Source organism: Citrobacter sp. S46_ASV_140 (genome assembly GCF_018919545.1).
GTDB classification, from domain to species: domain Bacteria; phylum Pseudomonadota; class Gammaproteobacteria; order Enterobacterales; family Enterobacteriaceae; genus Citrobacter; species Citrobacter braakii.
Map to the genome: position 1 here is coordinate 57501 of NZ_JAHLRC010000002.1, position 57671 is coordinate 115171.

At 53.3% G+C, this 57671-nt stretch carries 50 protein-coding genes (2 of these 50 cut by a window edge); 11 read left to right on the forward strand and 39 right to left on the reverse strand.

All coding sequences use genetic code 11. From position 1 onward, the window contains the following. The 4 genes from KQJ19_RS01420 to dapA all read right to left on the reverse strand — a co-directional run. A protein-coding gene (locus KQJ19_RS01420; protein WP_016153970.1) for a neutral zinc metallopeptidase crosses the window boundary here: on the reverse strand, positions 1-503 show its 5' portion. It extends 364 nt beyond the left edge of the window; the window shows 503 of its 867 coding nt (coding positions 1-503); the start codon lies at positions 501-503; its stop codon lies beyond the left edge, outside the window. A gap of 128 nt (positions 504-631) precedes the next feature. After that, a complete protein-coding gene (purC, locus tag KQJ19_RS01425; RefSeq protein WP_003835086.1) occupies positions 632-1345 on the reverse strand; it encodes a phosphoribosylaminoimidazolesuccinocarboxamide synthase in 714 nt (237 codons plus the stop codon). A 111-nt stretch (positions 1346-1456) separates the two neighbouring features. Then, positions 1457-2491, reverse strand: coding sequence for an outer membrane protein assembly factor BamC (bamC, locus tag KQJ19_RS01430; protein ID WP_016153971.1), 1035 nt, complete (start codon positions 2489-2491; stop codon positions 1457-1459). A gap of 16 nt (positions 2492-2507) precedes the next feature. Then, the gene (gene dapA / locus KQJ19_RS01435; protein WP_016153972.1) at positions 2508-3386 is read right to left on the reverse strand and encodes a 4-hydroxy-tetrahydrodipicolinate synthase; all 879 of its coding nucleotides are present in this window, start codon (positions 3384-3386) and stop codon (positions 2508-2510) included. Between the two features lie 145 nt (positions 3387-3531). Here dapA and KQJ19_RS01440 point away from each other — a divergent pair, with 145 nt between their 5' ends. Together KQJ19_RS01440 and bcp are read left to right on the forward strand one after the other, a co-directional pair. Then, entirely contained in the window at positions 3532-4104 is a 573-nt protein-coding gene (locus KQJ19_RS01440) for a glycine cleavage system transcriptional repressor (protein ID WP_019077363.1), read from the forward strand. Beyond that, positions 4104-4574 carry a thioredoxin-dependent thiol peroxidase gene (gene bcp / locus KQJ19_RS01445; protein ID WP_003835095.1) on the forward strand — a complete coding sequence of 157 codons (471 nt, stop codon included), beginning with the start codon at positions 4104-4106 and terminating at the stop codon, positions 4572-4574. Before KQJ19_RS01440 ends, bcp begins: the two co-directional genes overlap by 1 nt. 115 nt (positions 4575-4689) lie before the next feature. Here the strand turns inward: bcp and iadA are convergent, their stop codons facing one another. The 4 genes from iadA to KQJ19_RS01465 all read right to left on the reverse strand — a co-directional run bounded on the left by iadA (position 4690) and on the right by KQJ19_RS01465 (position 8218). Next, positions 4690-5853 carry a beta-aspartyl-peptidase gene (gene iadA / locus KQJ19_RS01450; RefSeq protein ID WP_216403273.1) on the reverse strand — a complete coding sequence of 388 codons (1164 nt, stop codon included), beginning with the start codon at positions 5851-5853 and terminating at the stop codon, positions 4690-4692. Positions 5854-5864: 11 nt separating this feature from the next. After that, a complete protein-coding gene (locus tag KQJ19_RS01455; protein WP_003037948.1) occupies positions 5865-6326 on the reverse strand; it encodes a YjiG family protein in 462 nt (153 codons plus the stop codon). Position 6327: 1 nt separating this feature from the next. Further along, positions 6328-6987, reverse strand: a complete 660-nt coding sequence (locus tag KQJ19_RS01460) for a nucleoside recognition domain-containing protein (protein WP_216403274.1) — start codon at positions 6985-6987, stop codon at positions 6328-6330. Between the two features lie 166 nt (positions 6988-7153). Next, positions 7154-8218: an AI-2E family transporter gene (locus KQJ19_RS01465; RefSeq protein WP_016153975.1), complete on the reverse strand. Its 1065-nt coding sequence runs from the start codon at positions 8216-8218 to the stop codon at positions 7154-7156. 226 nt (positions 8219-8444) lie between these two features. Here KQJ19_RS01465 and bepA point away from each other — a divergent pair, with 226 nt between their 5' ends. After that, the gene (gene bepA, locus KQJ19_RS01470; RefSeq protein ID WP_047501595.1) at positions 8445-9908 is read left to right on the forward strand and encodes a beta-barrel assembly-enhancing protease; all 1464 of its coding nucleotides are present in this window, start codon (positions 8445-8447) and stop codon (positions 9906-9908) included. Positions 9909-9995: 87 nt separating this feature from the next. Next, positions 9996-10355 (forward strand): arsenate reductase (glutaredoxin), encoded by a 360-nt coding sequence (gene arsC, locus KQJ19_RS01475; protein WP_046275209.1) that lies wholly within the window; start codon positions 9996-9998, stop codon positions 10353-10355. A 35-nt stretch (positions 10356-10390) separates the two neighbouring features. Here arsC and KQJ19_RS01480 read toward each other — a convergent pair whose 3' ends face one another. The 4 genes from KQJ19_RS01480 to KQJ19_RS01495 form a co-directional block, all read right to left on the reverse strand. Beyond that, positions 10391-11092 carry a DnaA inactivator Hda gene (locus tag KQJ19_RS01480; RefSeq protein ID WP_200049399.1) on the reverse strand — a complete coding sequence of 234 codons (702 nt, stop codon included), beginning with the start codon at positions 11090-11092 and terminating at the stop codon, positions 10391-10393. Positions 11093-11187: 95 nt separating this feature from the next. After that, positions 11188-12477: a uracil permease gene (gene uraA / locus KQJ19_RS01485; protein ID WP_016157119.1), complete on the reverse strand. Its 1290-nt coding sequence runs from the start codon at positions 12475-12477 to the stop codon at positions 11188-11190. Positions 12478-12572: 95 nt separating this feature from the next. Further along, the gene (upp, locus tag KQJ19_RS01490; RefSeq protein ID WP_003835110.1) at positions 12573-13199 is read right to left on the reverse strand and encodes a uracil phosphoribosyltransferase; all 627 of its coding nucleotides are present in this window, start codon (positions 13197-13199) and stop codon (positions 12573-12575) included. 183 nt (positions 13200-13382) lie between these two features. After that, positions 13383-14813 carry a 6-phospho-beta-glucosidase gene (locus tag KQJ19_RS01495; protein ID WP_216403275.1) on the reverse strand — a complete coding sequence of 477 codons (1431 nt, stop codon included), beginning with the start codon at positions 14811-14813 and terminating at the stop codon, positions 13383-13385. Between the two features lie 295 nt (positions 14814-15108). Here KQJ19_RS01495 and purM point away from each other — a divergent pair, with 295 nt between their 5' ends. From purM to ppx, 4 genes are all read left to right on the forward strand, one after another. After that, entirely contained in the window at positions 15109-16146 is a 1038-nt protein-coding gene (gene purM, locus KQJ19_RS01500) for a phosphoribosylformylglycinamidine cyclo-ligase (protein WP_049041569.1), read from the forward strand. Further along, on the forward strand, positions 16143-16787 hold the full coding sequence (purN, locus tag KQJ19_RS01505) for a phosphoribosylglycinamide formyltransferase (RefSeq protein WP_200108050.1): 645 nt from the start codon (positions 16143-16145) through the stop codon (positions 16785-16787). Before purM ends, purN begins: the two co-directional genes overlap by 4 nt. Before the next feature lie 210 nt (positions 16788-16997). Further along, entirely contained in the window at positions 16998-19064 is a 2067-nt protein-coding gene (gene ppk1 / locus KQJ19_RS01510) for a polyphosphate kinase 1 (protein ID WP_003835119.1), read from the forward strand. Between the two features lie 4 nt (positions 19065-19068). After that, positions 19069-20610, forward strand: a complete 1542-nt coding sequence (gene ppx, locus KQJ19_RS01515) for an exopolyphosphatase (protein ID WP_016153985.1) — start codon at positions 19069-19071, stop codon at positions 20608-20610. On the opposite strand, the gene KQJ19_RS01520 is transcribed toward ppx, so the two are convergent. Beyond that, positions 20590-22860: a sensor domain-containing phosphodiesterase gene (locus tag KQJ19_RS01520; protein WP_216403276.1), complete on the reverse strand. Its 2271-nt coding sequence runs from the start codon at positions 22858-22860 to the stop codon at positions 20590-20592. The genes ppx and KQJ19_RS01520 overlap by 21 nt on opposite strands. A 350-nt stretch (positions 22861-23210) precedes the next feature. Between KQJ19_RS01520 and KQJ19_RS01525 the strand changes: the two genes are divergently transcribed. Beyond that, complete coding sequence (locus KQJ19_RS01525; protein ID WP_047416419.1) at positions 23211-23414, forward strand: YfgG family protein; 204 nt, start codon at positions 23211-23213, stop codon at positions 23412-23414. Positions 23415-23912: 498 nt separating this feature from the next. Here KQJ19_RS01525 and guaA read toward each other — a convergent pair whose 3' ends face one another. Both guaA and guaB read right to left on the reverse strand, forming a co-directional pair. Then, the gene (gene guaA, locus KQJ19_RS01530; protein ID WP_047502457.1) at positions 23913-25490 is read right to left on the reverse strand and encodes a glutamine-hydrolyzing GMP synthase; all 1578 of its coding nucleotides are present in this window, start codon (positions 25488-25490) and stop codon (positions 23913-23915) included. Between the two features lie 63 nt (positions 25491-25553). Further along, entirely contained in the window at positions 25554-27020 is a 1467-nt protein-coding gene (gene guaB, locus KQJ19_RS01535; protein ID WP_019077375.1) for an IMP dehydrogenase, read from the reverse strand. 160 nt (positions 27021-27180) lie between these two features. Here guaB and xseA point away from each other — a divergent pair, with 160 nt between their 5' ends. Further along, on the forward strand, positions 27181-28554 hold the full coding sequence (xseA, locus tag KQJ19_RS01540; protein WP_080860045.1) for an exodeoxyribonuclease VII large subunit: 1374 nt from the start codon (positions 27181-27183) through the stop codon (positions 28552-28554). Here the strand turns inward: xseA and KQJ19_RS01545 are convergent. The 13 genes from KQJ19_RS01545 to KQJ19_RS01605 all read right to left on the reverse strand — a co-directional run bounded on the left by KQJ19_RS01545 (position 28551) and on the right by KQJ19_RS01605 (position 48262). Then, entirely contained in the window at positions 28551-28766 is a 216-nt protein-coding gene (locus KQJ19_RS01545; RefSeq protein WP_016157125.1) for a zinc ribbon domain-containing protein, read from the reverse strand. The two genes, xseA and KQJ19_RS01545, sit on opposite strands and share 4 nt — an antisense overlap. Before the next feature lie 51 nt (positions 28767-28817). Then, positions 28818-29900, reverse strand: coding sequence for a Gfo/Idh/MocA family oxidoreductase (locus tag KQJ19_RS01550; protein ID WP_103766614.1), 1083 nt, complete (start codon positions 29898-29900; stop codon positions 28818-28820). 63 nt (positions 29901-29963) lie between these two features. Next, entirely contained in the window at positions 29964-31505 is a 1542-nt protein-coding gene (locus KQJ19_RS01555) for a peptide MFS transporter (protein ID WP_016157127.1), read from the reverse strand. Positions 31506-31805: 300 nt separating this feature from the next. Continuing rightward, positions 31806-33278, reverse strand: coding sequence for a ribosome biogenesis GTPase Der (gene der, locus KQJ19_RS01560; protein ID WP_016153996.1), 1473 nt, complete (start codon positions 33276-33278; stop codon positions 31806-31808). 118 nt (positions 33279-33396) lie between these two features. Further along, the gene (gene bamB, locus KQJ19_RS01565) at positions 33397-34575 is read right to left on the reverse strand and encodes an outer membrane protein assembly factor BamB (RefSeq protein ID WP_016153997.1); all 1179 of its coding nucleotides are present in this window, start codon (positions 34573-34575) and stop codon (positions 33397-33399) included. Between the two features lie 10 nt (positions 34576-34585). Further along, positions 34586-35206: a YfgM family protein gene (locus tag KQJ19_RS01570; protein WP_016157128.1), complete on the reverse strand. Its 621-nt coding sequence runs from the start codon at positions 35204-35206 to the stop codon at positions 34586-34588. Positions 35207-35219: 13 nt separating this feature from the next. Continuing rightward, positions 35220-36494 carry a histidine--tRNA ligase gene (gene hisS / locus KQJ19_RS01575; protein ID WP_016153999.1) on the reverse strand — a complete coding sequence of 425 codons (1275 nt, stop codon included), beginning with the start codon at positions 36492-36494 and terminating at the stop codon, positions 35220-35222. 110 nt (positions 36495-36604) lie between these two features. Next, positions 36605-37723 carry a flavodoxin-dependent (E)-4-hydroxy-3-methylbut-2-enyl-diphosphate synthase gene (gene ispG / locus KQJ19_RS01580; RefSeq protein WP_016154000.1) on the reverse strand — a complete coding sequence of 373 codons (1119 nt, stop codon included), beginning with the start codon at positions 37721-37723 and terminating at the stop codon, positions 36605-36607. Positions 37724-37749: 26 nt separating this feature from the next. Further along, on the reverse strand, positions 37750-38739 hold the full coding sequence (rodZ, locus tag KQJ19_RS01585; RefSeq protein WP_016154001.1) for a cytoskeleton protein RodZ: 990 nt from the start codon (positions 38737-38739) through the stop codon (positions 37750-37752). A 284-nt stretch (positions 38740-39023) separates the two neighbouring features. Beyond that, entirely contained in the window at positions 39024-40190 is a 1167-nt protein-coding gene (locus KQJ19_RS01590) for a bifunctional tRNA (adenosine(37)-C2)-methyltransferase TrmG/ribosomal RNA large subunit methyltransferase RlmN (protein WP_016154002.1), read from the reverse strand. Positions 40191-40446: 256 nt separating this feature from the next. Next, the gene (gene ndk, locus KQJ19_RS01595; RefSeq protein WP_003037710.1) at positions 40447-40878 is read right to left on the reverse strand and encodes a nucleoside-diphosphate kinase; all 432 of its coding nucleotides are present in this window, start codon (positions 40876-40878) and stop codon (positions 40447-40449) included. A 136-nt stretch (positions 40879-41014) separates the two neighbouring features. Beyond that, entirely contained in the window at positions 41015-43327 is a 2313-nt protein-coding gene (gene pbpC, locus KQJ19_RS01600; protein WP_216403277.1) for a peptidoglycan glycosyltransferase PbpC, read from the reverse strand. Next, the gene (locus KQJ19_RS01605) at positions 43328-48262 is read right to left on the reverse strand and encodes an alpha-2-macroglobulin (RefSeq protein ID WP_216403278.1); all 4935 of its coding nucleotides are present in this window, start codon (positions 48260-48262) and stop codon (positions 43328-43330) included. It abuts the gene before it with no gap. Between the two features lie 207 nt (positions 48263-48469). Between KQJ19_RS01605 and sseA the strand changes: the two genes are divergently transcribed. Next, on the forward strand, positions 48470-49321 hold the full coding sequence (gene sseA, locus KQJ19_RS01610; protein ID WP_216403279.1) for a 3-mercaptopyruvate sulfurtransferase: 852 nt from the start codon (positions 48470-48472) through the stop codon (positions 49319-49321). 222 nt (positions 49322-49543) lie between these two features. On the opposite strand, the gene sseB is transcribed toward sseA, so the two are convergent. The 11 genes from sseB to trmJ all read right to left on the reverse strand — a co-directional run. Next, positions 49544-50320 carry an enhanced serine sensitivity protein SseB gene (gene sseB, locus KQJ19_RS01615; RefSeq protein ID WP_016157136.1) on the reverse strand — a complete coding sequence of 259 codons (777 nt, stop codon included), beginning with the start codon at positions 50318-50320 and terminating at the stop codon, positions 49544-49546. 70 nt (positions 50321-50390) lie between these two features. Continuing rightward, entirely contained in the window at positions 50391-51674 is a 1284-nt protein-coding gene (gene pepB, locus KQJ19_RS01620) for an aminopeptidase PepB (RefSeq protein WP_016157137.1), read from the reverse strand. 60 nt (positions 51675-51734) lie between these two features. Further along, entirely contained in the window at positions 51735-51935 is a 201-nt protein-coding gene (gene iscX / locus KQJ19_RS01625) for a Fe-S cluster assembly protein IscX (RefSeq protein WP_003037694.1), read from the reverse strand. 11 nt (positions 51936-51946) lie between these two features. Further along, complete coding sequence (gene fdx / locus KQJ19_RS01630) at positions 51947-52282, reverse strand: ISC system 2Fe-2S type ferredoxin (protein WP_003037690.1); 336 nt, start codon at positions 52280-52282, stop codon at positions 51947-51949. Between the two features lies 1 nt (position 52283). Next, positions 52284-54134 (reverse strand): Fe-S protein assembly chaperone HscA, encoded by a 1851-nt coding sequence (gene hscA, locus KQJ19_RS01635; protein ID WP_181633403.1) that lies wholly within the window; start codon positions 54132-54134, stop codon positions 52284-52286. Positions 54135-54149: 15 nt separating this feature from the next. Beyond that, the gene (hscB, locus tag KQJ19_RS01640) at positions 54150-54665 is read right to left on the reverse strand and encodes a co-chaperone HscB (protein WP_049282294.1); all 516 of its coding nucleotides are present in this window, start codon (positions 54663-54665) and stop codon (positions 54150-54152) included. Positions 54666-54773: 108 nt separating this feature from the next. Then, a complete protein-coding gene (iscA, locus tag KQJ19_RS01645; RefSeq protein WP_003835203.1) occupies positions 54774-55097 on the reverse strand; it encodes an iron-sulfur cluster assembly protein IscA in 324 nt (107 codons plus the stop codon). A gap of 20 nt (positions 55098-55117) precedes the next feature. Beyond that, positions 55118-55504, reverse strand: a complete 387-nt coding sequence (iscU, locus tag KQJ19_RS01650; RefSeq protein ID WP_002913991.1) for a Fe-S cluster assembly scaffold IscU — start codon at positions 55502-55504, stop codon at positions 55118-55120. Between the two features lie 25 nt (positions 55505-55529). After that, on the reverse strand, positions 55530-56744 hold the full coding sequence (gene iscS / locus KQJ19_RS01655) for a cysteine desulfurase (RefSeq protein WP_016154009.1): 1215 nt from the start codon (positions 56742-56744) through the stop codon (positions 55530-55532). 167 nt (positions 56745-56911) lie between these two features. Continuing rightward, a complete protein-coding gene (gene iscR, locus KQJ19_RS01660; protein ID WP_005120405.1) occupies positions 56912-57403 on the reverse strand; it encodes a Fe-S cluster assembly transcriptional regulator IscR in 492 nt (163 codons plus the stop codon). A gap of 217 nt (positions 57404-57620) precedes the next feature. Then, positions 57621-57671 carry the final stretch of a tRNA (cytosine(32)/uridine(32)-2'-O)-methyltransferase TrmJ gene (trmJ, locus tag KQJ19_RS01665; RefSeq protein ID WP_016157139.1) on the reverse strand. It continues 681 nt past the right edge of the window, so the window shows 51 of its 732 coding nt (coding positions 682-732); its start codon lies off the right edge, out of view — the gene reads right to left on this strand; it ends in the stop codon at positions 57621-57623.

The window sequence follows — 57671 nt, forward strand, 5'->3', positions numbered from 1 at the left end:
TGGGCGATAACATAGCCCTGAGCAAAATCGCCATCGGCGCCCAGCTTGTTTTTCATGTCATCATAAAATGAGAGGTCGATATACACCGTACCATCCGCCGGGCAGTAAAACGGCCCCATCACCGACTGACCTGCGCCACAGCCGGTACGCGTCGCTCCGCGATACATTACCAGCTTCGGCTGTTGGTAGGTCCGGCCCATTTTTTCAAACTGCTGCCCCCAGGTATCTTCCGTGGTGGCCAGAATCACCGAGGTAAATTTTGCTGCTTCATCATCATTTGGGCTGATGGAGTGTGATGATTGCTGTTGGGAAACTGGCTGGCCGGTCATTAATCCGGTGAGATCCACGCCATAATATCCCGCCACCAGCACCACAATCAGCAGGATGATGCCGCCTTTACCACTGGGCAAACGAAAACCAGGACCGCCTATAGAAGGGCCGCCACCGGAGCTATTTCGTCTGTCTTCCACATTGTCACTTTCACGACGCCCTTGCCAGCGCATAATCACCTCAACTTTTTATTCATTATGATGATGATCGTAGGCGGTTCGGAACAGGATTACCATAAGAAACAGTAATCAAAATCGGCGGGATTGATGAGCCGGAGAGCGATCGCCGGCTCAGGGGAGGATTAGTCTAACTTCACACCCAGACGATGCGCGACGGCTTCATAGGCTTCGATCAGGCCGCCCAGGCTCTGGCGGAAGCGATCTTTGTCCATTTTATCCAGCGTTTCTTTGTCCCACAGACGGCTGCCGTCCGGTGAGAACTCATCGCCCAAGACCACTTCACCTTTATACAAACCAAATTCAAGTTTGAAGTCGACCAGAATCAGACCGGCATCATCAAACATCTTTTTCAGCACGTCGTTGGCTTTGTAGGTCAGCTCTTTCATACGCGCCAGATTCTCTTTGCTCACCCAACCAAAAGTTTCGCAATAGGAATCGTTAATCATTGGATCGTGCATAGCATCGTTTTTCAGGAACAGATCAAACAGCGGCGGATTCAGTTCAATACCTTCCTCAACGCCTAAACGCTTAACCAGGGAACCTGCTGCGCGGTTACGAACCACACATTCAACCGGTACCATCTCCAGTTTTTTCACCAGACATTCAGTATCGGAAAGCAGTCGCTCCATCTGGGTAGGAATGCCCGCTTCTTGCAGTTTAGTCATAATGAAATGGTTGAACTTGTTGTTCACCATGCCTTTACGATCAAACTGTTCAATGCGCGCGCCATCCCCTGCTGACGTATCATTGCGGAATTCGAGCACCAACAGGTCCGGGTTTTCCGTGCTGTATACGGTCTTCGCTTTACCACGATACAACTCAGCTTGCTTTTGCATCTTTATTACTCCTGGGTGTGAATTAACGATAAATATTGCGTTTTTCTGCCGACGCACACGTTTGCGTATCATATCAGAAAAAAAGGGCTGGAGTTATCCAGCCCTTTATTTTTACTTACTGAACGCTGCCTGGAAGACGGCGACCAGCGCGTCGTTCTGGCTTTGCGTCAGGGTATGCCCCTTCGGATCGATAAACTGCAAGCTACTGCGGTTGTCTAAATCACCGACCTGCAGTTTATAGTCGCCGGATACCAGACCCGGATCGCTTGCGCCCAGCTCCTGCCAGTTGCTATCAGACAGTGGTTTGTAGGTCACGGCGATGCTGCCCTGAGAACGGGTGCTGTCGGTCACTTTCATCCCCACTTTCTCAAGCGCTGCCGGCAGACGTTGCCATACCACGTTGAACGGTCCACGTACCACCAGCATCGGTAAACCGGTGTCATCGGCAGCACTCTGAACATCCATGGTGGCGGCAGAGCGGTTCTGCGCGGCATTCGCGGCGTCAGTGGCGTTCTTATCCAGACCTGCGGAGATAACGTTCATCATCTCAGCGCTGTAACGCTGCATTGATGCTGGATCAGCTACGGGTTTACCCGCCTGCTCGAGGTTAATCAGTTTCACCGTTACCGCTTGCTGATAACCCTGCGGTTTAACCGAGATTTGATAACGTCCACGGTACTGCTCGTCTTCATCCAGACGGTTCCAGTTAACCCAGTCGGTGGTCAACGTCTGGCTGGCATCATCACGTTTGGTGATCGTGTAGTTTTTAGACTGAATGACGCTAACGACCTGTGGCCACAGCGTGTTGCCACGACCATTTTCCACCAGCAATGTCGACGTATCACCCGCGATCTGAGTGCGAGCACCGGTGACTAATGCTAACGGCTGAGCCGGCGGGCGAATGTCCAGCGCTTTACCAACGGCACCGCTGCCGTTGGTGACCGGGATATTATAGTCACCCGACATAACCGGCAGAATCATCCCAGCTGGAGCGTGAAGCTCAGCAAGCGGTGCGGCCTCCAGATAGGATTCATCACCGCTCACCTGGCGCTTATAACGCGAGTCAGAACTACAGGCCGCGAGCAACATAACAAGCGAAACACCCGCAACCTTGGCCAGGCGCGACTTTTGTACTGAGTAAGCCATCAAATCTCCCTAAACTTTACAGCAAACCGGCATGCTTAAGCGCCGCTTTGACGATTTCACGAGCATTATCCGTGATTGGCGTCATCGGCAGACGTAGCGTATCGGTCGCCACAAGTCCCAACTCCTTACACGCCCATTTCACTGGGATAGGATTGGGTTCGACAAATAGTTTGTTGTGTAACGGCATCAGACGCTGGTTAATCACCCGCGCCTCGGCAAAGTTCCCGGCTGCCGCCAGTTTGCACATTTCGGCCATATCGCGTGCCGCAACGTTAGACGTCACGGAAATCACGCCATGACCACCGAGCTGCATAAAATCCAGTCCGGTCGCGTCATCACCGCTGAGCAGAATAAAGTCGTCTGAAACCAGCTCTTTGATCTGGTGAACGCGACTTAAGTTCCCCGTGGCCTCTTTAATAGCGATAATATTTTTTACTTTCGCCAGGCGACCAACGGTTTCCGGCAACATATCGCAGCCGGTACGGGACGGTACATTATACAGAATTTGCGGCAGGTCAGTATGTTCAGCGATGGCTTTGAAATGCTGGAACAAACCTTCCTGGGTTGGGCGGTTGTAGTAAGGCGTCACCGTCAGGCAGCCGACAACACCACTGTCGTTGAAACGCTGCGTCAGACTAATGGCTTCCGCGGTCGCATTAGCGCCGGTTCCGGCAATCACCGGAATACGCCCGTCGGCCAGCTCCAGGGTCATCATCACCACATCGCCATGCTCATCATGACTCAGGGTGGCAGACTCACCGGTGGTGCCAACCGAAACGATCGCCGAGGTGCCGCTGGCGACATGATAATCAATCAGTTTTTTCAGGCTCGACCGGCAGACTTTACCTTTCTCATCCATCGGCGTAACAAGCGCGACAATACTTCCCGTGAACATGGGCCATCCTCTGTGCAAACAAGTGTCTCAATGGTACGTTTGGTACGACAATAAAAGCAAGCGACCAGAGCCGTTCTGATTGTTGTATGCATGTTTTTTTTATGCTTTCCTTATGATTACCTCACCGCTCAAAGGAAGAACAGGTTTGACATCGTCATCGCAACACTATCTGGTCATTACTGCGCTGGGTGCTGACCGCCCGGGAATTGTGAACACCATCACACGTCATGTCAGCAGTTGCGGCTGTAATATCGAAGACAGCCGACTGGCCATGCTGGGTGACGAGTTCACGTTTATCATGTTGCTGTCGGGCACCTGGAATGCCATTACCCTAATTGAATCAACCTTGCCGTTGAAAGGTGCAGAGCTGGATTTACTGATTGTGATGAAGCGCACGACCGCACGCCCCCGTCCGGCGATGCCCGCTACGGTATGGGTGCAGGTCGATGTTCCTGATTCTCCGCATTTGATTGAACGCTTTACCGCCCTGTTTGACAGCCACCAAATGAATATTGCGGAACTGGTTTCACGCACGCAACCGGCTGAGAACGAAAAGGCGGCACAGCTGTTTATTCAAATTACCGCACATAGTCCTGCGTCACATGATTCGGCAAATATTGAAGATGCGTTTAAAGCACTCTGTACAGAACTCAATGCGCAAGGCAGTATTAACGTCGTCAATTACTCACAGCATGATGAACAGGATGGAGTTAAGTAATGAACCCACTGAAAGCCGGTGATATCGCACCGAAATTTAGCTTGCCGGATCAAGACGGAGAACAAGTAAATTTAACCGACTTCCAGGGACAGCGTGTTCTGGTTTATTTTTACCCGAAAGCCATGACACCCGGCTGTACCGTACAGGCCTGCGGCCTGCGCGATAACATGGATGAGTTAAAAAAAGCAGGTGTTGAAGTGCTGGGAATCAGCACCGATAAACCAGAGAAGCTTTCCCGATTCGCGGAGAAAGAAGTCCTTAACTTCACGCTCCTGTCCGACGAAGATCACCAGGTTTGCGAGCAGTTCGGCGTCTGGGGTGAGAAGTCATTTATGGGCAAAACCTATGATGGCATCCACCGCATCAGCTTCCTGATTGATGCTGAAGGGAAAATTGAGCATGTGTTTGATGACTTCAAAACCAGCAACCACCACGACGTGGTAATGAACTGGCTGAAAGAGAACGCCTGATTTACATTTTGCCGGATAGCGCCTGATGGTGACGCCACGCGTCTTATCAGGCCACCATCCGCATAACTCCGTAGCCGGATAAGGCGTTTACGCCGCCATCCGGCATCAACGTCGTTTATTCAAACGTCCCTTTTACACAGGCTTTTTTCTCTCTGACGACGGCTTTGCCCTTCGCCCACAGGTGATGAACTTCAAGCGCATCATTGAGCACCAGAATGTCGGCATCGCATCCCACCGCCAGACGCCCTTTATGTTCCAGTCCCAAAAATTCTGCGACCGTTCGCGTCAGCGGACACAGCGCCAGTTCCAGCGGTATGGCATGAACCTTCACCAACTGGCGCACTGTTTCAGCCAGTGATTCAAACCCTGCGACACCGATGCCGGTAAGATTACCGTAGTCATCAAATTCCGGCTGGCTACCGTTGCCATCCGAACTCAAGGTAATACGCGACAGCGGCACGTTCTGGCGTAGCGCCGTGGCGATAGCCGTGGCCGGGTCGACGGGTTCATCAATGCTGCTGGTAATGTCGATATAACCGCCTTTGCGGGCATACTCCAGCGCCGACTGAAACAGCGGTTCCGCACGATTGACGTGTGTGGGCAGCAGCTTGGTAATCGGTACATCGCAACTGTCGAGGATCTGGTACAACGGCTCCAGCATGCGCGGGCTGTCGCCCATATGGAAGACGCTAATCCCCGGCTTGCGCCCTAACAATCCGCCAACGCGCGACTGCGCCGCCATGTTTGCCAGCGCCGAGGTGTCCGGGGCTGAAGAACGATGGTCCGAAACAGCACATTTCACGCCAATGATTTTATCGATCAGCGCCACATCGCGATCGATACTGCCGGTGATGGTCGGGGAAGGCAGAGAATACGCCCCGGTCAGCATCCATGCGCTGATGCCTTCAAATTCCAGCGCGCGGGTTTTCGCCAGCAGCGATTCAGGGTGACGGGTAATACCATCTGTCCCCAGCAATCCCACCACCGAGGTGACGCCAGCTTCAACCAGCCGCGACAAGCGCACTTCCGGCGTGCGGGTGTGCGGCCCCGCTTCTCCGCCGCCGCCAATCAGATGGACGTGTTGATCGATAAATCCTGGGCACACAATCGCACCGTTAAGATTGATACACTCGCAGCCAGGAAAATCGTCAGGGGAAATCGACGGCGCGATGGCAACAATTTTGCTGTCAGACACCAGTATATCCTGGTGTCCTAAATCTTCCGGCGCGTACACGTGTCCCTGCTGGAACAACGTCAAATTAAGAATGGAACAGTTCATAACCTTCCTTGTCAGGCAATAACCTGCATAACCCAAATAGAGAGCAGCGCATTAATTACGCATACCGCAATAATAAGCGGGTAATAACGGGGATGGACTCCCGCGGTACCCAGACAGCGTCCCACATTTTGCACCGGATTGCCCATCAGGTAGATAGCCGGTAACAGCACCGTAGCATCATGTCCCGAAAGCGTACCGGCGACAACCAGGCTGGCGCAAACACCGACGCCGCCTCCCATACTCATCACCGCCGCCAGCAGTACGGTAGCAGATTCCCCCGGCAGTCCCCACAGCGCCATTACCGGCTCACATACCCGCCCGACAATCTCAAGCAGTCCCGTCACCTTCAGCGCCTGAATAATCACAAACGCCATTACCACGTTAGGCAACAGGCTGGTTGTTGCAATAGTGAATCCGCGCCGTGCGCCATCGATAAACATATCCATGACGTTTTTACGTACTTGCGTTGTCATCTCACGCCTCCTGCTGCGTACGGCGATTTTCCAGCTGCGCAATCCACAAACGCAGCAGGTTCGCACCCCCAAATTTGAAGACAAGGATCACCGCCAGCGGCGTAATCACCGGAACGGTAACCATCGTAAACAGCGCAGCACCCGAGGAAAAATAGTTGGTAATACACGCACTGCCGCTGGTTTGCCAGCAGGCAAAAATGGCACGTTCCTGTTCAGTGATAATGCCCTCTTCCGCCATTTCTTTAGTCATCCCTGCCGCAGCATCGGTATTTTGCATATTCGCAATCAGCGCCAGCGAGCAAATACCCGGAATACCGAGTAACGGGCGCAGGACTGGCGTCATCAGTTGCTGTGCCGCACGCAACCCTCCCAGCCCTTCGGTGACGGAAATTATCCCGAGTGAAAGAATGACGGAAGGCGCCAGCTCAAGCGCGAATAAGAAGCCGTCTTTTGCGCCCATACCGCCCGTGCCGCGAAAAGAGACCGCCGTGTCCCCCGCCGCATTAATCTGCCCAAACGCACCGTTGAGAACGGTGAAATCAAAGACTCGCCACCATTCGGTACTTTTCGCAAACATGCCGGAAAAAAGAATAATCGTAATAAAAAAAGCGAGATAACCGCCCCATCCCACCTTCTGCTGCGTGTGTGTGTTGTGACCCATTTTGTTCTCCTGTTGGCCTTATTCCTTGCGTGACTTAAAGACATCACGCGGGTCAAGTTAAAGACAAACGCAGAGAAAAACGACACCAGAGGAGATTATTCAGAATGTGTGGATAGAGGTCAGACAAGTTCGGCTCCGGCGACATTGCATCGCCGGAGCAAACAGATTAGGGTTCATCAACGACCTGACCATCCGGCCAGGCATGCATTACCGCTTTGATTAACGTCGCCAGAGGAATCGCAAAGAATACGCCCCAGAATCCCCACAGGCCGCCGAATATCACTACTGAGAGAATAATCACCAGCGGATGCAGATTTACCGCCTCGGAGAACAGCACCGGCACCAGCAAATTACCGTCCAGCGCCTGGATTATCAGGTATACGGCAAAACAGCTCCAGAACTCGGTGCCAAGCCCGAACTGGAACAATGCCACACCGACCACCGGAATAGTGACCACGAAAGCGCCGATATACGGGATCAGTACGGAGAAGCCTACCAGCACCGCCAGCAGCAGCGAATAGTTGAGGCCAAACAGCAGGAAGCCGAGCCAGGTCGCCACGCCGACCACCACCATTTCCAGCACCTTGCCGCGGATATAGTTGGTGATTTGCTGGTTCATCTCTTTCCACACCTGCCCCGCCAGTCCGCGATTACGCGGCAGCACCCGACGCACAGCGTTCAGCATTTGTCCTTTATCTTTGATCAGGAAGAACACCATCAACGGGACGAGAATCAGATACACCGCCAGCGTCAGCAATCCGACCAGTGAAGCCAGCGAATATTTCACCACCGAATCGCCCATGGTGAGCATTCGCGAGCGCATATTCTCCGCCATCGCATCAATAATGCCCGCATCCATCAGCGCCGGATAACGCCGCGGTAAGGTGGCGGCAAAATCAGACAATTTATTGAGCATGCCGGGCATATCGCGGATCAGGTAGATCCCCTGTTGCCATGCAACGGGCATTACCACAAACGCCATCAGCAGCAAAATACCGACAAACACCACCAACACAATCGATGTCGCCCAACGCCGTGAACAACCAATATGTTCCAGCCGTACTGTCGGCCATTCGAGCAGGTACGCCAGCACAATGGCGACCAGCAGCGGCGCCAAAAGACCGCTAAAAAAGAACAGGATGCCAAAACCGGCAACCAGAATAATCAGCAAGGCGATGGCTTCGGGGTCGCTAAAGCGGCGGCGATACCATTGCATCAACATTTCGAGCATAAAACCCTTCCATGAATCCAATAGCGGGATTGCGATCCCGAATTGTATCGAAATGTCACAAAAAAGACTTCGCTTTTTATAGCGGATTACGCAAAGTGAAAAGACATTTTTCCTGGGTGTTCATCGTCAGGTTTCGCAGTTACACTCCCTAAGCTTGCGGAGTGTGAACGATACTTCACGGCATTGGTCAAATGGCTATCTCAAAAAAGAATACAGGACAGAGGTTATGTTCAGGCAGTTGAAAAAAAACCTGGTTGCTACCCTCATTGCTGCACTGACCATCGGTCAGGTTGCGCCCGCATTTGCAGAAACCGCGGACACCCTGCCTGATATGGGAACCTCGGCAGGGAGTACGCTTTCCATAGGACAGGAAATGCAGATGGGCGATTATTATGTACGCCAGCTGCGCGGCAGTGCGCCATTAATTAACGATCCGTTGCTGACGCAATACATTAATGCGCTGGGGATGCGTCTGGTCTCGCACGCCGACTCGGTAAAAACGCCCTTCACCTTCTTTTTGATTAACAACGATGAAATCAACGCCTTTGCTTTCTTTGGCGGCAACGTTGTTTTGCACTCCGCACTGTTCCGCTATTCCGATAACGAAAGCCAACTGGCATCGGTTATGGCGCACGAAATTTCCCACGTTACGCAGCGTCACCTGGCGCGCGCAATGGAAGATCAGAAACGCAGCGCGCCGCTAACGTGGGTGGGTGCGTTAGGGTCAATTTTATTGGCGATGGCCAGCCCGCAGGCGGGTATGGCGGCGCTGACCGGTACGCTGGCGGGTACACGCCAGGGGATGATTAGCTTTACGCAGCAAAACGAACAGGAAGCAGACCGCATCGGTATTCAGGTACTGCAACGCTCGGGATTCGATCCCCAGGCCATGCCGACGTTTCTGGAAAAATTGCTCGATCAGGCCCGTTACTCTTCGCGTCCACCAGAAATTTTGCTGACTCACCCCCTGCCAGAAAGCCGTCTGTCGGATGCCCGTAACCGCGCCAACCAAATGCGTCCGGCTGTCGTCCAGTCTTCAGAAGATTTTTATCTGGCCAAGGCACGCACCTTAGGCATGTACAACTCTGGTCGCAACCAGCTGACCGATGACCTGCTGAGTAACTGGTCGAAAGGCAACATACGTGAGCAACGTGCGGCGCAGTATGGCCGGGCATTGCAGGCAATGGAGGCCAGTAAATATGACGAGGCACGTAAAGCACTGCAACCGCTGCTGGCGGCAGATGCTAACAATGCCTGGTATCTCGACCTGGCAACGGATATCGATCTCGGCCAGAAGAAAACCAGCGATGCCATTAATCGGTTGAAAAACGCCCGCGACCTGCGCACCAACCCGGTACTGCAGCTCAACCTGGCAAATGCGTATTTACAGGCCGGGCAAGCCAAAGAGGCGGCGACCATCCTGAATCGCTATACGTTTAACCATAAGAACGACCCTAACGGCTGGGATCTGTTAGCGCAAACGGAAGCCAACCTGAACAACCGCGATCAGGAGCTGGCGGCCCGCGCGGAAGGGTATGCCCTCGCAGGACGTCTGGATCAGGCGATTTCGATGCTCAGCAGCGCAAGCTCACAGGTCAAGCTGGGTAGCCAGCAGCAGGCCAGATACGATGCCCGTATCGACCAGCTACGCCAACTGCAAGAGCGCTTTAAACCGTATACGAAAATGTAATTATCGAACCCTTGCCGGATGGCGATATGTAGGCCAGATAAGGTCTTTTGGTCGCCATCCGGCAGGATTGTTATGCAAGGAGAAGTCATGTCAGACGCGATTAAAATCTACCATAACCCACGCTGCTCCAAGAGCCGTGAAACGCTGGAGTTACTGAAGTCTAACGGTGTGGACCCGGAAGTGGTGTTGTATCTGGAAACCCCGGCTGACGCCACAACACTGCGTGAATTGCTGCAGATGCTGGGCATGTCCAGCGCGCGCGAGCTGATGCGCCAGAAAGAAGATCTCTATAAGTCACTTAATCTGGCGGACGTAAATCTGAGTGAAGATGCGCTGATTCAGGCAATGGTGGAAAACCCGAAATTGATGGAGCGCCCGATTGTGGTTGCCAAAGGCCAGGCGAGAATTGGACGCCCGCCGGAGCAGGTACTGGAAATCATCGGTTAACCTGAAACCTGCCGCAGTCTCTTCGGCTGCGGCGCTTACAGCTTCAGTATCTCTTTTACGAATGGAATGGTCAGCTTACGCTGGGCGGTGATCGAAGCATGATCAAGCTGATCCAACGTCATAAACAGCGTACGCATTTCTCGATCCAGACGCTTGAGCAGGAAGCGTCCCACATCTTCCGGCAGTTCAAAACCACGAAGTCTGGCGCGTAATTGCAACGCCTGCAGCTTATCTTCATCGGAAAGCGGCTGCAGCTTGTAGATTTGTCCCCAGTCCAGGCGCGAGGCGAGATCCGGCAACCCCAGATTCAGCTGTCTTGGCGGGCGATCGCCTGTGATCAGCAGACGCGTTTTCCCCGACTCCAGGATGCGGTTGTAGAGATCAAAGATCGCCATTTCCCACAGCGAATCCCCGGCCACACATTCGATGTTATCGATGCATACCAGCGATAAATGCTCCATACCGTCGAGCACCTCGGGGACGAACCAGGTACGCTTGTCGAGCGGCACATAGCCTACCGCATCGCCGCGCGCGGACAGTTCCGCACAGGCTGCATGCAGCAAATGACTACGGCCAGCGCCTTCACGCGACCAGAGATAAATATACCCGCTATGGTCCTGACGCAGCACGTTTTGCAGTGCAGCCAGTAAAGAGGAGTTATCCCCCGGCCAGAAACTTGCGAAAGTTTCGTCGTCAGGAAGATAAAGTGGCAAAGAGAGCTGTGCCGGTGTGTTCAGAGATACCTCAACCCAGGATTTCATAAAATCGCGTTGAGTTTAACACAGAAATACGTCGTGATAGAACCGGGCAGCATCGCCGCCCGGTAAGAGATTTACTGTTGCGGACTGTCGGCATCTTCCGCGTCAAGCACGACTTCTTCCGGACGCAGCAGGCTGATAACTTTGAAAATCAGGCTCAGACAAACGCCAACAATGGTCGCCAGCGCCATGCCTTTCAGCTCAGCGGCACCAATGTGAACTTTCGCGCCACTCACGCCGATGATCAAAATAACCGAGGTCAGGATCAGGTTTTGCGCTTTGTTGTAGTCAACTTTTGACTCGATCAGTACGCGAATACCGGAAGCACCAATCACGCCGTACAGCAGCAGCGATACGCCACCCATGACCGGCAGCGGAATGATTTGGATCGCCGCCGCCAGTTTGCCCACACAGGAGAGCAGAATGGCAAAAATTGCCGCGCCGCCGATAACCCAGGTACTGTAAACACGAGTAATCGCCATTACGCCAATATTTTCACCGTACGTGGTGTTCGGCGTAGAGCCGAAGAAACCAGAGATAACCGTAGACAGGCCGTTGGCAAACATTGAACGATGCAGGCCAGGATCGCGAATCAAATCTTTTTTCACGATATTCGCCGTTACCACCAGGTGTCCAACGTGTTCAGCGATGACCACCAGCGCCGCCGGCAGGATGGTCAGAATGGCAACCCATTCAAAGCGCGGCGTGTAGAACGTTGGCAGAGCAAACCAGTGGGCCTGCGCAATCGGCGTGGTGTCCACGACCCCCATCACGAAGGAGAGCGCGTAACCGGCCAGCACCCCAATCAGAATCGGGATAATCGCCATAAAACCGCGGAACAGTACAGAGCCAAATACCGTAACCGCCAGCGTCACCATTGAGATGATGATGGTTTTTGAATCCGGTAATTGCCCCTCTGCTGGCAGTAACCCCGCCATGCCCGCAGCGACGCCAGCCAGCTCCAGACCGATGACGGCAACGATTGCGCCCATCGCCGCAGGAGGGAACATGACATCCAGCCAGCCGGTTCCTGCTTTCTTAACGATGAAAGAAACCAGACAGAACAGAACGCCGCACATAATGAAACCACCCAGCGCCACTTCATACCCTAACGGCAGCAACAGCAGTACCGGGGAAATAAATGCGAAGCTGGAACCCAGATACGCAGGAATTTTACCTTTACAGATAAAGAGATACAGCAACGTACCAATGCCGTTAAACAGCAGAACGGTAGCCGGGTTGATGTGGAACAGGACTGGCACCAGTACCGTTGCGCCAAACATGGCGAACAGGTGCTGCAAACTAAGCGGGATTGTCTGTAAAAGCGGCGGTCTTTCACTCACCCCGATAGCACGGCGCGTCATAGTGTTTTCCTCTGAGTGTTGTTTGTTATTAGCCTTGGGTTGTTATATTCAAAAAAAAGCCGACTCTTAAAGTCGGCTTCTTTTCACTTATTCGTTTACTTGGTACCAAAAATCTTATCGCCGGCATCGCCGAGCCCCGGAATAATGTATCCGTGCTCGTTCAACCCCTGATCGATGGAGGCCGTGTACAGCTCAACATCCGGGTGCGCTTTTTCCAGTGCCGCGATACCTTCCGGTGCCGCAACCAGGACCAGCACTTTAATGCTGGTGCAGCCTGCATTTTTCAGCAGGTCGATGGTGGCGATAACGGAACCGCCGGTTGCCAGCATCGGGTCAACGATCAGCGCCATACGCTCATCGATGTTAGATACCAGCTTCTGGAAGTACGGAACCGGCTCCAGCGTTTCTTCGTTACGGTACATACCAACCACGCTGATACGCGCGCTCGGAACGTTTTCCAGTACGCCTTCCATCATGCCCAGGCCCGCACGCAGGATTGGCACAACGGTGATTTTTTTACCTTTGATTTGGTCAACTTCAACCGGACCGTTCCAGCCTTCAATGGTCACCTTTTCAGTTTCCAGACCAGCGGTTGCTTCATAAGTCAGCAGGCTGCCAACTTCCGAGGCGAGTTCACGAAAGCGTTTAGTGCTGATGTCGTTTTCACGCATCAGTCCCAGCTTGTGTTTGACGAGTGGGTGTTTGACTTCCACGATCTTCATACTCTTCTCCTTTCCTCAGACGAGTGGCAACCACAAAAAAAATCGCCGGATTATACCGCTTTTCGTCTCTGGCGCAACACTGGATACGCTTGATATGGATCAACCAAAGTCGTTTGCGTCTGGATGATGAGTATAAAACAAGCCCCGCATTATTGGCGGGGCTGGCTGTCAATACTATGAATTTTATAGATATTCAGCATTGGTCTGGATAACGTTTTGATACCATGAAAAAGATTTCTTCGGCGAGCGTACTAACGTTCCGCTTCCGTCATTATTTTTATCAACATAGATAAAGCCGTAGCGTTTTTTCATCTCCCCCGTCCCGGCCGAGACTAAATCAATACAGCCCCACGGGGTATAGCCCATCAGGTCCACGCCATCTTCCACTACCGCTTTTTTCATTTCGCTGATATGTGCGGCCATATAGTCAATACGATAGGAATCATCTACCGAGCCGTCGGCCTGCTGCACGTCAATCGCACCAAAGCCGTTTTCGACGATAAACAGCGGCAGTTGGTAATGATCCCAGAACCAGTTCAGCGAATAGCGCAGACCAACGGGATCAATCTGCCAGCCCCAGTCCGATTTCTGCACGTACGGGTTGGAAACCAGACTTTTCGACTCGTCGTAGTCCAGCAGTGGGTTGTCTGCCGTGGCCTGCGTTGCGAAAGACATATAGTAGCTAAAGCCGATGTAATCGACCCCCCCCTCGGTCAGCGCCTGACGGTCTTCCTCGGTGATATCAAGTTCAAAGCCACGCCGGGCAAAGTAGTTGAGAAGATGCTGCGGGTATTTGCCGCGCACATGGACATCGGTAAACCAGTAACGCCGGTGCATGGCGTTCATCGCCATCATCATATCGTCCGGCGCGCAGGTCAGTGGATAGATAGGACACATGGCAATCATGCACCCTATCTGCAATGCCGGGTTAATCTCACGCGCAGCCTTTACCGCCAGCGCGCTTGCCACCAGTTCATAGTGCGCCGCCTGGTACATAACCGGCTCGCGGTCTTCACCGGGCTGATATTTCAGGCCAGAGTTAGTAAAAGGCGCGAAGTCTTCGTGATAATTTGCCTGGTTGTTAATTTCATTAAACGTCATCCAGTACTTCACTTTGTGCTGGTAACGGGTAAAAACCACTGTGGCAAAACGGACAAAGAAATCGATAAGTTTGCGGTTACGCCAGCCGCCATATTCCGTCACCAGATGGTATGGCATCTCGAAATGCGACAACGTAATCACCGGTTCAATGCCATATTTCAGGCATTCGTCAAACAGGTCATCATAGAACTGCAGGCCAGCCTCATTGGGTTGCGCTTCGTCGCCTAAGGGGAAAATACGCGTCCAGGCAATCGAAGTGCGAAAACATTTAAACCCCATTTCGGCAAACAGCTTAATGTCGTCTTTATAGCGGTGATAAAAATCGATGGCGTCGTGGTTAGGGTAGTTTTTACCGGCAATCACACCGTCAGTGATTTCACGCGCCACGCCATGCGCCCCCGCCGTCATGACATCGGCAACGCTAATTCCTTTTCCACCTTCCTGCCAGCCACCTTCCAGTTGATGAGCGGCTACGGCACCACCCCACATGAAATCTGCTTTAAATCCTGACATACCCTTCCCCTATCGTGATTACTCTGTGTAAAACGCTGTTGATGAGGTCCGCAACAGAAAACAGAAACCGGTTTCAGTACGATACTGTGTATTCAGCAGACAGGTTTCAAGCACAAGACTGTACCCGGTTTCATTTTCGTGGCGCAGTTCAAACAAATAGATAAATGATTGTAAAATGCTGAAAAAATCAGCACATAAAACTTGATGCAGAGCAGGCTCGCAAACGTTTGCTTTCCCTGTTAGAATTGCGCCGAATTTAACTTTTACTGCAAGTAAACATGTGGGGAAGCAGGCAGTGACCGATAAAACCTCTCTTAGCTACAAAGATGCCGGTGTTGATATTGATGCAGGTAATGCTCTGGTTGATCGAATCAAAGGCGTAGTAAAGAAAACTCGTCGTCCGGAAGTTATGGGTGGTCTGGGTGGCTTCGGTGCGCTGTGCGCATTGCCGCAAAAATATCGTGAACCGGTACTGGTTTCCGGCACTGATGGCGTCGGCACAAAACTGCGTCTGGCGATGGATCTGAAACGCCACGACACTATCGGCATTGACCTCGTCGCAATGTGCGTCAACGACCTCGTGGTTCAGGGCGCTGAGCCGCTGTTTTTCCTCGACTACTATGCTACCGGCAAACTGGATGTGGATACCGCAGCCAGCGTCATTAACGGTATTGCCGAAGGCTGTCTGCAGTCTGGCTGTGCGCTTGTCGGCGGTGAAACGGCTGAAATGCCGGGGATGTACCACGGCGAAGATTACGACGTGGCAGGCTTCTGCGTTGGCGTCGTCGAAAAATCTGAGATCATCGACGGTTCAAAAGTGGCTGACGGCGACGTACTGATTGCACTCGGCTCCAGCGGTCCGCACTCCAACGGCTACTCTCTGGTGCGCAAAATTGTTGAAGTCAGCGGTTGTGACCCGGAAATCACCGAGCTTGAAGGCAAGCCGCTGGCCGATCACTTACTGGCCCCGACCCGCATTTATGTCAAATCCATTCTGGAACTGATTGAGAAGGTTGATGTGCATGCCATTGCCCACCTGACCGGCGGTGGTTTCTGGGAAAATATTCCACGCGTTCTGCCAGACAACACGCAGGCTGTGATCGATGAATCTTCATGGCAGTGGCCAGCCGTCTTCAACTGGCTGCAAACGGCGGGTAACGTCAGCCAGCATGAGATGTATCGCACCTTTAACTGCGGCGTAGGCATGGTTATCGCCCTGCCAGCTTCTGAAGTGGACAAAGCCCTTGCTTTGCTCAATGAGAAAGGTGAAAACGCATGGAAAATCGGTATCATCAAAGCTTCTGATTCCGAACAGCGTGTGGTCATTGAATGAAAAACATTGTGGTGCTCATTTCCGGCAACGGAAGCAATTTGCAGGCGATAATCGATGCCTGCGAACAGAATAAAATCAATGGCACCATACGTGCAGTATTCAGTAACAAGGCCGATGCGTTCGGCCTTGAGCGCGCACGCGAAGCGAATATTCCCGCACACTCGCTGGAAGCCGCCCAGTTTGCCAGTCGCGAAGCATTCGACCAGCAACTGATACAAGAGATCGACGCTTATGCCCCCGATGTCGTGGTGCTGGCCGGTTATATGCGCATTCTAAGTCCGGCGTTTGTTGCTCACTATTCTGAACGATTGCTGAATATCCACCCGTCTTTATTGCCGAAGTATCCTGGCCTGCACACGCACCGTCAGGTTCTGGAAAACGGCGATGAAGAGCATGGCACCTCCGTCCATTTCGTCACCGATGAACTGGACGGCGGACCGGTTATTCTCCAGGCCAAGGTTCCGGTATTTGAAGGCGACAGCGAAGATGATGTCACGGCACGAGTCCAGACCCAGGAACATACCATTTACCCGCTGGTGGTAAGCTGGTTTACTGATGGTCGCCTGAAGATGCGTGATAACGCAGCATGGCTGGACGGCGTTCGTCTGCCGCCACAAGGCTACGCCGCCGACGAAGAATAAAATCAACCTGTAAACCGGATCTCACCATCCGGTTTACAGGCATAAATACCTTTTCCGGTTAACATCTCCGGTATTCATCTACGCTCCCCCTTTCTCTTTGCTATCAGACGGTTTATTGTCATATTTTTCTGGCACTGTTGGACATCTGAGAGCAATGCTCGCCATAATAAATCGGTAGTGTCCCGTGAATGAAACGGAGTAAAAGTGGTAATGGGTCAGGAAAAGCTATACATCGAGAAAGAACTCAGCTGGTTAGCGTTCAACGAACGTGTACTCCAGGAAGCTGCTGATAAGTCAAACCCGTTGATCGAACGGATGCGTTTCTTAGGCATCTATTCCAATAATCTCGACGAGTTTTATAAGGTTCGTTTTGCCGAACTGAAGCGCCGAATCATTATTAGCGAAGAACAGGGTTCAAACTCTCACTCCCGCCATCTGTTAGGTAAAATCCAAGCCCGTGTATTAAAAGCCGATCAGGAATTTGACGGCCTGTACAACGAGTTGCTGCTGGAGATGGCGCGCAACCAGATTTTCCTTATCAATGAACGTCAGTTGTCGGTCAATCAACAGAGCTGGTTACGCCATTACTTCAAACAATATCTTCGCCAGCACATTACACCGATCCTGATCAACCGCGAGACGGATTTAGTTCAGTTTCTGAAAGATGACTACACCTATCTGGCGGTGGAAATTATCCGCGGCGATACGATCCGCTACGCGCTGCTGGAAATCCCTTCCGACAAGGTTCCCCGTTTTGTGAATCTACCGCCGGAAACCCCGCGCCGTCGCAAACCGATGATCCTGCTGGACAACATCTTACGCTACTGCCTTGACGACATTTTCAAAGGGTTCTTTGATTACGATGCGCTGAACGCCTATTCGATGAAAATGACTCGCGATGCCGAATACGATTTGGTGCACGAGATGGAATCGAGCCTGATGGAGCTGATGTCGTCCAGCCTGAAACAGCGTCTGACCGCAGAGCCTGTACGTTTTGTCTATCAGCGCGACATGCCCAATGCGCTGGTCGAGGTACTGCGTGAAAAGCTGACGATTTCTCGCTACGACTCGATTGTTCCCGGCGGGCGTTACCATAACTTCAAAGACTTTATTAATTTCCCCAACGTTGGCAAAGCTAACCTGGTGAACAAACCGCTGCCGCGTTTGCGCCATATCTGGTTCGATAACGAGAAGTTTCGTAACGGCTTTGACGCCGTTCGCGAACGCGACGTGCTGCTATATTATCCGTATCACACTTTTGAGCACGTTCTTGAACTGTTGCGCCAGGCCTCTTTCGACCCGAGCGTGCTGGCGATAAAAATCAACATCTACCGTGTGGCCAAAGACTCGCGCATCATTGATTCGATGATCCATGCTGCGCACAACGGTAAGAAAGTCACCGTGGTGGTGGAGTTGCAGGCTCGCTTTGATGAAGAAGCCAACATTCATTGGGCCAAGCGTCTTACCGAGGCAGGCGTTCACGTCATCTTCTCCGCGCCGGGCCTGAAAATTCACGCCAAATTGTTCCTTATCTCGCGTAAAGAAGGTGATGAAGTTGTGCGCTATGCGCATATCGGGACGGGGAACTTCAACGAAAAAACGGCGCGTCTCTATACCGACTATTCGTTACTTACCGCCGACTCACGCATTACCAACGAGGTTCGTCGGGTGTTCAACTTCATCGAGAACCCGTATCGTCCGGTGACGTTCGATTATCTGCTGGTTTCTCCGCAGAACTCGCGCCGTTTGCTGTACGCGATGATTGACAAAGAAATCGCCAACGCGCAGCAAGGACAGCCTTCCGGTATCACCCTAAAACTGAATAACCTGGTCGATAAAGGCCTGGTTGATCGTCTCTATGCGGCCTCAAGCTCAGGCGTGCCAGTCAATTTATTGATTCGCGGTATGTGCTCTTTGATTCCGAATCTGGAAGGCATTAGCGACAATATTCGCGTGATAAGCATAGTTGACCGCTACCTTGAACACGACCGGGTTTATATCTTCGAAAACGGTGGCGACAAGCAGGTATACCTCTCCTCCGCAGACTGGATGACCAGGAATATCGACTATCGCATCGAAGTCGCCACACCGCTGCTGGACCCGCGTCTTAAGCAGCGTGTGCTGGATATTATCGATATCCTGTTCAGCGACACGGTGAAGGCTCGCTTCATCGATAAAGAACTCAGTAATCGCTACGTACCACGCGGAAACCGCCGTAAGGTTCAGTCACAATTGGCGATATACGACTACATCAAATCACTCGAGCAACCTGACTAACGCTATGCCAATACACGACAAGACTCCACGACCGCAGGAATTTGCTGCGGTCGACCTTGGTTCAAACAGTTTCCATATGGTCATTGCCCGCGTGGTTGATGGCGCAATGCAGATTATCGGGCGACTGAAACAGCGCGTTCATCTGGCGGATGGCCTCGGCGAAGATAACAAGCTGAGCGAAGAGGCAATGGAGCGCGGATTAAGCTGCCTGTCGCTGTTCGCCGAACGTCTGCAGGGCTTTCCCCCATCAAGCGTATGCATCGTGGGAACCCATACTTTGCGTCAGGCGCTAAATGCGACCGATTTTCTCAAGCGAGCAGAAAAAGTTATCCCCTACCCGATTGAGATTATTTCCGGTAATGAAGAAGCCCGACTGATTTTTATGGGCGTGGAGCACACCCAGCCGGAAAAGGGTCGTAAGCTGGTTATTGATATCGGCGGTGGTTCAACAGAACTGGTGATCGGCGAAGATTTCGAGCCCAAACTGGTGGAAAGCCGTCGTATGGGCTGCGTCAGTTTTGCTCAGATGTATTTCCCGGGCGGCGCTATTAGTCGAGAAAACTTCCAGCGTGCGCGCATGGCGGCAGCGCAAAAGCTTGAAACCTTAACCTGGCAGTTTCGCATTCAGGGCTGGAACGTTGCGCTGGGCGCGTCGGGCACGATTAAAGCGGCACACGAAGTGCTGCTGGAGATGGGTGAGAAAGATGGTTTTATCACCCCTGAACGCCTGGACAAACTGCGAACCGAAGTGCTGAAGCATGCGTCATTCGATGCGCTCAGCCTGCCGGGGCTGTCTGAAGAGCGAAAAGCGGTGTTTGTGCCGGGACTCGCGATTCTGTGCGGCGTTTTTGACGCACTGGCTATCCGCGAACTCCGCCTTTCTGATGGCGCACTACGCGAAGGCGTGCTGTATGAGATGGAAGGTCGTTTTCGCCACCAGGACGTTCGCAGCCGTACCGCGAGCAGCCTGGCGAACCAGTACAACATCGACAGCGAACAGGCCCGGCGCGTACTGGAAACGACGATGCAAATGTACGACCAGTGGCATACGCAGCAGCCAAAGCTGGCCAATCCACAACTGGAAGCGTTGCTGCGCTGGGCGGCGATGCTGCATGAGGTTGGGCTGAACATCAACCACAGCGGTTTACATCGCCACTCGGCGTATATCCTCCAAAACAGCGATTTACCGGGTTTCAATCAGGAACAACAGCTGATGATGGCAACCCTGGTTCGATATCATCGCAAAGCGGTGAAACTGGATGATTTGCCCCGCTTTACGTTGTTCAAGAAAAAACAGTTTCTGCCGTTAATTCAGCTGTTGCGCCTGGGCGTGCTGCTGAATAATCAGCGACAGGCGACCACCACGCCACCGACGCTGACCCTAATTACCGACGACAACCACTGGACCTTACGCTTTCCGCATGACTGGTTTAGCCAGAATGCGCTGGTGCTGCTCGATCTGGAAAAAGAGCAGCAATACTGGGAAGCCGTTACCGGCTGGCGACTCAAAATTGAAGAAGAGAGTTCACCCGATATCGCCGCATAAGCTCTCAGCAGGTGCCAGTTCTTCTGGCACCTGTTCTTCCAGCATTTCATGCAACGGCTGCGGTTTACCAATCAGATACCCCTGCATGTAATCAATCCCCAGCGAAATTACCGCACTGCGTATTTCTTCGCTTTCGACGTACTCCGCTACCACCAGCATTCTTTTCATCCGCGCCAGATGGCAAATAGAGGCCACGATTTGATAGTCGAGGCTATTCGAAACGATGTTGCGAATAAAGCTGCCATCAATTTTCAGGATATCGGCATTCACATTCTTCAGCCGCGCATAGCTGGCATATCCGGTACCAAAATCATCAATCGCAATCTGACAGCCCAATGATTGCAGCTGCAGTAACGTTGCCTGCGCCTGTTCCGCATTGGTTAAGGCATTGCTTTCCGTTACTTCAAAAATCAGCTGCCACGGTTCAACTTTGTACTTAATCAGCAACTGGTTGATGTCATGCGGAAGCCGGGCACGGCATACCGACGTGGGAGATAAGTTAATAGCAAACCGACGGGCGGGCATTTTTTCCCGATTCTGCGCCATAAACTTCAGCGTATTTTCAATCACCCACAGATCGATGCTGGATGACAATCCAAACTCATGCGCTACCGGTAAGAAGCTGTCAGGACCGATGGTTTTACCATCATCCCCCTCTAGCCGCAGCAGAATTTCGTGATAAACATCGCCGCGCACGCCTGAAATCGGCTGCGCCATCAGGAAAAAGCGATTGTGCTCCAGCGCCAGTTGCAGACGATTCATCATCGCAACCTTATCTTTCAAGTCACGTTGCAGGTGCATCACGCCTCGGCGCTGCAAATTCTCTGGCGCATTGGTCGCCAGAGAAAGCTCGGCGATGGTGCTTAACTCCCCCAGTAACAAGTAGATGTGGTTAACAGGAGAATGGACATAGCAAAAACTAATCCCCACCTGCGGCTGTAAAGGCATGCCATCCCAGATAAAACGAAACTGCTTGATATGCCTGTCCAGCGCTTCAATACGCTCCTGATGCGACTCGGTGTTAAAACGCAGCACTAAATCATTACCCGATAACTGATAGACATGCTCATCTTGTTTCAGCAATGGCTTTACCCACTGGGCAAGTTTTTGCTTGTACTGGATACGCAGCATAATGCCGTAATTTTTCACCAGCAGTTCCATACCCGGAACACTCAAAAAGCAAAGCACTGACCATGGAGCCTTTCTCAAATCCCGGTTCAAAGCGCGCAAATTCGGAATATGCACCATGGGGTCAAAGAAGGCCAGACGATGAGAATGTCTGGCGACAATTCTCTGGCGCGTTGCCAGTACGGCAATAAAATTCACGATGAAGGAGAAAACCAGGTAACTCGATGAGGTAATGGCAAGTTGCACATCGTAACCCGAATACCAAGGCATATAGCGTTGATAATAATGAATTGCTGTAATGAGTACGAGCATCCATATTAACGAAATAAATTTATAACCGTAACGCATAGCTCCCCATAGCATGACGGGCAGCATCAGTGACAAGGTATAATTCGTGCTAAATATCGAGCTTTTCTCATCTAGCGGCATACACAACAATGTCATTAGTATGGTCAATATAATCAACCAGACCGCAAACTCTGTTTTGGTAACTTTGGTGTCAAACTGCTGCTTTAATTGAGATAAATAGCCTCTGATATACAAAGGATTACGAATCGTGCGAATTATAAAGTAGCACAGTGGAACCCCAACCAGATTCCCGGCCAGCATGGCCTGATAGTTGATCAACGTGCCGGTATTAAGGGGCATAACGCCCACCATGCCGGATTTGCTCTCATAGACGCCCACAAACGCGGCGAAATGGAAGAATAGCAGAAACAGCGTTGCCGGGCAGAAAACCTGCCAAAACATGTGCTGAAACATCAGGTGGGAGTCACCGTAAGAAACGTTATTCCGCCGGGGAGTAAAAACTTTATACCCTCCCCAACTGAGCACTATCGTAACTATAAAGTGCGAAATTATTGAGAGCATTTCAAATAACCCAACCTGCGGATATTTGTACCAGATGATGGAAATGATAATTCCTGGTAATGCCGCCCAGCCAAAAAACAACATCAGGCTAATCATCAGCGCTAAAGGCAGGTAGAAAAGAATTACGTTCCCGGTACTAATATGGGCATAGGTGTTAGCAGTGCTCAATATAGGCAACAGCAAGGAAGGCAAGATGAGAGGTAACGCCCACCATCTATCTCTAATACCAATATAATTTTTATTGAGTTTCATAGATGCTCAGTAGAATCCCGCACATCCTGCAGGGGGTATTCGGACAGGCATCCCACCTGACGTTAAAACGATAAAGTTAAATACATTAAAATGACTCATCAATTTTAGTTGTCAGCAAAGGGTGATGCTTGATACACATCAATAAATAAGTCCCTCATTAATCAATTATTACTCTTTTCATGGTTTTTTATCGTTATCTCATTATTAATGCAAATAATAATATTAATTTCCATAACATAAATAGATAAAACAACTGAAGCAATTTTACATAAGGAAAAATTGACCATTCCCTCACAGTATGCCTTAATGTGACTATCGCCCTCAGTTGGGTACACTACAAGGAACCTTTTGTGAGCCAGGTTACCAGCCTACGCAAACGACACCGATTTAACAGTCGCATGATCCGGATCGTACTGCTTATCAGCTTTCTTTTCTTCTTCGGACGCTTCGTCTACTCCGCCATAGGTGCGTGGCACCACCACCAGAACAAAAAAGAATCTCAGCAGATCACCCTGCCGCAACAGGCATCTCCTGCACAAACTGACGTACGCTGATCGCTCGCGCCGAGGATACCCCCAGCATTAAGATTCCTTACCGGATGGCTAATCGCCTGACATTTAACCATCCGGTAAGGGATTTGAGTGATGAAACTTCATGCAGTCTTGCCCACCCACACGTGCTGATATATCGGATAATCAACCGTGTTTTTCGCACAAATACACAATCTTTTAATCCCACTACACTGCGCTCAAATTGACGCCAATTAATACCTCCAGAAAATATCACTGACTAAAACATTTATATTTCACATGAAATTAAATGCTTATTTGAATTGTTACCATTATTAAATTCTACAGGGTAATACCATGAGTATTTTTCATTATTTCCGTAAATAAGAAGCGGTGTTGAATGGATCGCAGACATTAAGTGTGTGATTAACCCTACTATCGAGCGGGACAGTCGCATCGATAAAATTCGCGCAATAAAAAGCCCTCTGTAAACTGAGGGCTTTTACATACTACCGGTTCAGAAACCGCTAAACGGGAGGAATATTATTCCCACTCAATCGTAGCTGGCGGCTTACCGCTGATGTCATACACCACGCGGGAAATACCGTTAACTTCGTTGATAATGCGGTTAGAGACGCGGCCTAAGAAGTCATACGGCAGGTGCGCCCAGTGCGCGGTCATAAAGTCGATGGTTTCAACAGCACGCAGGGAAACAACCCAGTCGTACTTACGGCCATCGCCCATGACGCCAACGGAACGTACCGGCAGGAACACGGTGAACGCCTGGCTCACTTTGTTGTACAGGTCAGCGTTGTGCAGTTCCTCAATGAAGATAGCATCCGCACGGCGCAGCAGGTCGCAGTACTCTTTCTTCACTTCGCCCAGCACGCGTACGCCCAGACCCGGCCCCGGGAATGGGTGACGGTACAGCATGTCGTACGGCAGACCCAGCTCCAGACCAATCTTACGCACTTCGTCTTTGAACAGCTCACGCAGCGGTTCAACCAGACCCATCTTCATCTCTTTCGGCAAACCGCCCACGTTGTGGTGAGATTTGATGACGTGCGCTTTACCAGTGGCAGAAGCCGCGGATTCGATCACGTCCGGATAGATGGTTCCCTGCGCCAGCCACTTAACGTCTTCCAGCTTCAGCGCTTCTTCATCGAAGACTTCCACGAACACGCGGCCGATGATTTTACGTTTAGCTTCCGGATCGTTCTCGCCTTTCAGCGCGTCCAGGAAACGCTTTTCACCTTCAACATGAATGATGTTCAGGCCGAAATGGTCGCCGAACATATCCATCACCTGCTGAGCTTCGTTGAGACGCAGCAGACCGTTGTCGACGAACACACAGGTCAGGTTTTTGCCAATCGCACGGTGCAGCAGCATCGCGGTGACGGAGGAGTCAACGCCGCCGGAGAGGCCGAGGATCACTTTATCAGTGCCAACCTGCTCACGAATGCGGGCAACGGCGTCATCAATAATTTTTGCCGGGGTCCACAGCGCTTCACACTGGCAGATGTCGCGCACAAAACGCTCCAGCATGCGCATCCCCTGACGGGTGTGGGTAACTTCCGGATGGAACTGTACACCGTAGAAACGTTTTTCCTCGTGCGCCATGATGGCGAACGGGCAGTTGTCGGTGCTGGCAACGGTCACGAAACCTTCCGGAATAGCGGTCACTTTGTCGCCGTGGCTCATCCACACGTCCAGCAGTGGTTTGCCGTCTGCGGTCAGAGAGTCTTCAATACCGCGGATCAGCGCGCTGTCGGTCTGAACTTCAACCTGCGCATAGCCGAATTCACGTTCGTTAGAACCTTCAACATGGCCACCGAGCTGCATTGCCATAGTCTGCATGCCGTAGCACACGCCGAACACAGGCACGCCCGCTGTGAAAACGTATTCCGGCGCACGCGGGCTGTTTTCTGCAGTGGTGCTTTCCGGACCACCGGAAAGAATGATACCGCTTGGGTTGAATTCGCGAATTTGTGCTTCCGTAACATCCCACGCCCACAGTTCACAATAGACGCCCAGTTCACGTACGCGACGAGCAACCAGCTGAGTGTACTGAGATCCGAAATCAAGGATGAGAATGCGATGTTTATGAATATTGTCTGTCATTGACGCTAATTCCGAGGCAAGTGAAACAAATTCGCCCGGCATATAGCCGGGCGCGGAAACTTATCAGGAGCCCATGCGGTAGTTAGGGGACTCTTTGGTGATGGTCACATCGTGAACGTGACTTTCCTGAATACCCGCACCGCTGATACGTACAAACTCTGCTTTTGTTCGCAGCGCGTCGATAGTACCACAGCCGGTCAGACCCATACAGGAGCGCAGGCCACCCATCTGCTGGTGAATGATCTCTTTCAGGCGACCTTTATACGCAACGCGACCTTCGATACCTTCCGGGACCAGTTTGTCAGCGGCGTTATCGCTTTGGAAATAACGGTCGGAAGAACCTTTGGACATCGCGCCCAGAGAGCCCATACCACGGTATGATTTGTAAGAACGGCCCTGATACAGTTCGATTTCGCCCGGAGATTCTTCAGTCCCCGCCAGCATAGAGCCAACCATCACTGCAGAAGCACCCGCAGCGATCGCTTTTGCGATGTCGCCGGAAAAACGAATACCGCCATCGGCAATAACCGGGATACCAGTGCCTTCCAGCGCTTCAACAGCGTCAGAAACGGCGGTGATCTGGGGTACACCTACGCCGGTAACGATACGGGTAGTACAGATGGAGCCTGGGCCGATACCGACTTTAACAGCGCTGCAGCCGGCTTCCGCCAGCGCGCGAGCGCCTGCACCAGTCGCAACGTTCCCCCCGATGATCTGCAGATCCGGGTATTTAGCACGAGTTTCACGGATACGCTGCAGTACGCCTTCTGAGTGACCGTGAGAGGAGTCAATCAGCAGAACATCCACGCCAGCGGCAACCAGCGCGTCAACACGCTCTTCGTTACCCGCACCTGCGCCTACAGCAGCCCCAACGCGCAGACGACCATGCTCGTCTTTACAGGCGTTAGGTTTACGTTCCGCTTTCTGGAAATCTTTAACGGTGATCATGCCGAGCAGATGGAAGCTGTCGTCAACAACCAGCGCTTTTTCGACGCGTTTTTCGTGCATTTTGGCAAAGACAACATCGCGTGCTTCGCCTTCACGAACGGTCACCAGACGCTCTTTCGGCGTCATGTAGACGCTAACCGGCTGATTCAGATCAGTCACAAACCGTACGTCACGACCGGTGATGATGCCGACCAGTTCGTTATCTTCAGTCACTACCGGGTAGCCTGCGAAACCGTTACGCTCGGTCAGTTCTTTTACTTCGCGCAGAGTGGTGGTTGGCAGTACGGTTTGTGGGTCGGTCACGACGCCAGATTCGTGTTTCTTCACGCGACGAACTTCTTCCGCCTGGCGCTCAATAGACATGTTTTTGTGGATAAAACCAATGCCGCCTTCCTGGGCCAGGGCAATTGCCAGGCGCGCTTCCGTCACGGTGTCCATTGCTGCGGAGAGCATAGGAATGTTCAGGCGAATGGTTTTCGTCAACTGGGTGCTGAGATCAGCAGTATTCGGCAGAACGGTAGAATGAGCGGGAACGAGGAGGACGTCGTCAAACGTCAGGGCTTCTTTTGCGATACGTAGCATGGGCAATATCTCACCTGGGAGGTTATTAAATATTGCCGCGGCATTATACAGAGCGTAACCGATTGCATCCACACTTTTTTGCAAAAAAACCTTGCGCTCCTCTGTGAGCATGTTACTTTCGACTGAATAACTTGCTGATTTAGAATTTGATCCCGCTCACATGTTATCCTCTCAGACCACCTCAATTTTTACCGTAAGCCGCCTGAATCAGACGGTTCGTTTGCTGCTTGAGCAGGAAATGGGACAAGTGTGGATCAGCGGTGAAATTTCGAATTTCACTCAGCCGTCCTCCGGTCACTGGTATTTCACGCTCAAAGATGACACCGCTCAGGTACGCTGCGCGATGTTTCGCAACAGCAATCGCCGGGTAACGTTCCGACCACAGCACGGTCAGCAGGTACTGGTACGCGCCAACATTACATTGTACGAGCCGCGCGGCGACTATCAGATAATTGTTGAGAGCATGCAGCCAGCGGGCGAAGGTTTGCTGCAGCAAAAATATGAGCAACTCAAGGCCAAACTGCAGGCTGAAGGGCTATTCGATCAGCAGTTCAAAAAAACGCTGCCCTCACCGGCCCACTGCGTCGGGGTAATCACCTCTAAAACCGGCGCCGCGCTGCACGATATCCTCCACGTCCTGAAGCGTCGCGACCCTTCCCTGCCCGTTATTATCTACCCGACCGCAGTCCAGGGCGATGATGCGCCAGGGCAGATCGTTCGGGCCATTGAACTGGCGAACGCGCGGGGCGAGTGCGATGTGCTGATCGTCGGGCGCGGCGGCGGCTCGCTGGAAGATTTGTGGAGCTTTAACGACGAACGTGTAGCACGGGCGATCTTTGCCAGCCGCATTCCAGTTGTCAGCGCCGTCGGCCATGAAACCGATGTCACTATTGCCGATTTTATTGCAGATTTACGGGCACCTACGCCGTCGGCGGCAGCAGAAATTGTCAGCCGTAATCAGCTTGAACTGCTGCGTCAAATTCAGCATGGTCAGCAGCGTCTGGAGATGGCGATGGACTACTACCTCGCCAATCGTACTCGTCGGTTTACCCAGCTTCATCACCGCTTGCAACAGCAGCATCCGCAACTGCGTCTGGCCCGTCAGCAGACCGTGCTGGAACGACTGCGTCAGAGAATGAACTTCGCACTTGAGAATAAGATTAAACAGGCAAATCAGCGTCAGCAGCGCATGCTGCAGCGTCTGAATCAGCAAAACCCGCAGCCGCGTATTTACCGTGCGCAAACACGCATTCAGCAACTGGAATACCGACTGGCGGAAAATATCCGTGCGCGTTTAAGCGAACAGCGCGAGCGTTTTGGCAACGCGGTTACCCATCTTGAGGCAGTCAGCCCACTGGCCACGCTGGCGCGCGGTTATAGCGTGACGACCGCAAAAGAGGGTGAAGTGCTGAAACAGACTAAACAGGTTACAGCAGGTGATGTGCTCACCACCCGCCTGTCTGACGGATGGGTGGAAAGCGAAGTGAGAGCTGTCACGAAGACAAAGAAAACACGCAGGAAAAAACAGGATTAAAGCGGCACAAACGCCACGCGTTTCTTCGAGATAAGGCCATGACCGTTCTGGCAGAAATAATCCACCGCACCACAGGCTTTAAGCACCTGCAGCGGCTGATTGCACTCCGGGCAGTGCGCTTCTAACTGAATATCTTTATTACAGTTATCACAGTGCGCCATACCGTTTTGCGGCTCCAGCTCTGCATGACAATCCGGGCAAATAATAGACATAGCGACTCCAGTACAGGGATCCATTACTGCGCTGAGTTTAACACGATGCGTTTAATGCCGCCCGCGTAACTGCTGCTGTAACGTTAACAGGCACTCCACTTCCTCCAGCCTGCACTGCGTCGTGCGGCTCACTTCCTGTGGACTGCGTTCAAACAGACTTTGCGCGCCCAGAATATGCTCCGCCAGACAATGGGCATATACGCTACCAGGCAGACTCCAGCGTTGTACAACATCACCGTCAATCAATTCGAGCACATCCTCGACACCACGGCGATCATGGCTAATGACACGACCATCGCGCAGACAAAGGCGCAGGCCTTTTTGTCCGCCAGCCGGCCCCGCGTATTTATTCAGCCAGATATCCAGCGGAATGCCGCTAATCTGTCCCTGCAGATGCGCCTCTCCTTCTGCTGTGGTCAGGTCGCCCTCTACAATATTACGTCCCAGACGGTCTTTAGCGCTTTTCACCTGCAAGGTCATACTGTCATTACCGCCCAGGTAACGCACTGTTTCACGCAGCATTGCCAGTACATGTGTGCCAATGTCCAGAATCACACCGTCCGGATGACGAAGCTCACGGGTATCCGGCTCACCGGTGGCAAAGTTTAGCGCAATAGGTTCTCCAACAGCGTTAAACCCGCTCGGTTCCTGCAAAAAACCGTCGATTTTAGCAATGTGTGAAAAGTGAGAGACAAGTGCCTGTTGCGGATTATCGCCCTGCCACTGCGCTCCGAGTTTGCCCAACGCCAGCTGCATTGCGCCATTGCGTGCCATCCAATGGTCGAGTGCCAGCACGCGGTTGGCAGCATCCGGTTGAGCCAGCAGCGTTTTCAGTTTTTCAATTTGGGAAAGCGTGGCGACAATAGGCTTTTCGACCACGATACGAGCGATGGGAGCCGCCAGCGCCTGTTCAAGCACATCAAGGTGATGCAGGGATGCGGTGGTAATAAACAGGGTATCAAGCGGCATTGCAAGAAGTTCAGCGAGCGACGTACAGCGTGTCACGTCTGCGGGCTGCTTTGCGGGTTGAACATCAAATCCCACACAGCGTAGTGCATCACCGAACATATTACGTAATGCGGGCAAGTATGCCGTTTCAACGACTGCACCAAGCCCAACAAATCCTAACAGCATGCTCTTACCTCGTTAATTGAATAGCCGGGACATAACGTCTGCCCCGGCACAATCGAGGTGTTATCAGGCGCTAGTTGCCGGTTTAGTTTGCGTATTCTCCAGCATGCGACGAATCGGAACAATGAGGATGATCAGTACCGCAGCGCAGATCAGCAGCGCAATCGAGCAGCGTGCGAAGAGATCCGGCAGCATATCCAGTTGGTCAGCCTTCACATGACCGCCAATCAAACCTGCGGCCAGGTTGCCCAGCGCACTGGCGCAGAACCACAGGCCCATCATCTGCCCGCGCATTCTTTCCGGCGCCAGCAGCGTCATTGTCGCCAGACCGATCGGACTCAGGCACAGCTCGCCAAGCGTCAGCATCAGGATACTGCCCACCAGCCAGAATGGAGAAACGCCTGCCCCGCCGTTACTGAGAACGTTTTGCGCCGCCAGCATCATCAGACCGAAGCCTGCCGCCGCAAAGAGGATACCGATAACAAACTTGGTGATGCTACTCGGGCGAATATTCATGCTTGCCAGCTTCGGCCATGCCCAACTGAATACCGGTGCCAGCAGGATAATAAACAGCGCGTTTATCGACTGGAACCAGACCGCCGGGATTTCAAAATCACCGATCATACGGTTAGTGTAGTCGTTGGCGAACAGGTTGAACGAGGTTGGCTTCTGCTCAAACGCGGACCAGAAGAACGCGGCGGAAACCAGCAGGATAAAGCAGACCAGCAGTCTGGCACGCTCTTTACGGTTCAGACCGGCAAAGATGAACAGGTAGATAAAGTAGAGCGCAACGGAGGCTGCAATCACGTACACCAGCATGCTGGCAACCGCGACCGGATTAATTACAATCACGCCTTGCGCTATCAGCGTAACGATAACCGCCGCACCGACGGCCAGCGCCAACAGCCACGCGCCCACACCGTTACGTTTCACTACCGGGCTATTCCAGGTGGAGTCGAGCCCCACTTCGCTGTCGTAGCGTTTCATTGATGGAACGGCAAATACACGGAAAATGATCAACGCTACCAACATCCCGATACCACCGATGCCAAAGCCCCAGTGCCAGCCGTGGGTTTTAATCAGCCAGCCGGAAATCAGCGGCGCGATAAACGACCCCATGTTGATGCCCATGTAGAACAGCGAGAAACCGCCGTCGCGACGCGCATCGCCTTTTTTGTACAGCGTGCCAACCATGACCGAAATACAGGTCTTAAACAGACCGGAACCGAGCACGATAAACATCAGACCAATAAAGAACAGGTTGTTCCCCATAATGGCGGAGAGCGCAATTGACAGATGGCCGAGGGCAATCAGGATGGAACCGTACCACACCGCTTTCTGTTGGCCGAGCCAGTTATCCGCCAGCCAGCCACCCGGCAGCGCAGCGAGGTACATCGTACCGGCAAAGATACCCACAATCGCCGAGGCATTTTCACGTGCCAGCCCCATGCCGCCGTCATAAACGGTAGCAGCCATAAACAGGATCAGTAACGGGCGAATACCATAAAACGAGAAGCGCTCCCACATCTCTGTGAAGAACAGCGAGCCGAGCGGATAAGGATGGCCGAAGAAAGTTCGGCTTTCTTTTTGATTAACAGAGGATTGCATAATTCTCCCGAAAGTTATGTCGTCGTGTGTGTAAACACCGCGATGTACGCCAGCCAGTTACGTATCTGACCGATTTTTTACATGCGGCGAAAATTTATTTAACCATTTGATAACCTAAGGCTAGTTTTGTCTAGTACCAGCCCCCGGACTTTAAGATGAAAACTCGACAAATGTCTACTTTCTTAGATTTAAACTTGGTAAAAAATGAATAGTGATTGACATCGCACGGGCTGAGGCTGGCGATGAAACTTCGAAAAAAAACCCGCGACAAGCACGGGTTTTTATCAGCATCAGCAACGGTTACTTGCTTTTTTTGATGTGTTTTATCAAACGCTTACGTTTGCGCATCTGCGTCGGCGTCAGCGTATTACGCTTGTTCGCAAACGGGTTTTCCCCTTCTTTGAACTGAATGCGGATCGGCGTCCCCATCACATCCAAAGACTTACGGAAATAGTTCATCAGATAGCGCTTGTAGGAATCCGGCAGGTCTTTGACCTGGTTGCCGTGAATCACCACGATTGGTGGGTTATAACCACCGGCGTGGGCATATTTCAGCTTCACACGACGACCACGCACCAGCGGCGGCTGATGATCTTCTGCCGCCATAGTCATAATGCGCGTCAGCATCGCGGTGCTGACGCGACGGGTGGAGCTGTCATACGCTTCGCGGACCGATTCAAACAGATTACCCACGCCGCTGCCGTGCAGCGCAGAGATGAAGTGTACACGCGCAAAATCAATAAAGCCCAGACGGAAGTCCAAAGTCTCTTTGACCTGCTCTTTCACTTCCTGCGTCAGGCCATCCCACTTGTTGACCACAATAACAAGTGAACGCCCACTATTGAGGATAAAGCCCAGCAGCGACAGGTCCTGATCGGAAATACCTTCGCGCGCATCAATCACCAGCATCACCACGTTGGCATCTTCAATCGCCTGCAGCGTTTTGATAACTGAGAATTTTTCTACTGCTTCGGTAATTTTGCCGCGCTTACGCACGCCCGCGGTATCGATAAGCACATATTCGCGCTCATCGCGTTGCATCGGGATATAAATACTGTCACGCGTGGTCCCCGGCATGTCGTAAACCACTACGCGGTCTTCGCCGAGAATACGGTTAGTAAGCGTGGACTTACCTACGTTCGGGCGACCAACAATCGCCAGTTTGATCGGCAGGTCCTGCGGATTGAAGTCATCTTCAGGCTCTTCTTCGCCGTTCTCTTCGGCTTCCAGTTGCGCCCAATATTCTGCATCTTCATCCACTTCTTCCTGAGGAGCAACGTCATCCATCCACGGCAGCAGAACATGCTCCAGCAGGCTGAGAACGCCACGACCATGGGATGCCGCGATCGGATAAATTTCACCCAGACCCAGCGAGTAGAAATCGACGACCGCCTGATCAGGATCGAGTCCGTCAGTTTTGTTGGCTACCAGGAACGTCGGTTTCTGGCGCGAACGCAGATGTTTCGCAATGGCTTCATCCGCAGGCATCAGGCCAGCACGCGCATCTACCATGAACAGCACAACGTCCGCTTCTTCGATCGCCAACAGCGACTGTTCCGCCATGCGGGTTTCTACACCGTCTTCGGTGCCATCAATACCGCCGGTATCAATACAGATAAACTCGCGGCCTTCAATTTCCGCACGACCGTACTTACGGTCACGAGTCAGACCCGGGAAATCCGCAACCAGCGCATCTCGGGTGCGAGTTAGACGGTTAAATAACGTGGATTTGCCAACGTTAGGGCGCCCGACAAGCGCGACCACAGGTACCATGTTTAAAGCCTCATTTAATAAATCATCAGACAACGGGCACATTTTTTGCGCCGTTGTTAAAAACAGTAAAACGGCCCCTGCACCAGGAGCCGTTTTTCAAAGCGAGCGGCCGGGACGATTAACGCGTAATAGAGTACAGCGTACCGTCTTTCGCCTGGATCAGCAGTTTACCATCAGCAGAGACCGGCTCGGTCAGGAAACCAGAGCTGTCAACTTTCTGCTGGGCGACAAAGCGGCCATCATCAACGTTAATCCAGTGCAGGTAGCCTTCGCTATCACCCACGACCAGATTGCCGTTATACAATACCGGGGACGTCAGCAGACGGTGCAGCAGATCGCTTTGCGTCCACAGCGTCACGCCGCCGTCGGTGGTCAGCGCCAGTACACGGTCGTTCTGGTCAACCAGGTAGATACGGTTACCGTCGACGATGAAATCATTCACTGAACCCAGTTCACGTTTCCACATGATCTGGCCGCTGCGCAGATCCAGCGCCGTCAGGTTACCATTATAAGCCAGCGCATAGACAACGCCATTGACGATAACCGGCGTGGTATCAACGTCGCTCAGACGATCGATTTCCGTTGGACCTGTCGCCTGAGAAATACGCTGCTGCCAAATCATCTGGCCCTGCTGCATCAGCACGGCGCTTACGCGGCCGTTATCACCGCCAACGATAGCTGCGCCAAAGGCGGTCGCTGGGGCAGATTCGCCGCGCAGAGACAGAGAAGGCATGTCGAGGTTAACGGTCCATTTGATAGCGCCGTCAGCTTCGTTCAAGGCCTGCAACTGACCGTTACTGGTGTGGATTAATACCACGCCATCGCTCACAACAGGACGAGACAGCGCTTCACCGGCAACTTTCGTCTGCCATGCGGTGGTACCATCGCTGGTGTTCAGCGCATAAACCTGCGCTTTTTCGCTGCCAATGTAAACATGGCCACCGGACACGGTTACACCGCCAGAAAGCTGTGCAGATGCGCGGGAGAACCAGCCGTCTTTCTCACCCAGATTAACAGACCAGACTTCTTTGCCGTCGTCCGCATTTAACGCCTTAACGACGCCGGCGCGATCGGCTGCATAGACAACGTTATCCGCCAGCGCAGGATGAAGATTGGAATAGAAATCACCAATACCGTTACCTACAGAGGTGCTCCAGTCCGTAGACGGAGTAAACTGGTTTTCAACCACCGGTAATGGGGACATCTTAACGACATCTTCTTCGCCACTAAACAGTGAACAGCCGCTCAATAGGGTAACGGAAAGCAGCCCTGGCAGAAGTAATTTACGCAATTGCATCGGGTCCCTCTCAGATGGACAAATTATTGATTTTCATCTGCATCATTTCGCTCAGAGCAGGAGAGGCATCGCTTTTCACGCCCGCTTCCCATGCGCTACGCGCACCTTGTTTATCGCCTTTGCTCAGCAATGCTTCACCGCGCAGGTCGGCAACAATGGCCGTCCACCCTTCACCTTTAATGGTGTCGAGTGTTTTCAGCGCGGTATCAGCCTGTTTAAGCTGAACCTGAACACGCGCCAGACGCAGGTTAATCACCGCTTTGAGATTCTCATCGCTGGTCGCTGCTAAGCCTTGTTGCAGCTGGCTTGCGGCTTTCTCAAGTTCATTTTGGTCAACAAACTGCTGCGCCAGTTCCAGTGAAGCTAACGCGCCGTAGGTATTTTTGTTTTCTGCGGCAAATTTCTCTGCAGCAGGAAGACTATCCGGTTTACCCGCGCTAACCGCAGTCACCGTATTTTGATATGCCAGAGAAGCAGAGCGTGCGGACTCCGTCTGATGGCTGGTCCAGTAACGCCAGCCAACCAGCGCGCCAACCCCTAAAATGACCCCAACAGCCAGCGCTTTGCCGTTTTCAGCAAAGAAGCGTTTTACTGCATCAATCTGGTCGTTTTCGTTCTCGTAAATTTCCACGCTGTCCTTCTCCTTAGCCCAGTAGAGTGCGCAAATGCGCGGCAACGCTATCCTGCGCTACTGCCGTTTGCTCACCAGAGCGCAAATCCTTCACTACAACAGTACCGTCAGCCACTTCGGACTCGCCCAGTACCAGTGCAACGCGGGCGCCCCACTTGTCGGCGCGGGCGAACTGTTTCTTAAAGTTGCCGCCACCGTGGTTTGTCATCAGTTTCACACCAGGAACTTCATCGCGCAGACGTTCTGCAAGCCGCATTGCAACCGACTGCGTATCCGCCCCCGAAGCGACCAGGTATATATCGACAACAGGATCTGCGTTAAATTCCGGATTAACTGCCTGAACTAACAAAACAAGTCGTTCCAGACCCATGGCAAAGCCCACGGCCGGCGTTGCGCGACCGCCAAGTTGCTCTACCAGACCGTCGTAACGCCCACCGGCACACACGGTACCCTGAGAGCCCAGGCTGCTGGTAACCCACTCAAATACGGTGCGGTTGTAATAATCAAGACCACGAACCAGACGCTGATTGACGGTGTAGGCAATACCTGCGGATTCCAGCAGTTTGCACAGGCCCGCAAAGTGCTCGCGAGAGTCGTCATCAAGATAGTCGCCCAGCGCAGGTGCGTCGTTGAGCAGCGCCTGTACTTCCGGGTTTTTGGAGTCGAGAACGCGCAGCGGGTTAGTGTACATACGGCGCTTGCAGTCTTCGTCCAGTTTCTCTTTGTGCTGTTCCAGGTAGGCGACCAGCGCATCACGGTAGTTAGCGCGGGCTTCAAGCGAACCAATTGAGTTCAGCTCAAGGCTGACATGCTGAGAAATACCCAGCGCGCGCCACCAGCGAGCGGTCAGCATAATCAGTTCAGCATCGATGTCCGGGCCTTGCAGGCCAAACACTTCGACACCCAGCTGATGGAATTGACGATAGCGCCCTTTTTGCGGACGTTCGTGGCGGAACATCGGCCCGATATACCACAGACGCTGTTCCTGATTGTACAGGAGACCATGTTCGATGCCGGCGCGTACGCAGCCCGCAGTCCCTTCAGGACGCAACGTCAGGCTGTCGCCATTACGGTCCTCAAAGGTATACATCTCTTTTTCAACCACGTCGGTGACTTCACCGATCGCGCGTTTGAATAACGGGGTCTGCTCTACAATCGGCAAGCGGATTTCACTGTAACCGTAGCTGCCGAGCACGTTTTTGAGAGTGCCTTCAATGCGCTGCCAGATGGCGGTTTCGCCAGGCAGATAATCGTTCATGCCGCGAATGGCTTGAATGTTTTTTGCCACGTTTATTCTCTTTATGAATATAAAAATGAACCCTCAGCGCTAACCCGAACAATGCGGGCGCCATGCGGGTTCAATCATACACGGGAAGCACGCCGCTTCCCATCACGTTGTTATTTTTCAAGCTGCTGCACGTCAATACGACGCGCTTCGTCCAGGATACTCGCTTTGGCGCGAATGCGGGCTTCAAGCTGCGTAATCATATCGTCGTTATCGAGTCGATCCTTACGCACGCCGTCTTCATACAGACCGCTTTTCTTGTTACCGCCCGTGACGCCCAGCGTAGAAACCAGCGCTTCGCCAGGACCGTTCACCACGCAGCCGATAATCGAAACATCCATTGGCGTAATGATATCTTCCAGACGTTGTTCCAGCGCGTTCACCGTACCGATAACGTCGAACTCCTGACGCGAGCAGGTTGGGCAGGCGATAAAGTTGATCCCGCGGGCACGAATGCGCAGCGATTTCAGGATATCGAAGCCAACTTTGATCTCTTCCACCGGATCCGCCGCCAGAGAGACACGCAGCGTATCGCCGATCCCTTCGGACAACAGCAATCCTAAACCGATCGCTGATTTTACCGCCCCACTGCGTGCGCCACCGGCTTCGGTGATCCCCAAATGCAGCGGTTGATCGATCTGTTTCGCCAGCAGGCGATAGGATTCAACAGCGAGGAAAACGTCAGACGCTTTAACGCTGACTTTGAATTGATCGAAGTTCAGTCGATCGAGGTGATCCACATGGCGCATAGCGGATTCCAGCAGCGCCTGCGGCGTCGGTTCACCGTATTTTTCCTGCAGATCTTTTTCCAGCGATCCGGCGTTGACGCCGATACGGATAGGAATATTTTTATCACGAGCGCAGTCCACTACCATGCGAATACGCTCTTCATTACCGATATTGCCTGGGTTGATACGCAGGCAATCGACGCCGTATTCCGCCACCTTCAGCGCGATACGATAGTCGAAGTGAATATCGGCAACCAGCGGGACATTAACCTGCTGTTTGATAAGCTTGAACGCTTCTGCTGCATCCATTGTCGGTACAGAGACACGAACAATATCTGCGCCGACGCGTTCCAGCGCTTTGATCTGATTAACCGTCGCTTCCACATCTGTGGTACGCGTATTGGTCATAGACTGTACGGCGATGGGCGCGCCATCGCCGATCGGCACGTTCCCAACGTAAATGCGTGTCGATTTTCTACGTTGAATTGGAGCCTGGTTATGCATTAAAAAATCTCCCGCATTGCCGTCTGTTACTGAGCCGGTGATTGTTCGGCATTAACGGTCAGACGCGCAACCTGGTTAGTTCTGATAAAACGACTCAGATCGACAGGTTTACCCTGGAACTGAATCTGCACTGCCGCCGGAGCGCCAATTTTCAGTTTGTACGGCGCCTGACCCGTCAGATTCAGATTGCCGTCCTTACGCTGCATACCACTGAACAGTTTTTTTCCGGTCGCATCGGTCACTTCCAGCCAGCAATCGGCAGTAAAGTTCATTACCAGTGCGTTAGGATCGGCTGCTGGGGTAGTGACACCCGCCTGGTCAGTCGGCAGCGGCGCCGCGGTAGCTGGCGCAGCAGTTGCGGTATCGACGTTAGCCTGAGAAGGTGCCACAACGGCATTCTGCTGCGCATCAGCGGCAGGTGCCGGGGTTGCAGCAACATCTGGCGTAGGCGCTGCGTCCGCCACCGCGCCATCGTCTGGAGCCGGGGTAGTATCCTGGCCCGCTGCGGCGCTGGTATCTAACGGTACGTTCTGCGCACCATCTTTACCGGCATTCAGCTCAGCGGAGGATTGATCGGCCATGGTGGTGATCTCTTCCTGCTGCGCCTTATGGTTCTGCCACCACCAGGCTCCCGTCAGTCCGACAACGACAAACAGCACCAGCCAGGTAAAGGTCATTAACCAGCCGTCACGTTTCTTACGACGCTTACCGAGCGAGAAGCTCTGCATCGGTGCGACTTTGGCTGGGCGAATCGGAGCCTGTTTTTCCAGCCCTGGCAACAGTTCTTCTTCAGGAATATGCACCAGACGCGCATAAGAACGGATATACCCGCGCAGGAATGTTGAAGCGAGATCGGCTGGTGCCTTATCTTCTTCAATATCACGTACCGTGGAGACCTTCAGGCAAAGTCGCTCCGCGACTGCCTGCTGGCTGAATCCGAGTTGTTCACGGGCATTGCGCAGACGAACGCCGGTGGATAGTGCTTCATTTTTGTCGTGCGTGGCTTCAGTATTCATTCGCTACAGCTGCGTAAATTTGGGTTCTGATGCCGGCGAGCCACAATGCTCACCCACACCGCGAAACATCTGGTCAGTTAACCTTCGTCAGACAGTATAAAACGGTCAGACTATCAAAGACAAAACAACGTAAACCTGAGGGCTAAAGGCTTGTTGCGCCGCTACATACTGCCTTAAAGTCGACAAAAACGCACCGTTATTATTGACCTGACGACAACAACAAAAAACCTCATTTGGCTTACGTTGCACTACGGTACATGAATTATACCGTAGTGCACTCAACATCAAACGGTCTTGATATCGATAGCGTCGCCCTGCATACGCTTACGCAGAGTACGCTTGGTACGGTCGATAACATCACCCGCCAGCTGACCGCAGGCTGCATCGATGTCATCGCCACGTGTTTTACGCACGATGGTAGTGAAACCATAGCTCATCAACACTTTGGAGAAACGATCGATACGGCTGTTAGAGCTACGGCCATACGGCGCGCCAGGGAACGGGTTCCACGGGATCAGGTTAATCTTACACGGCGTATCTTTCAGCAGCTCTGCCAACTGATGCGCGTGTTCAGTACCATCATTGATGTGATCTAACATCACATACTCAATGGTCACACGACCCTGGTTAGCGTTGGACTTCTCCAGATAACGACGAACCGCGCCGAGGAATGTTTCGATATTGTACTTTTTGTTGATAGGTACAATTTCGTCACGAATTTCATCGTTCGGCGCATGCAGAGAAATCGCCAGCGCGACATCAATCATATCGCCCAGCTTATCCAGCGCAGGGACAACGCCTGAGGTGGAGAGCGTGACGCGACGCTTTGACAGCCCAAAACCGAAGTCATCCAGCATGATTTCCATCGCTGGCACCACGTTGGTCAGGTTGAGCAGCGGCTCGCCCATCCCCATCATCACCACGTTGGTGATAGGACGCACGCCGGTAGCTTTCACCGCACCGACGATTTTCGCCGCACGCCAGACCTGACCAATGATTTCCGACACCCGCAGGTTACGGTTAAAGCCCTGTTGCGCCGTAGAGCAGAATTTACACTCTAATGCACAACCGACCTGTGAAGAAACACACAGGGTCGCGCGATCGTCTTCCGGGATATACACGGTTTCTACGCGCTGATCGCCAACCGCGATGGCCCATTTGATCGTACCGTCAGAGGAACGCTGCTCTTCCACCACTTCCGGGGCGCGAATTTCAGCCACTTCTTTCAGCTTGTTACGCAGCACCTTATTGATGTCAGTCATGTCATCAAAGTTGTCGCTGCAATAGTGGTACATCCACTTCATGACCTGATCGGCACGAAACGGTTTTTCACCCATATCTTTGAAGAATTCGCGCATTTGCTGACGGTTCAGATCCAGCAGGTTGATTTTTCCATTTTTATTTGGAACCGCAGGAATGACGACTTCAGAGGTGTTAACTAATTCAGACATAATTTTTTCCGGCCTCGTTGTTACACGTTGTGGCCCGTGGAGGGTTAAAAAGAAACGCCCCGGCAAGCGTTCTGCTCTTCCGGGGCGTTGCATTGTACAAAGTCTGGCGCAGGGATGCCACGTTTGCACGAAGCATTAGCGAAAATAATATGTAAATCGCTAATTCCTCTCCAAAGGATTTCGCATCGCAGGAAAGCGGCACGTTCGAGCCTCCCTGAAAGCATAGAAAACGATGCGATGTGAAAGACGCAGGAGATTAGCGCGTGCGCGGGCAAACCTCGCCTTCACCGAAGAAATAGGCGATTTCACGCGCGGCAGATTCAACGGAGTCGGAACCGTGAGTACCGTTCTCAGTGAAGCTATCAGCGTAGTCTGCACGCAGAGTACCCGCCAGCGCATTCGCCGGGTTGGTTGCACCCAGCAGATCACGGTGACGCTGTACGGCATTTTCGCTTTCCAGAACAGAAACAACGATAGGACCGGAGGTCATGAATTCAACCAGACCGTCAAAGAACGGCTTACCATCATGCTCAGCATAGAAGCCACGCGCCTGCTCAACGGTCAGGTGCAGCATTTTAGTACCGACAATTTTGAACCCTGCTGCTTCAAAGCGCGCAAAGATGCTCCCAATAACGTTTTTTGCCACCGCGTTTGGTTTGATGATGGAAAAAGTACGTTCAATAGCCATGATTACCTCGGAAAAAGATGTTTTGTTGTTGTTTACCTGGCGCGGATTATAAAGAGCATCCCGGCAATTGACTATTGACGAAGATAACATTTCTTTAAAATAAGATGAATTTTAGCAACAAAAGTCACCTGGTGGTCTACTGCAACGAAAATCTCACCGTCGCCACCTGTCCGGCGTCATCCATCACCAGCAGTTGATAATCCCCTTTGGTCGCCAGCCGTAGCGTAAGACGGCGTCCGCGTTCATCCAGCCGTTCACCGTTAAGAAACCACCAGCGATCGCCAGTCCCACCGCTGGTTTGTACCGGCAATGAGGCCAGCGCAGAACCGGGTAAACGCTTCACGATCGCGCCATCACGAACCCCTGTCAACTGCAACGGCAGCGAAGCATCCTGCCCCAGCGGCGGACACGTGGCAGAAACCGGCGGTAATCTCGCCCCACGGCGCTCTGACTCCGGCAGCCATGGCTCCAGCGGTAAAGGCCAGACGATTAACGTTTGTTCGCGCGCCTGCGGGCAATCCGCCGCCACACGTTTGCCTTCATCATCCAGCCAGACGGGGAAACGAATGCCACTCACGCCCTCCTGTTCGGGCAATAACAACGTGGGCGGCTGGCTGCCGTCCAGCAGCCAGGTTGCCAGACGGCGTCGACAGTTACTGTCTCCGGGCGCAAGTGACTGCCCGCCCGGCCAGCACACTACGCCGCGGCTAACGGATTCAGGGCGCGGATCCTCTGGCTGATTTGTCCCGCGAGAGAGCAAAAGATTGTTGACCTGATTGAGCAGCGGCACGGCGCTGGCAAAACCAAACTGGCCCACCACCGGCGTACCGTCGGGTCTGCCGGTCCAGATACCCATCACATAACGGGCGTTAACGCCAATCGCCCACGCATCACGATAGCCATAACTGGTACCCGTTTTCCACGCCAGCGGAACCACTCTGCTCAGCGCGTTATCCGGCAGCGGTTGCGCTTCGTCAGCCATAATGCGGCGAATAATCCAAGCCGCGCCTACCGACATCAACGGACGCTCCAGCAGTGGATCGTCTGGCTGCAGGCGCAGTTTTCCCGCTTTTCCCTGACGGGCAAAGGCACTGTACGCCGCCGCCATGTCTTCCAGTCTGGCCCCTGCCCCGCCCAAAATCAGCGACAGATTCGGTGCGGCACCTGCGGGCAGATACAGCGGTAAGCCAACGTTACGTAACGATGCGGCAAAACGCTTCGGGCCATAGGCTTCAAGTACCTGCACGGCGGGTAAATTCAGCGAGCGCACCAGCGCTTCGCTCATACTCACCGGGCCATGAAAACCACTGTCAAAATTCCCTGGTCGATAATCTCCGGTTCGACGCGGCACATCCTGCAACAATGAAGCAGGGTGAATTAATCCGTCATCCAGCGCCAGACCATAGATAAACGGCTTCAGCACCGAGCCCGGCGAGCGGATCGCATTCACCATATCCACATGGCCAAAGCGGGAGTCGTCATTCATATCTACCGACCCCACCCAGCCACGTACGCTCATATCAGTGTGATCGACCACAATCATCGCCAGCGAACTGCGCGCAGGTAAGCGGCCCTTCCAGTTTTGCGCCAGCTCTTCCAGTTGGCGCTGCAATCCGGCGTCAAGGGTGGTCACGATTTTATCGCTCCGGCTTTTTCCCAGCATCATGCGCGAGAATAACGGCGCTAGCTGCGGCATTTGTCTGGGCGCCAGCCAGACCGGTTCTTCACGTGACTCCTGCACCTGTCTGGCAGGCCAAACGCCCTGCGTCGCCATGCGCTCAAGCACTTTATTGCGCGCCGCTTCAGCGCGATCCGGCCAGCGGTCCGGGCGCAGACGGCTCGGTGCCTGCGGCAACACGGCCAGCAGCGCGGCATCGGAATAACTCAACTGTGTGGGAGATTTACCAAGGTAGGCCCAGCTCGCAGCACCCACGCCCTGCAGCGTGCCGCCAAACGGCGCACGGTTAAGATATAGCGTCAGGATGTCGCGCTTAGAAAGATGCCATTCCAGCTGCAATGCGCGCCAGAGCTGGCGGAACTTGCCGCCGAAAGTTCGCGGGTGGGGATCGAGCAATCGTGCGACCTGCATGGTGAGCGTACTACCGCCTGAAACGACGCGACCTGAGGAGAGGTCCTGCCATGCCGCGCGCAGCACTGAAAACGGATTGACGCCGGGATGTTTCCAGAACCAGCGGTCTTCGTAGTTGATTAACGCCTCAAGGTAACGGGGGGACACCTCATCAATAGTCACCGGATAACGCCAGATGCCGTCCGCGTCGGCGAAGCGCCATAGCGGCGTACCATCGTAAGCCACCACGACACGTGCCGGATCGACTTCGTGAAGCGGCAGCGGCCAGATTTTATCTGCCGCCCAAACCCCCATTACCAGCAATAGCGCAACGGCTGCCAGCCAGAGCCAGCAGCCGCGTTTCCACAACCCGCGCATCATTTACGGTCTGACAATCAAAAGCCCCTCTGTCGCACCGGTCGCGCGCCACTGCGGAACATACATTGACTCCACCTGCGGCACAGGAACCTGATAGGTCCCCGGCGTTACCGCCCGCGCCAGATAGACCAGCGTCACCGGCTGCCCTTCGTTGACCGCTACCGCGGCGACAAAGCGATCGTCACGGAACTCAACGTGCTGGATATCCGCCTGCTGCATCTGATTGAGCAAATTCGCTACCTCGCTGCCGCTGTCCTGCAGGCTGGCGCTGCCGTTGGCCAGATTCTGGTTTTCCAGCTCCAGGCCGGCTGGCAGTAAGTCAACCACCAACGCATCCGGTACATTCTGGCTGGCTTTCACCTCCAGCCAGACCAGTACCAGCTCGCCGCTGCGCAGAGAATCCAGCGCTTTGCTGTTCCCGTCGAGCCCCAGGATCTGACGCTCGATGTGCAGGACGTTGCTGGCAGGCGTCGGCGAGGTTTTCGGGTAACCACTCACATCCAGACGCAGCCACAGCGGCAGATTACCGGTATTGGTGACGTTCAGCGTAGACAGCGCGTCAGCATCCAGATTACGCGTTTGTGATTTCTCCCCGGCTAACGCCTGTTCAGAGAGTGACGTTTGCGCCTGCCACGAGCCAGGCAAGTCCTGCAACGTACGCGCGGCAAGGAACAGCGCATTGTTTTCCTGAGTAGAGAGCCAGCGCTGCCCAAAGGCCTGTTCTGACAAGGTGTTCAGCAGCGTATTCTGCACGTCAGGTTTAAGCTTGTTCTCTTCCAACAATGCCAGCATCAGCGCGTTGTCACGTAGCTGACTGCCGTAATCCGCCATCCACTGCTGCGCATCGCGACGTGGCGTATTCAGCGCCAGCGTCAACGCTTGTTCACTGCGGTTGGCGTCGCCCATGTTTTTCAGCGCTATCCCCAGTTGCATCAGCGGTAAACCGGAAGCCGCCTGTGCACGACGCTCCCAGATCTCACGCAGCGCGCCGAGCGGGGCTTTCTGCTGACGAGCCAGCACCAGCGCGGCGTAGGCCTGTACGGCAAACCGGCTTGCTGATGCGTCGTCGGTATAGCGAATCGACATCATGCCCGGATCCTGCAAATAGCGCAGCAGCCGCTCGTTACCCCGGTTAATCACCTCTGCCGGAACGCTATAGCCTTGTTCATTCGCACGAACGAGGAAATCCATCACATACGCGGTCAGCCAGTACTCTTCCGACCCGTTCTTATCCCACAGCGCAAAACCGCCGTTATCACGCTGCATTTGCAGTAAACGAGAGATGCCAATCTCTACTGCCGCACGGCGTTTTTCATCACTGTCGCCCGCGATACCTAACGCCTTCAACTGCGCGGCATTGGTGTATAAGGATGGGAACAACCCGCTCGCCGTTTGCTCGAGGCAACCGTAAGGGTAAGCTTTCAGTTCACGGATATAGCGCGCCAGATTCAGCGGTGGCTTACCGCTGAACAGCAGTTGTCCTTGCATCGTCACAGGAGAGAAATTCGTCAGTTCTTGGCCCGGAAGCTGCCAGGTTGCGCCCGGCTGAAGTGCGACGCCGTAATTAACAGTTTGCGCCGGGAACGCCGGTCGCACGCCAATTTTCCACTGTTTATGCTGAACAGGCAGCGTTTCACCCGGTAGATTCAGACCGCTAATTTGCGCCTGAATTTCGCCATCGCCAAAGCCCTCCCGCGCACGCACCGGAATAAACAGCGTAGTCCGTACGCCTGGCGCCAGATTCACCGGGGCGGGATCTTGCCCCATCAGCTCCAGTAAACCGCTGGCCGCGAGATTAATAATCAGCGTTTGCGGTTTGTCAGTCAGGTTGGTCACGTCCAGCGTCAGGCGCGAGGTATCGCCCCCCGCCAGAAAGCGCGGCATGTTCAGTTCAGTAATTACCGGCGCGGCGACAATCACTTTGCTTTCGCTACTGCCAAAGTCATCCGCCGTCCAGGCTTGCGCCATTACCCGCAGCTCGCCGTTGAAATCACCAATTGGTAACGTCACCGTACCTTCGCCCTGCTCGTTAAGCGTCACCGGCAGCGCCTGTTGCGCTACGATATTGACGTGATTAACCGGTGGCTTGCCGCCGCGTTTTAACTCATCGCCGTCACCACCAAAGCGCAGCGCCGCCAGACGTCCTTGCCCTTCGATCACCTGGCCGTAAATATCATAAATATCCGCGCCATAGCGTTTTTGCCCGAAAAATGCCTGCCAGGGATCCGGCGTGGCGTAATCGGTAATGTTCAACACCCCGCTGTCAACGGCTGAGACCAGCACGTTAACCTGTTTTGGCACGTCGCCATTTTTAACGCTGGCTTTAATCTTGACGGTCAACGGCTGATTTGGACGCATTTTCGCCGGACTTTCCAGCGCCAGCGCCAGACGACGGTTTTCATCGCCTAACGGCAAATGCAGTAAGCCGACTGCCCGTTTTGGCGTTGCCGAACGAGACTTGTCGCCAGGACGAACCACCAGCGCGCTGAGATACAAGTCATGGCGATTCCAGGTTTTATCGACCGGGATGGAGATATCAAGACCATCCGTCGGTACGTCTATCTCTTGCCACCACAGCGGGCCTTCGCTGGACTCCACCATCGCGTAACCTTTGCCAGCAGCGGGTGCGGCAATGTGTAGCTTCATGGTATCGCCGGGACGATAGCCGGGTTTATCCAGTTTCAGGGTCACGCGATCGGGACGCACTTCCCCGCTGCCGTCGCTGTTATCCTGCCAGCTATAACCAGCCCAGAAGCGCACGCTGCTCACCGCATCATTCGGAGCTTTCACTTCCAGGCGATAGGCACCCCACTCGACAGGGAAGCTGACTTTACCGGTCTCATCGGCTTTAAGATCCAGGGTCTGCTCACCCTCAACCAGATCTTTTTGATCGAACTGCGATTGCCAGCCCTCGCCTTCAGACCAGTTCCAGTAATAATCACGGCGTTCACGGATCAAACGCACCTGTAAACCGGACACCGCTTTTTTCTCGCCTTGCGCATCGGCATACACAATATCAAAAGCGGCATTGCTGTTTTCATCAACGCCAGGCTGATTGACGGTAGTATCGGTGCGGTAGTCATAAACGGCTCTCGCCGCAAACTGCGGACGAATACCTGGCAGCGTATCCGCAGGCCAGATGGCTTGTTCAACCCGACGCGTCACCGGACGGCCACCCGACTCCAGCAGGCTGGCTTGCAGAATCACCTGTAACGGAGAATGCGTCTCCTGCCATTGGCTGCTGGTAGTCACTTCGCCGCGACCGTGGTCATCCAGCGTCAACTGAACCTCATCGAGGCTGCGAGAAAGATTTTCTTCGGCAATATTACCAAACTGGAACCCCGGTAATGCCTGCACCGCTTCCCGCAACGGGCGCAGGAAAAGCTGCCCTTGCAGAGCATTGCCGTTGGCGGGCGCGCCATACAGGTAGTAGCCCACCACCGAGAACTTCACTTCATCAGTTGGAGCCACCGGCATTTTATTGGCGGTGAGATTGAGCGCCATCCGCTCAGGCATGAAATCTTCGACGTGGAAATCCCACATCCGCGACTGGTTGTCGCCAGTATTGGCACGAATATGCCACATGCCGGTTGGCGCGCTGCTGTCCAGCGGCCAGCTAAAGCGATACAGACCGTTTTCCGGTTGGCTCACTACCGAGCGTAACACCTGTCCGTCGGGCTTAACGACCTCCAGCTTCACCGGCTGGTCAGGCAGCGTTTTGCCGTCGCTATCTCGCAGTAACCCATTGAGGATCACCGTTTCGCCAGGGCGATAGAGGTCTCGGGGGCCAAACATAAAGAACTGCTTGCTGTATCCCGGCGCGCCGGCAATATCAAATTCAGCCAGATCCAACGCCGGGAGCTTCAGGTCCAGCAGCGTGGTTTGCCCGTCTTTACGGGCCAGCAATAAGGCCGCGTCTTTATCGGTTTCCAGCTTGACGTGACCCTGCGCGTCACTGGTAGCCTGCGCCAGCGTCTGCCCTTTTTCGTTGAGTAACGTGACCTCAATACCCTGCTGCGCAGCGCCGTTTTCCAGACTCTGCGTAAAGACATCCAGTTGATTGTGGTAACGGTGCGCAGAGACACCAATATCACTGAGCGTAAACAGCGTAGCAGCATTGCTGTAGTTATAGTGTCCGGCCTGATTCATCACCGCAATGTAAACGCCTGCTTGCTGCAACGGCTTGATATCGCTCAGTGGCAGTAGCAGCTTCTCTCGGGTGTTACGCTCAGGATTGAGGTCAAAGCGTCCGGTATAAACCAGCTCCGCCATTTTCAGCAGATTGTCTGACTCCCAGTTTGACAACGAATTACGGTATTCCCACTGGCTGACAAACGCACCGAGCGACTCAGGCTTCACGCGAAAGAAGTTCACATCCACGCTATTAACGTTAAGGGCCATCACCGGTAACCCTTCAATCACTTTTCCCGGCAGCAGCGATCCGCGACTAGCGAACCCTACGCTTGGCTGGACGTCGCGGGTGGTAATGTTTTTTTCATAATCGATAGCGAACGTCGCTTTATTCAGCGCCAGCAAATCACGCTCAATGGTAACCACCAGTTCCCGGTTAGGTTCGAGATGGCGTAAGCGTAGCTCTTTTAGATTTGGCGCCAGCTCCCAGGCACCATCCACTTTGCCGCTTTTTTTATCAACAACGTGCACTACGCGAGAAAAATCTTGTTCCGGATCGAGGGGAATGGAAAAGGTCAAAACAAGCGTTGCCGCGCCGTCGAGTTGGACCTCGGAGGCATCAAGCAACGTCAGCGACTTGCCCTGGCTTTGCTGAATCAGCTTTTGTAATTGGGCCTTATCTTTTGCTGGCGCAGTCTGCGGTGCAGGCGCATCAGGCTTCGCAGCCGTCGGTGATTTTTCGTTATTATTATCGCACCCAACCAGTGCCAGCATCAGCATACAGGCCGCTACGCGTAAATGTTTCATTTTTCATCCCTGGCCGTAGTGGCCCGTTAGCTACGTAGAACAACTATTATGCGTCAGATTTTCGGCTGTGGAAGCCAGTAACTGTTCCAGGTTGTCCTATTTTTTCGTGATTAATGTGGATTCGCCTGACAAATCAGCCTCTTTTACTTGTCGCATTGCACTAAACATCCGACAATTTGCCAAAACCTGGTAAAAATGGAGATGCCTATGACCACCGCCTTTTTTGTCGCTGCCGACTGGCTTGCCGAACACATTGACGACCCGGAAATACAAATTCTTGATGCCCGGATGGCACCTCCAGGACAGGAAGATCGCGATGTTGGCGAGGAGTATCGTGCAGGCCATATTCCTAGCGCAGTCTTTTTTGATATTGAAGCGCTTTCCGACCATACGTCACCGCTACCGCATATGATGCCGCGACCGGAAGCCTTTGCCGTAGCGATGCGCGAATTGGGCGTTCATCAGGATAAACACCTGGTTGTCTACGATGATGGCAACCTGTTTTCCGCGCCGCGCGCATGGTGGATGCTGCGGACATTTGGTGTCGAGAATGTCTCCATTCTGGCGGGCGGTCTGGCTGGCTGGCAGCGCGATGAGCTAATGCTCAAAGAAGGAAATGAGGATTTACCGGAAGGTGAATTTAACGTGGCATTTACGCCTGAAGCGGTTGTGCGCGTTACCGACGTACTGCTGGCCAGTCATGAAAAAACGGCGCAGATCGTCGATGCCCGACCGGCTGCGCGTTTTAATGCCGAAGTTGACGAGCCGCGTCCGGGCCTCAAGCGTGGCCATGTGCCGGGTGCGCTTAACGTACCGTGGACAGAACTGGTTCGTGACGGTGAACTGAAAACTACCGACGAACTGGATGCTATTTTCTTCAGCCACGGCGTAAGCTTTGACCGCCCCATTATCGCCAGCTGCGGCTCAGGCGTCACGGCGGCGGTGGTTGTGCTGGCGCTTGCCACACTGGGCGTTTCTAACGTCGCATTGTATGACGGTGCATGGAGCGAATGGGGCGCGCGTAACGATTTACCGGTAGAACCGGCTGAGACTCAATAAAATCTGATTTACTCATCTTTTTCACCCACAAAAAAACCGCTCAATGAGCGGTTTTTTTGTGCCAGTCCGGTTCGCTGCCTTTCCAACAGGCTGTGCTGCTTTAGCAAAGCAGGCTCATCGTAGCGCACTAATACTCCCTTTTGAGGGAGAAAAAGCCAACTGAGTTAGCGGCAAAATTATTCAGTGCGCGAGGTATAATCCTTCGTGGCGGCTTTCCTTCACTCAGATAATCCGGTTCTGTTTGAAGTCGCGCAGGAAACCGCCCCAGCGGCGTTCGTAGAACGGTGCGATGTGCTCAGTGATAAAGTGACTCACGCCCTTCTCACCTTTCTTCACCTGGCAGATATCAATGGGTTCATCACCCGGCAACGTATCGGTCGCGACGCTACCCGCAGCATGGATGATCTCTTCAATATCACCTTCAGCTTCAATACCAATCAGCAGATTCGGCTGGGCTTCCGCACTTTCTTTGATTGAGCAGAGAAATGCGCGTTTTACCGGCTTAATGGTTTTAAACAGCGTGGTCAGTGAGTCAATCATCTGCGCCGGAGGTTCAGCGACTTCAGAAAGGATCAGCGATTCACCACCTTCCAGTACTTCCTGGGTGCTTAGCGGATTCCCCTCTTCCCCCATCAGCAGGCTGATTTCACGCGGCATAAACTCTTTGCCGGTCGGCAGTTTAGCGTTGAGAAAGAGCGTTTCGCCAAGCGTCATTTCAAATAGCGTACGCACCGGCATAACGACAAATGCTTGCTCATCTTCAACCGCCTGTTGCAGGGCTTCCAGGGAGGTGAAGAACGGGATCACGGTCGTGCCGTCTTCTTTTTCCCAGTGTTGAAGGTCGAGGGCGCTGTCTTCTACCACCGCCTCGCCTTCTGCGGCAGTTCCCGGCACCCAGACGGTGGATTCCAGTAAAGTACGGAAAAATGCCGGACGATGCGCAGGCTCTGTCGCTGCTTGCTCCAGCAACGTTTCTAATTCATTTTTTGTTTCGGACATAAGTATCACAAATTGGATGAATACATGTAAGCCGGATAAGCGTAGCGCCATCCGGCAATACAGTCATGAATTATGCGGTCAGCAGATTCGCGATGGTGCGCACACCCAGACCGGTTGCGCCCGCAGACCACTGCTCAACCGGCGCTTTGCGATAGGTTGCAGAGCAATCGATGTGCAGCCAGCCTTGCTGGTAATTTTCCACGAAATGGGACAGGAAGCCCGCCGCGGTGCTTGCACCCGCTGGGTAGGCCGCACTGCCGGTATTATTCAGCTCAGCAAAATTTGACGGCAGTTGACTACGGTGGAACTCTGCCAACGGCAAACGCCAGAACGGCTCGTTTTCTTGCGCCGCACTTGCCAACAAACGCGCGGCCAGTTGGTCATCAAAGCTAAACAGCGCGTGGTAATCGTTGCCCAGTGCGGTTTTCGCCGCGCCGGTCAGCGTGGCAGCATCAATGATCAATTCAGGTTTTTGCGCGCTGGCATCGATCAGGCCATCGGCCAGTACCAGACGCCCTTCAGCATCGGTATTCATCACTTCAACTTTTTTACCGTTGCGATAGTGAATGATATCGCCAAGCTTAAAGGCGTTGCCGCTGATCAGGTTATCCGCGCAGCACAGATACAGCTTCACACGCTTGTTCAGGCCACGGGTGATGGCAAACGCCAGCGCACCAGTGACCGTTGCCGCACCGCCCATATCGGACTTCATTGAGTCCATAAATGCGCTTTGCTTGATGCTGTATCCGCCGGAGTCAAAGGTAATTCCCTTGCCAACCAGGCAGGCATAAACTGGAGCTTCTTTGTCGCCAGTCGGGTTGTAATCCAGCGCCAGAAGCACCGGCGGGCGTTCAGAGCCTCGACCTACGGTATGCAGCCCCATGTAGTTCTGCTCGCGCAGATCTTCACCTTTGGTGATACGGTACGAGACGTTGTCGCAGGCCACGCCACACAGCAGGTCTACCGCGCGTTGCGCCAGCTGTTCCGGGCCCAGCTCTTCTGCAGGTGCGTTAATGGTATCGCGCACCCAGTCAATAATCTTCAGACGGTTATCCAGCTCTTTGCGCTGCGCCTCGTCCAGAGCGGCCCACTCAACTTTGCGGGTGCCTTTTGGTCCTTTGTAACCCTGCCAGAACGCCCAGCTACGTTCGGTATCCCAGCCTTCACCATCCAGTTGGACATGTTTAATCCCCAGGCCGTCAATTTTACGCGCGGCGCGCTGGATAAGGCTGAGATCATCTTTTCCGTTCAGGTGCAGGGTAATACCGTCATTATTAATGCTGTATGTCGCCTTTTCACCCCAGCGAGCGTCAGCGGGTTGCGTGGAAAGCGTAATTTTCATGGCTTCTGTCATTTTATTTATCCTTATTTCGCGCATACAGGAAAACGGGCCACCCGTGGGCAGCCCGTTGACTTATTCGGCTTCGTCCAGCCAGACCAGTAAAATGGCCTCAAGGATTTTTTCGTTCGATGCCTGTGGATCATCATCGAACTCTTCCAGGTCACAGATCCATTGGTGCAGATCGGTGAAACGAACGGTCTTGGGATCGAGATCGGGGAACGCGTCGTACAGCGCCTCGCCGATTTCGCGGCTATCGGTCCACTTCAGTCCCATACTACCCTCTGTTAATGCTCACGTGCATGATTGATTGTGTAACGTGGGATTTCGACCACTAAATCGTCCTCGGTTACCCGTGCCTGACAGCTTAAACGGCTCTCCGGCTCCAGTCCCCAGGCTTTATCCAGCATGTCGTCTTCTTCTTCTGTGCTTTCCGGCAAAGAATCAAAACCTTCACGTACAATGCAGTGGCAGGTCGTGCAGGCACAGGATTTTTCACAGGCGTGTTCAATCTCGATACCGTTACGCAGGGCAACGTCGAGAATGGTTTCGCCGGTCTCAGCTTCCAGAACTGCGCCATCGGGACAGAGATCCTGATGAGGCAAAATAACAATCTTTGGCATATTAAACCTCGTCCACGGAATGGCCTTTCAGCGCGCTACGGACGGATTTGTCCATACGGCGAGCGGCGAATTCCTGGGTTTGTTTGTCTACGTTTTTAATGGCTTGTTCTATCGCGTCAACATCGTCACCCTGTGCTACCTCGCTCAAATGCGTAGCAGCGGTGTCGATAGCCTGACGTTCTGCGGCGCTTAACAGCGCGGCATCAGCGTTCAGCGCACCGGATAAACTCTCCAGTACGCGTGCCGCTTCGACTTTCTGTTCTGCCAGCATACGAGCTTTAACGTCCTGCTCGGCAAAACTCATCGAATCCTGAATCATGGAGGCGATTTCACTGTCGGTCAGACCGTAGGACGGTTTGACCTGAATCGAGGACTCAACGCCGGTGGATTTCTCCATAGCGGTGACGCTCAGCAGCCCATCAGCATCGACCTGGAAGGTCACGCGGATATGCGCGCCGCCTGCCGGCAACGCCGGGATACCGCGCAGCGCAAAACGCGCCAGTGAACGACAGTCCTGCACCAGCTCACGCTCGCCTTGCATCACGTGAATGGACATCGCGGTTTGGCCATCTTTAAACGTGGTGAAGTCCTGCGCACGCGCCACCGGGATAGTAGTGTTACGCGGGATCACTTTCTCCACCAGACCGCCCATGGTTTCCAGTCCCAGAGACAGCGGGATAACGTCCAGCAGCAGCATTTCGCTGTCCGGTTTATTCCCGACCAGAATATCCGCCTGGATTGCCGCACCGATAGCGACCACTTTGTCCGGGTCGATAGAGGTCAGCGGCGTACGGCCAAAGAATTCACCGACGCGTTCACGTACCAGCGGCACGCGCGTTGAACCACCGACCATTACCACTTCCAGCACATCCTGCGGCTCAACGCCCGCATCTTTCAGCGCACGGCGGCAGGCCAGCAGCGTACGTTTAACCAGTGCGGAAATGAGTTCATTAAAGGTTTCACGGGTGATTTCACCCTGCCATCCCGCCACGTTAACCGTCACAGAATCGGCGTCGCTGAGTGCGATTTTCGCTGCAATCGCGGCATCCAGCAGTTCGCGCTGTACGCGGTTATCGCTGCGATCGGCAACGCCCGCCTGCTCGCGAATGTAATCGGCCAGCAGATGGTCAAAATCGTCGCCGCCGAGCGCGGAATCACCGCCGGTCGCCAGCACTTCAAACACGCCGCGACTCAGGCGCAGAATAGAAATATCAAAAGTACCGCCGCCAAGGTCATAGACCGCGATCACGCCTTCCTGACCGGAATCCAGGCCATAAGCGATCGCCGCAGCGGTCGGTTCGTTCAGCAGACGCAATACGTGCAGGCCCGCCAGACGCGCGGCGTCTTTCGTCCCCTGACGCTGTGCATCGTCAAAGTAAGCCGGAACGGTGATCACTACGCCATCCAGTTCGCCGGACAACGATTCGGTTGCCCGCGCGGCCAGCGCTTTCAGAATGTCAGCGGATACGCGCACCGGATTAAGCAAACCGGCAGCGGTTTCAATCATCGGCAGGCCGTTTTCGCTCGCCTGGAATGAATAAGGCAGATGCGGGTAACGCGCCTGGATATCCGCCAGGGAGCGGCCCATCATGCGTTTTACCGAGCTGACGGTGTTTGCCGTATCCAGCGCAGCATTGGCGCGGGCATCGTAACCGACCGAGTAGCCCTGCTGCTGATAGTGAACCACTGACGGCAACAGGTGGCGACCTTCATGATCTGCCAGCGTTTCGGCCTGGCCGCTGCGTACGGTCGCAACCAGGGAGTTGGTGGTGCCTAAATCGATACCGACCGCCAGACGACGCTGGTGCGGCGCGGCGCTCAGACCAGGCTCACTAATTTGTAATAAGGCCATTTTCGCTTCCGGAAATTAAAAATCGAGCAGTTTTTCTTCGAGTTGTTCTGCACTGCTTCGCAGTTTATCGAGAAAACGCAGCTTACGCACGGTATCTGCCGCTGCGTCCCACGTCTCGCAATCCAGCTGTTCCACCATCAGTTGATGGCGAACGTTGTACATTTCGCTGACGCGTTGCATAAACGCATCCAGCCGTTGATTGTCTTTTGCCTGTTCAATCTCGTCCAGCTCTTCGCGCAGCTCCAGTTGTTCCATCAGAAACGCGGTATCGCGCACCGTGTGCTGCTCGCTGCGGATATCAAAGCCGTGTAAAGACAACAAGTATTCGGCGCGCATCAAAGGATGACGCAGCGTTTGCCAGGCCTGGTTGATAGTGGCGGACTGCGAAACCGCAGCAAGTTGTTCCGCCTGAGAACCGCTGGCGAATTTATCAGGATGATACTGACGTTGCAGATCCTGAAAACGTAGGCTCAGCGCCTGAGTATCGAGCTGATAACGGGCCGGTAAGCCAAAGAGGGTGAAGTAGTCCATAACATTCTCAGGGCATCGATTCTCTGTTGTTCGATGAGGCAAAACCAGAGAGTCAGGTAAAACAAACCCCACGCGCAGGCGACCACGGTGGGGTTATCAGTAAGCGCGTTACACGTGGAAGCTTTCGCCGCATCCACATTCGTCTTTCACGTTCGGGTTAGTGAACTTAAACCCTTCGTTCAGACCTTCTTTGACGAAGTCTAACTGCGTACCGTCGAGGAATTGCAGGCTCTTACCGTCGATCACGACTTTTACGCCTTTGTCTTCAAACACGGTATCTTCAGCCGCCGGCTCGTCAACAAATTCCAGTACATAAGCCATACCTGAGCAGCCGGAGGTTCTCACGCCCAGACGCAGACCAAACCCTTTACCGCGGTTTGCCAGGAAGGTATTTACACGCGCTGCTGCACTGTCGCTTAAGGTAATCGACATAATAAAACCTCAACTCTTAATTATTTTGCTTCACGTTTGCTTTTGTAATCCGCAATCGCGGCTTTAATCGCGTCTTCAGCCAGAATAGAGCAGTGAATTTTCACTGGTGGCAGTTCAAGCTCGTCGGCGATATCGGTATTTTTGATCGCCTGTGCTTCGTCCAGAGATTTCCCTTTTACCCATTCGGTAACCAGAGAGCTGGAGGCAATAGCGGAACCGCAGCCGTAAGTCTTGAAACGCGCGTCTTCAATGATACCCTCATTGTTGACTTTGATCTGCAACTTCATCACGTCGCCACAGGCCGGTGCACCCACCATGCCGCTGCCCACGTTCTCGTCGCTGTTGTCAAAAGAACCCACGTTACGTGGATTCTCGTAATGATCGATTACTTTTTCGCTATAAGCCATGATGAATTCTCCTTATCGGTACCGATTAGTGATGTGACCATTCAATACTGTTCAAATCCACGCCCTGTTTGAACATTTCCCACAGCGGGGAAAGGTCGCGCAGGCGGCCAATGGAGTTGCGAACCAGATTGATGGCGTAGTCAATCTCTTCTTCGGTAGTGAAACGACCTAAAGAGAAACGAATTGAGCTGTGTGCCAGCTCGTCGGTCATCCCCAGCGCGCGCAGCACGTAGGATGGCTCCAGGCTTGCAGAGGTACATGCAGAACCGGAGGACACAGCCAGGTCTTTCAGCGCCATAATCAGCGACTCGCCTTCAACAAAGTTGAAGCTAACGTTGAGAATGTTCGGTGCGCCCTGCTCGAGGTCACCATTGAGGTACACCTCTTCCATATCTTTCACGCCGTTCCACAGACGGTTACGCAGAGTGCGCAGGCGCGCCATCTCGGTTTCCATCTCTTCTTTGGCGATACGGTAAGCTTCACCCATCCCAACGATTTGGTGCACAGGCAGCGTACCGGAACGCATACCGCGCTCGTGACCGCCGCCGTGCATCTGCGCTTCAATACGAATACGCGGTTTACGACGAACGTACAGCGCGCCGATACCTTTCGGGCCATAAATTTTGTGGCCGGAGAAGGACATCAGGTCAACTTTCAGTTGGCTCAGATCGATAGGCAGTTTGCCCACGCTCTGGGTCGCATCAACGTGATAGATGATGCCGCGAGCACGGCACATTTCGCCGATGGTTGCGATATCCTGTACCACGCCGATTTCGTTGTTAACGTGCATGATGGAGACCAGAATGGTGTCGTCACGCATTGCCGCTTCAAGTTCTTTCAGGTCGATAATGCCGTTACGCTGCGGGGCGAGGTAGGTCACTTCAAACCCTTCGCGCTCCAGCTGACGGCAGGTGTCCAGCACGGCTTTGTGTTCGGTTTTGCTGGTGATGATGTGCTTGCCTTTTTTCTGATAAAAGTTGGCTGCACCTTTAATCGCCAGGTTATCGGATTCCGTCGCACCGGAAGTAAAGACGATTTCACGCGGGTCAGCGCCCACGAGGTCGGCAATCTGGTTACGGGCGATATCTACCGCCTCTTCAGCCTGCCAGCCGAAACGGTGTGAACGAGACGCTGGGTTACCAAAGTTTCCGTCCAGGGTCAGACACTGCATCATTTTCTCGGCAACACGCGGGTCCACCGGCGTGGTTGCGGAGTAGTCGAGATAGATCGGTAATTTCATTGCTCTATAAACTCCGTACATCGCTTCAATGCAAGGAACCAGGCAACCGGCTGGATGTACGACCGAGTTAACGGGGCGTCTGGCACCCCGGCCTGATTCTGAAATACTTTTTACGCTTCATCTTTCTGGCTGCCTTGATGCAACCAGAAGATATTGCGTAATTTTTATTAGGCACGCAGTTTGACGTCGATAGCGTCTTGCGTGCGGGTGCTGCGTGGAGCGTCATGTGTGTGCTGGCGACCAGACACATCCAGGACTTCCTGATTATTCACCAGTTCGCCCAACGTAATGTTGTTGAGGAAACCGGTCAGACGATCGCTCAGATCGCGCCACAGCGCGTGGGTCAGGCATTTATCGCCGCCCTGACAACCGCCTTTGCCCTGGCAACGGGTCGCGTCTACAGACTCGTCAACAGCGCTAATCACTTCACCTACTGCGATGCTGCCGGCATCTTTACCCAGCAGATACCCGCCGCCTGGTCCACGTACGCTGGAAACCAGACCGTTTTTACGCAAACGGGAAAACAGCTGCTCCAGATATGACAGGGAAATTCCCTGACGTTCAGAAATATCAGCCAACGGTACCGGGCCCGTTTCGGAGTTGAGCGCAACGTCCAACATTGCGGTCACGGCATAACGCCCTTTTGATGTCAGTCTCATGTCTTACTTAGCCTCAAACTCGCCCCTGCCCGGGGTTTTTTATTGTAAAATGGGGGTATTGCATAGCAGGGGCAAGTCTGACATTCCCGACTAAATCAGTCAACTATTTACTTGACTAATTTAGTCAGGTATTTAACCTTCAGTGCCATTTTCATTTACCGGATGGCGCTTCGCTAATCCGGCCTGGAAATCGTGCAGCCATCCGACATCAAGACGCTTACTTGCCTTTATTCTGCTGCTCTATAGAAGCTAAAATTCCGCGCAAAAT

What these genes read in the sequence shown, in the direction of transcription:
- purC (WP_003835086.1), bottom strand. Translation starts at nt 1,345, where the DNA reads ATGCAAAAGCAAGCTGAGTTGTATCGTGGTAAAGCGAAGACCGTATAC.
- bamC (WP_016153971.1), bottom strand. Translation starts at nt 2,491, where the DNA reads ATGGCTTACTCAGTACAAAAGTCGCGCCTGGCCAAGGTTGCGGGTGTT.
- dapA (WP_016153972.1), bottom strand. Translation starts at nt 3,386, where the DNA reads ATGTTCACGGGAAGTATTGTCGCGCTTGTTACGCCGATGGATGAGAAA.
- bcp (WP_003835095.1), top strand. Translation starts at nt 4,104, where the DNA reads ATGAACCCACTGAAAGCCGGTGATATCGCACCGAAATTTAGCTTGCCG.
- iadA (WP_216403273.1), bottom strand. Translation starts at nt 5,853, where the DNA reads ATGAACTGTTCCATTCTTAATTTGACGTTGTTCCAGCAGGGACACGTG.
- KQJ19_RS01455 (WP_003037948.1), bottom strand. Translation starts at nt 6,326, where the DNA reads ATGACAACGCAAGTACGTAAAAACGTCATGGATATGTTTATCGATGGC.
- KQJ19_RS01460 (WP_216403274.1), bottom strand. Translation starts at nt 6,987, where the DNA reads ATGGGTCACAACACACACACGCAGCAGAAGGTGGGATGGGGCGGTTAT.
- KQJ19_RS01465 (WP_016153975.1), bottom strand. Translation starts at nt 8,218, where the DNA reads ATGCTCGAAATGTTGATGCAATGGTATCGCCGCCGCTTTAGCGACCCC.
- bepA (WP_047501595.1), top strand. Translation starts at nt 8,445, where the DNA reads ATGTTCAGGCAGTTGAAAAAAAACCTGGTTGCTACCCTCATTGCTGCA.
- arsC (WP_046275209.1), top strand. Translation starts at nt 9,996, where the DNA reads ATGTCAGACGCGATTAAAATCTACCATAACCCACGCTGCTCCAAGAGC.
- uraA (WP_016157119.1), bottom strand. Translation starts at nt 12,477, where the DNA reads ATGACGCGCCGTGCTATCGGGGTGAGTGAAAGACCGCCGCTTTTACAG.
- upp (WP_003835110.1), bottom strand. Translation starts at nt 13,199, where the DNA reads ATGAAGATCGTGGAAGTCAAACACCCACTCGTCAAACACAAGCTGGGA.
- KQJ19_RS01495 (WP_216403275.1), bottom strand. Translation starts at nt 14,813, where the DNA reads ATGTCAGGATTTAAAGCAGATTTCATGTGGGGTGGTGCCGTAGCCGCT.
- purN (WP_200108050.1), top strand. Translation starts at nt 16,143, where the DNA reads ATGAAAAACATTGTGGTGCTCATTTCCGGCAACGGAAGCAATTTGCAG.
- ppk1 (WP_003835119.1), top strand. Translation starts at nt 16,998, where the DNA reads ATGGGTCAGGAAAAGCTATACATCGAGAAAGAACTCAGCTGGTTAGCG.
- ppx (WP_016153985.1), top strand. Translation starts at nt 19,069, where the DNA reads ATGCCAATACACGACAAGACTCCACGACCGCAGGAATTTGCTGCGGTC.
- KQJ19_RS01520 (WP_216403276.1), bottom strand. Translation starts at nt 22,860, where the DNA reads ATGAAACTCAATAAAAATTATATTGGTATTAGAGATAGATGGTGGGCG.
- guaA (WP_047502457.1), bottom strand. Translation starts at nt 25,490, where the DNA reads ATGACAGACAATATTCATAAACATCGCATTCTCATCCTTGATTTCGGA.
- guaB (WP_019077375.1), bottom strand. Translation starts at nt 27,020, where the DNA reads ATGCTACGTATCGCAAAAGAAGCCCTGACGTTTGACGACGTCCTCCTC.
- xseA (WP_080860045.1), top strand. Translation starts at nt 27,181, where the DNA reads ATGTTATCCTCTCAGACCACCTCAATTTTTACCGTAAGCCGCCTGAAT.
- KQJ19_RS01545 (WP_016157125.1), bottom strand. Translation starts at nt 28,766, where the DNA reads ATGTCTATTATTTGCCCGGATTGTCATGCAGAGCTGGAGCCGCAAAAC.
- KQJ19_RS01550 (WP_103766614.1), bottom strand. Translation starts at nt 29,900, where the DNA reads ATGCTGTTAGGATTTGTTGGGCTTGGTGCAGTCGTTGAAACGGCATAC.
- KQJ19_RS01555 (WP_016157127.1), bottom strand. Translation starts at nt 31,505, where the DNA reads ATGCAATCCTCTGTTAATCAAAAAGAAAGCCGAACTTTCTTCGGCCAT.
- der (WP_016153996.1), bottom strand. Translation starts at nt 33,278, where the DNA reads ATGGTACCTGTGGTCGCGCTTGTCGGGCGCCCTAACGTTGGCAAATCC.
- bamB (WP_016153997.1), bottom strand. Translation starts at nt 34,575, where the DNA reads ATGCAATTGCGTAAATTACTTCTGCCAGGGCTGCTTTCCGTTACCCTA.
- ispG (WP_016154000.1), bottom strand. Translation starts at nt 37,723, where the DNA reads ATGCATAACCAGGCTCCAATTCAACGTAGAAAATCGACACGCATTTAC.
- rodZ (WP_016154001.1), bottom strand. Translation starts at nt 38,739, where the DNA reads ATGAATACTGAAGCCACGCACGACAAAAATGAAGCACTATCCACCGGC.
- KQJ19_RS01590 (WP_016154002.1), bottom strand. Translation starts at nt 40,190, where the DNA reads ATGTCTGAATTAGTTAACACCTCTGAAGTCGTCATTCCTGCGGTTCCA.
- ndk (WP_003037710.1), bottom strand. Translation starts at nt 40,878, where the DNA reads ATGGCTATTGAACGTACTTTTTCCATCATCAAACCAAACGCGGTGGCA.
- pbpC (WP_216403277.1), bottom strand. Translation starts at nt 43,327, where the DNA reads ATGATGCGCGGGTTGTGGAAACGCGGCTGCTGGCTCTGGCTGGCAGCC.
- KQJ19_RS01605 (WP_216403278.1), bottom strand. Translation starts at nt 48,262, where the DNA reads ATGAAACATTTACGCGTAGCGGCCTGTATGCTGATGCTGGCACTGGTT.
- sseA (WP_216403279.1), top strand. Translation starts at nt 48,470, where the DNA reads ATGACCACCGCCTTTTTTGTCGCTGCCGACTGGCTTGCCGAACACATT.
- sseB (WP_016157136.1), bottom strand. Translation starts at nt 50,320, where the DNA reads ATGTCCGAAACAAAAAATGAATTAGAAACGTTGCTGGAGCAAGCAGCG.
- pepB (WP_016157137.1), bottom strand. Translation starts at nt 51,674, where the DNA reads ATGACAGAAGCCATGAAAATTACGCTTTCCACGCAACCCGCTGACGCT.
- iscX (WP_003037694.1), bottom strand. Translation starts at nt 51,935, where the DNA reads ATGGGACTGAAGTGGACCGATAGCCGCGAAATCGGCGAGGCGCTGTAC.
- fdx (WP_003037690.1), bottom strand. Translation starts at nt 52,282, where the DNA reads ATGCCAAAGATTGTTATTTTGCCTCATCAGGATCTCTGTCCCGATGGC.
- hscA (WP_181633403.1), bottom strand. Translation starts at nt 54,134, where the DNA reads ATGGCCTTATTACAAATTAGTGAGCCTGGTCTGAGCGCCGCGCCGCAC.
- hscB (WP_049282294.1), bottom strand. Translation starts at nt 54,665, where the DNA reads ATGGACTACTTCACCCTCTTTGGCTTACCGGCCCGTTATCAGCTCGAT.
- iscA (WP_003835203.1), bottom strand. Translation starts at nt 55,097, where the DNA reads ATGTCGATTACCTTAAGCGACAGTGCAGCAGCGCGTGTAAATACCTTC.
- iscU (WP_002913991.1), bottom strand. Translation starts at nt 55,504, where the DNA reads ATGGCTTATAGCGAAAAAGTAATCGATCATTACGAGAATCCACGTAAC.
- iscS (WP_016154009.1), bottom strand. Translation starts at nt 56,744, where the DNA reads ATGAAATTACCGATCTATCTCGACTACTCCGCAACCACGCCGGTGGAC.
- iscR (WP_005120405.1), bottom strand. Translation starts at nt 57,403, where the DNA reads ATGAGACTGACATCAAAAGGGCGTTATGCCGTGACCGCAATGTTGGAC.